Origin of the sequence: Zoogloea sp. (genome assembly GCF_041911615.1) — a bacterium.
Taxonomy (GTDB): Bacteria; Pseudomonadota; Gammaproteobacteria; order Burkholderiales; family Rhodocyclaceae; genus Zoogloea.
Map to the genome: position 1 here is coordinate 1 of NZ_JAYROR010000114.1, position 56,354 is coordinate 56,354.

50 protein-coding genes and 1 tRNA gene (1 of these 51 running past the window's edge) are annotated in these 56,354 nt (G+C 68.4%); 20 read left to right on the forward strand and 31 right to left on the reverse strand.

Going from position 1 to position 56,354, the window contains the following annotated elements; all coding sequences use genetic code 11:
- Positions 1 to 176: 176 nt before the first annotated feature.
- From ACE3P2_RS14590 to ACE3P2_RS14615, 6 genes are all read right to left on the reverse strand, one after another.
- Complete coding sequence (locus ACE3P2_RS14590) at positions 177 to 1,112, reverse strand: lipid II:glycine glycyltransferase FemX (protein ID WP_374265710.1); 936 nt, start codon at positions 1,110 to 1,112, stop codon at positions 177 to 179.
- 250 nt (positions 1,113 to 1,362) lie between these two features.
- Positions 1,363 to 1,776: a VOC family protein gene (locus tag ACE3P2_RS14595; RefSeq protein WP_374265712.1), complete on the reverse strand. Its 414-nt coding sequence runs from the start codon at positions 1,774 to 1,776 to the stop codon at positions 1,363 to 1,365.
- Between the two features lie 79 nt (positions 1,777 to 1,855).
- The gene (locus tag ACE3P2_RS14600; protein ID WP_374265714.1) at positions 1,856 to 3,070 is read right to left on the reverse strand and encodes a low temperature requirement protein A; all 1,215 of its coding nucleotides are present in this window, start codon (positions 3,068 to 3,070) and stop codon (positions 1,856 to 1,858) included.
- Between the two features lie 9 nt (positions 3,071 to 3,079).
- Positions 3,080 to 3,637 carry an NADPH-dependent FMN reductase gene (locus ACE3P2_RS14605; RefSeq protein ID WP_374265716.1) on the reverse strand — a complete coding sequence of 186 codons (558 nt, stop codon included), beginning with the start codon at positions 3,635 to 3,637 and terminating at the stop codon, positions 3,080 to 3,082.
- Between the two features lie 127 nt (positions 3,638 to 3,764).
- Positions 3,765 to 4,394, reverse strand: a complete 630-nt coding sequence (ycaC, locus tag ACE3P2_RS14610; RefSeq protein ID WP_374265718.1) for an isochorismate family cysteine hydrolase YcaC — start codon at positions 4,392 to 4,394, stop codon at positions 3,765 to 3,767.
- A gap of 51 nt (positions 4,395 to 4,445) precedes the next feature.
- Positions 4,446 to 5,312 carry a pirin family protein gene (locus ACE3P2_RS14615; protein ID WP_374265720.1) on the reverse strand — a complete coding sequence of 289 codons (867 nt, stop codon included), beginning with the start codon at positions 5,310 to 5,312 and terminating at the stop codon, positions 4,446 to 4,448.
- A gap of 142 nt (positions 5,313 to 5,454) precedes the next feature.
- Between ACE3P2_RS14615 and ACE3P2_RS14620 the strand changes: the two genes are divergently transcribed.
- Positions 5,455 to 6,363, forward strand: a complete 909-nt coding sequence (locus ACE3P2_RS14620) for a LysR substrate-binding domain-containing protein (protein ID WP_374265722.1) — start codon at positions 5,455 to 5,457, stop codon at positions 6,361 to 6,363.
- A gap of 68 nt (positions 6,364 to 6,431) precedes the next feature.
- On the opposite strand, the gene ilvD is transcribed toward ACE3P2_RS14620, so the two are convergent.
- The 10 genes from ilvD to ACE3P2_RS14670 all read right to left on the reverse strand — a co-directional run bounded on the left by ilvD (position 6,432) and on the right by ACE3P2_RS14670 (position 17,003).
- Positions 6,432 to 8,273: a dihydroxy-acid dehydratase gene (gene ilvD, locus ACE3P2_RS14625; protein WP_374265724.1), complete on the reverse strand. Its 1,842-nt coding sequence runs from the start codon at positions 8,271 to 8,273 to the stop codon at positions 6,432 to 6,434.
- 106 nt (positions 8,274 to 8,379) lie between these two features.
- Positions 8,380 to 9,489, reverse strand: coding sequence for a hypothetical protein (locus ACE3P2_RS14630; protein WP_374265726.1), 1,110 nt, complete (start codon positions 9,487 to 9,489; stop codon positions 8,380 to 8,382).
- Between the two features lie 174 nt (positions 9,490 to 9,663).
- Positions 9,664 to 11,286 carry a methyl-accepting chemotaxis protein gene (locus ACE3P2_RS14635; protein ID WP_374265728.1) on the reverse strand — a complete coding sequence of 541 codons (1,623 nt, stop codon included), beginning with the start codon at positions 11,284 to 11,286 and terminating at the stop codon, positions 9,664 to 9,666.
- A 110-nt stretch (positions 11,287 to 11,396) separates the two neighbouring features.
- The gene (pth, locus tag ACE3P2_RS14640) at positions 11,397 to 11,996 is read right to left on the reverse strand and encodes an aminoacyl-tRNA hydrolase (RefSeq protein ID WP_374265730.1); all 600 of its coding nucleotides are present in this window, start codon (positions 11,994 to 11,996) and stop codon (positions 11,397 to 11,399) included.
- Positions 11,997 to 12,028: 32 nt separating this feature from the next.
- Positions 12,029 to 12,628 carry a 50S ribosomal protein L25/general stress protein Ctc gene (locus tag ACE3P2_RS14645; RefSeq protein ID WP_374265732.1) on the reverse strand — a complete coding sequence of 200 codons (600 nt, stop codon included), beginning with the start codon at positions 12,626 to 12,628 and terminating at the stop codon, positions 12,029 to 12,031.
- 92 nt (positions 12,629 to 12,720) lie between these two features.
- Entirely contained in the window at positions 12,721 to 13,671 is a 951-nt protein-coding gene (locus ACE3P2_RS14650) for a ribose-phosphate pyrophosphokinase (RefSeq protein ID WP_374265734.1), read from the reverse strand.
- A gap of 73 nt (positions 13,672 to 13,744) precedes the next feature.
- Positions 13,745 to 13,821: transfer RNA gene (locus ACE3P2_RS14655), tRNA-Gln, on the reverse strand.
- 17 nt (positions 13,822 to 13,838) lie between these two features.
- On the reverse strand, positions 13,839 to 14,699 hold the full coding sequence (ispE, locus tag ACE3P2_RS14660) for a 4-(cytidine 5'-diphospho)-2-C-methyl-D-erythritol kinase (protein WP_374265736.1): 861 nt from the start codon (positions 14,697 to 14,699) through the stop codon (positions 13,839 to 13,841).
- A 4-nt stretch (positions 14,700 to 14,703) separates the two neighbouring features.
- Positions 14,704 to 15,261 carry a lipoprotein insertase outer membrane protein LolB gene (gene lolB, locus ACE3P2_RS14665; RefSeq protein ID WP_374265738.1) on the reverse strand — a complete coding sequence of 186 codons (558 nt, stop codon included), beginning with the start codon at positions 15,259 to 15,261 and terminating at the stop codon, positions 14,704 to 14,706.
- A gap of 5 nt (positions 15,262 to 15,266) precedes the next feature.
- Positions 15,267 to 17,003: a tetratricopeptide repeat protein gene (locus ACE3P2_RS14670; RefSeq protein WP_374265740.1), complete on the reverse strand. Its 1,737-nt coding sequence runs from the start codon at positions 17,001 to 17,003 to the stop codon at positions 15,267 to 15,269.
- Between the two features lie 204 nt (positions 17,004 to 17,207).
- Here ACE3P2_RS14670 and mutM point away from each other — a divergent pair, with 204 nt between their 5' ends.
- Both mutM and ACE3P2_RS14680 read left to right on the forward strand, forming a co-directional pair.
- Positions 17,208 to 18,017, forward strand: a complete 810-nt coding sequence (mutM, locus tag ACE3P2_RS14675; RefSeq protein ID WP_374265742.1) for a bifunctional DNA-formamidopyrimidine glycosylase/DNA-(apurinic or apyrimidinic site) lyase — start codon at positions 17,208 to 17,210, stop codon at positions 18,015 to 18,017.
- A gap of 104 nt (positions 18,018 to 18,121) precedes the next feature.
- Positions 18,122 to 20,077 carry a dynamin family protein gene (locus tag ACE3P2_RS14680; RefSeq protein WP_374265807.1) on the forward strand — a complete coding sequence of 652 codons (1,956 nt, stop codon included), beginning with the start codon at positions 18,122 to 18,124 and terminating at the stop codon, positions 20,075 to 20,077.
- Positions 20,078 to 20,149: 72 nt separating this feature from the next.
- Here the strand turns inward: ACE3P2_RS14680 and ACE3P2_RS14685 are convergent, their stop codons facing one another.
- Genes ACE3P2_RS14685 through ACE3P2_RS14705 form a run of 5 tightly spaced genes read right to left on the reverse strand, consistent with a single transcriptional unit; the run spans position 20,150 to position 24,237 of the window.
- Positions 20,150 to 20,401 (reverse strand): YfhL family 4Fe-4S dicluster ferredoxin, encoded by a 252-nt coding sequence (locus tag ACE3P2_RS14685; protein WP_374265744.1) that lies wholly within the window; start codon positions 20,399 to 20,401, stop codon positions 20,150 to 20,152.
- Positions 20,402 to 20,422: 21 nt separating this feature from the next.
- Positions 20,423 to 20,911: a pantetheine-phosphate adenylyltransferase gene (coaD, locus tag ACE3P2_RS14690; protein ID WP_374265746.1), complete on the reverse strand. Its 489-nt coding sequence runs from the start codon at positions 20,909 to 20,911 to the stop codon at positions 20,423 to 20,425.
- A 35-nt stretch (positions 20,912 to 20,946) separates the two neighbouring features.
- Complete coding sequence (rsmD, locus tag ACE3P2_RS14695) at positions 20,947 to 21,483, reverse strand: 16S rRNA (guanine(966)-N(2))-methyltransferase RsmD (RefSeq protein ID WP_374265748.1); 537 nt, start codon at positions 21,481 to 21,483, stop codon at positions 20,947 to 20,949.
- Positions 21,480 to 22,829, reverse strand: a complete 1,350-nt coding sequence (locus tag ACE3P2_RS14700; protein ID WP_374265750.1) for a M16 family metallopeptidase — start codon at positions 22,827 to 22,829, stop codon at positions 21,480 to 21,482. Before ACE3P2_RS14700 ends, rsmD begins: the two co-directional genes overlap by 4 nt.
- A gap of 31 nt (positions 22,830 to 22,860) precedes the next feature.
- Positions 22,861 to 24,237: a M16 family metallopeptidase gene (locus tag ACE3P2_RS14705; RefSeq protein WP_374265752.1), complete on the reverse strand. Its 1,377-nt coding sequence runs from the start codon at positions 24,235 to 24,237 to the stop codon at positions 22,861 to 22,863.
- 180 nt (positions 24,238 to 24,417) lie between these two features.
- Between ACE3P2_RS14705 and ftsY the strand changes: the two genes are divergently transcribed.
- The gene (ftsY, locus tag ACE3P2_RS14710) at positions 24,418 to 25,512 is read left to right on the forward strand and encodes a signal recognition particle-docking protein FtsY (protein ID WP_374265754.1); all 1,095 of its coding nucleotides are present in this window, start codon (positions 24,418 to 24,420) and stop codon (positions 25,510 to 25,512) included.
- A 240-nt stretch (positions 25,513 to 25,752) separates the two neighbouring features.
- On the forward strand, positions 25,753 to 26,400 hold the full coding sequence (locus tag ACE3P2_RS14715) for a hypothetical protein (protein ID WP_374265756.1): 648 nt from the start codon (positions 25,753 to 25,755) through the stop codon (positions 26,398 to 26,400).
- Between the two features lie 108 nt (positions 26,401 to 26,508).
- On the opposite strand, the gene wecB is transcribed toward ACE3P2_RS14715, so the two are convergent.
- The 5 genes from wecB to rfbB all read right to left on the reverse strand — a co-directional run bounded on the left by wecB (position 26,509) and on the right by rfbB (position 31,151).
- Positions 26,509 to 27,615: a non-hydrolyzing UDP-N-acetylglucosamine 2-epimerase gene (gene wecB / locus ACE3P2_RS14720; RefSeq protein WP_374265758.1), complete on the reverse strand. Its 1,107-nt coding sequence runs from the start codon at positions 27,613 to 27,615 to the stop codon at positions 26,509 to 26,511.
- 110 nt (positions 27,616 to 27,725) lie between these two features.
- The gene (rfbC, locus tag ACE3P2_RS14725) at positions 27,726 to 28,280 is read right to left on the reverse strand and encodes a dTDP-4-dehydrorhamnose 3,5-epimerase (RefSeq protein WP_374265760.1); all 555 of its coding nucleotides are present in this window, start codon (positions 28,278 to 28,280) and stop codon (positions 27,726 to 27,728) included.
- Positions 28,280 to 29,164, reverse strand: a complete 885-nt coding sequence (rfbA, locus tag ACE3P2_RS14730; RefSeq protein WP_374265809.1) for a glucose-1-phosphate thymidylyltransferase RfbA — start codon at positions 29,162 to 29,164, stop codon at positions 28,280 to 28,282. The genes rfbC and rfbA overlap by 1 nt, the downstream gene beginning before the upstream one ends.
- Positions 29,165 to 29,175: 11 nt before the next feature.
- Positions 29,176 to 30,075 carry a dTDP-4-dehydrorhamnose reductase gene (gene rfbD, locus ACE3P2_RS14735; RefSeq protein ID WP_374265762.1) on the reverse strand — a complete coding sequence of 300 codons (900 nt, stop codon included), beginning with the start codon at positions 30,073 to 30,075 and terminating at the stop codon, positions 29,176 to 29,178.
- Positions 30,076 to 30,089: 14 nt separating this feature from the next.
- A complete protein-coding gene (rfbB, locus tag ACE3P2_RS14740; RefSeq protein ID WP_374265764.1) occupies positions 30,090 to 31,151 on the reverse strand; it encodes a dTDP-glucose 4,6-dehydratase in 1,062 nt (353 codons plus the stop codon).
- 202 nt (positions 31,152 to 31,353) lie between these two features.
- Here rfbB and ACE3P2_RS14745 point away from each other — a divergent pair, with 202 nt between their 5' ends.
- The 6 genes from ACE3P2_RS14745 (at position 31,354) to ACE3P2_RS14770 (ending at position 38,883) form a co-directional block, all read left to right on the forward strand.
- Complete coding sequence (locus ACE3P2_RS14745; protein WP_374265766.1) at positions 31,354 to 33,300, forward strand: CHASE domain-containing protein; 1,947 nt, start codon at positions 31,354 to 31,356, stop codon at positions 33,298 to 33,300.
- Between the two features lie 39 nt (positions 33,301 to 33,339).
- Entirely contained in the window at positions 33,340 to 34,782 is a 1,443-nt protein-coding gene (gene pyk / locus ACE3P2_RS14750; protein ID WP_374265768.1) for a pyruvate kinase, read from the forward strand.
- Positions 34,783 to 34,904: 122 nt separating this feature from the next.
- A complete protein-coding gene (gene fba / locus ACE3P2_RS14755) occupies positions 34,905 to 35,969 on the forward strand; it encodes a class II fructose-bisphosphate aldolase (RefSeq protein ID WP_374265770.1) in 1,065 nt (354 codons plus the stop codon).
- A gap of 93 nt (positions 35,970 to 36,062) precedes the next feature.
- Entirely contained in the window at positions 36,063 to 36,440 is a 378-nt protein-coding gene (locus tag ACE3P2_RS14760; protein WP_374265772.1) for a hypothetical protein, read from the forward strand.
- Positions 36,441 to 36,573: 133 nt separating this feature from the next.
- Positions 36,574 to 37,875 (forward strand): DUF3422 family protein, encoded by a 1,302-nt coding sequence (locus ACE3P2_RS14765; protein ID WP_374265774.1) that lies wholly within the window; start codon positions 36,574 to 36,576, stop codon positions 37,873 to 37,875.
- 75 nt (positions 37,876 to 37,950) lie between these two features.
- Complete coding sequence (locus ACE3P2_RS14770; RefSeq protein ID WP_374265776.1) at positions 37,951 to 38,883, forward strand: phosphoribosylaminoimidazolesuccinocarboxamide synthase; 933 nt, start codon at positions 37,951 to 37,953, stop codon at positions 38,881 to 38,883.
- Positions 38,884 to 38,960: 77 nt separating this feature from the next.
- Here the strand turns inward: ACE3P2_RS14770 and ACE3P2_RS14775 are convergent, their stop codons facing one another.
- Positions 38,961 to 39,812, reverse strand: a complete 852-nt coding sequence (locus ACE3P2_RS14775; protein WP_374265778.1) for an HDOD domain-containing protein — start codon at positions 39,810 to 39,812, stop codon at positions 38,961 to 38,963.
- A 168-nt stretch (positions 39,813 to 39,980) separates the two neighbouring features.
- Here ACE3P2_RS14775 and ACE3P2_RS14780 point away from each other — a divergent pair, with 168 nt between their 5' ends.
- The 9 genes from ACE3P2_RS14780 (at position 39,981) to ACE3P2_RS14820 (ending at position 51,001) form a co-directional block, all read left to right on the forward strand.
- Positions 39,981 to 42,050, forward strand: a complete 2,070-nt coding sequence (locus ACE3P2_RS14780) for a M3 family metallopeptidase (protein WP_374265780.1) — start codon at positions 39,981 to 39,983, stop codon at positions 42,048 to 42,050.
- Positions 42,047 to 42,520 (forward strand): DUF4124 domain-containing protein, encoded by a 474-nt coding sequence (locus tag ACE3P2_RS14785; protein ID WP_374265782.1) that lies wholly within the window; start codon positions 42,047 to 42,049, stop codon positions 42,518 to 42,520. The genes ACE3P2_RS14780 and ACE3P2_RS14785 overlap by 4 nt, the downstream gene beginning before the upstream one ends.
- Before the next feature lie 104 nt (positions 42,521 to 42,624).
- A complete protein-coding gene (locus ACE3P2_RS14790) occupies positions 42,625 to 44,706 on the forward strand; it encodes a hypothetical protein (protein WP_374265784.1) in 2,082 nt (693 codons plus the stop codon).
- A gap of 87 nt (positions 44,707 to 44,793) precedes the next feature.
- Entirely contained in the window at positions 44,794 to 45,951 is a 1,158-nt protein-coding gene (locus ACE3P2_RS14795) for a DUF5723 family protein (protein ID WP_374265786.1), read from the forward strand.
- Positions 45,952 to 46,084: 133 nt separating this feature from the next.
- Positions 46,085 to 48,169: a hypothetical protein gene (locus tag ACE3P2_RS14800; protein WP_374265788.1), complete on the forward strand. Its 2,085-nt coding sequence runs from the start codon at positions 46,085 to 46,087 to the stop codon at positions 48,167 to 48,169.
- A gap of 155 nt (positions 48,170 to 48,324) precedes the next feature.
- Positions 48,325 to 49,083, forward strand: a complete 759-nt coding sequence (gene xth, locus ACE3P2_RS14805) for an exodeoxyribonuclease III (protein ID WP_374265790.1) — start codon at positions 48,325 to 48,327, stop codon at positions 49,081 to 49,083.
- Between the two features lie 4 nt (positions 49,084 to 49,087).
- Positions 49,088 to 49,750, forward strand: a complete 663-nt coding sequence (locus tag ACE3P2_RS14810; protein ID WP_374265791.1) for a Crp/Fnr family transcriptional regulator — start codon at positions 49,088 to 49,090, stop codon at positions 49,748 to 49,750.
- Between the two features lie 91 nt (positions 49,751 to 49,841).
- Complete coding sequence (locus tag ACE3P2_RS14815) at positions 49,842 to 50,033, forward strand: DUF2892 domain-containing protein (RefSeq protein WP_374265793.1); 192 nt, start codon at positions 49,842 to 49,844, stop codon at positions 50,031 to 50,033.
- Between the two features lie 194 nt (positions 50,034 to 50,227).
- Complete coding sequence (locus ACE3P2_RS14820) at positions 50,228 to 51,001, forward strand: YdiY family protein (RefSeq protein WP_374265794.1); 774 nt, start codon at positions 50,228 to 50,230, stop codon at positions 50,999 to 51,001.
- A gap of 87 nt (positions 51,002 to 51,088) precedes the next feature.
- Here the strand turns inward: ACE3P2_RS14820 and ACE3P2_RS14825 are convergent, their stop codons facing one another.
- The 4 genes from ACE3P2_RS14825 to ACE3P2_RS14840 form a co-directional block, all read right to left on the reverse strand.
- Entirely contained in the window at positions 51,089 to 52,525 is a 1,437-nt protein-coding gene (locus tag ACE3P2_RS14825) for a TolC family protein (protein WP_374265795.1), read from the reverse strand.
- The gene (locus ACE3P2_RS14830; protein WP_374265797.1) at positions 52,525 to 54,687 is read right to left on the reverse strand and encodes a peptidase domain-containing ABC transporter; all 2,163 of its coding nucleotides are present in this window, start codon (positions 54,685 to 54,687) and stop codon (positions 52,525 to 52,527) included. The genes ACE3P2_RS14825 and ACE3P2_RS14830 overlap by 1 nt, the downstream gene beginning before the upstream one ends.
- A 22-nt stretch (positions 54,688 to 54,709) precedes the next feature.
- Positions 54,710 to 55,981, reverse strand: a complete 1,272-nt coding sequence (locus ACE3P2_RS14835) for an HlyD family secretion protein (RefSeq protein WP_374265799.1) — start codon at positions 55,979 to 55,981, stop codon at positions 54,710 to 54,712.
- A gap of 232 nt (positions 55,982 to 56,213) precedes the next feature.
- Positions 56,214 to 56,354, reverse strand: partial view of a hypothetical protein gene (locus ACE3P2_RS14840; protein ID WP_374265801.1) — the 3' portion only. The gene runs 111 nt beyond the window's last position; only the last 141 of its 252 coding nucleotides appear in the window; the start codon falls outside the window, past its right edge; its stop codon occupies positions 56,214 to 56,216.

Below are 56,354 nucleotides of genomic sequence, written 5' to 3' on the forward strand. Positions count from 1 at the left end.
AGGTGCCGGGTGGGAGGTCATCTCCCATGGAAAGAACTATACAGACTTCTCGCCGCGCCGTCAACAATGAATTACGGTTTTAGAGCAACACAACATGACTGCCCGACAGGCGTCAAATCAACTACCGATTACGGATACCCAAAAAAAGCTGGGATGAGCCGGCCGGGCGGCCTCGCTCAAAAGGCCACCCACTCCTCGAGCAGGCGATACTCGCTGCCGCGCAGCCCCTGCTTGAAGCGGCCGTAGCCGTCGGACGAGGAATAGCCGCCCAGGTCGAAACGCTCGCAACCGCGGGCTTGCATGGCCAGCGCGGCGTTCCACATCAGGAAGTTGCCCGCCTTGCGCTGGCGCGCCTCCGGCCCGAACCAGCCGACGAAGTACTCGGCGCTGCGGGCGAAGCGGAACACGATCATCCCGGCCACCGGACGTGCGTCGGCCAGCACCTGGCAGACGAAAAAATCCGCCGGCGCATGACGCCGCAGCGCCTCGAGAAAGGCCACCGGCGTGCCGGCAAAGCCCTTGTCGCGCATGTTCTCCTGGTGACGGGCGAGCATCCACGCGAAGCTTTCCGGCGTATCGGAGATCTCGAAGTGCAACCCGCCACGCTCGGCGCCGTTGAGCTGGGTACGCCAGGTCGGCGCCAGCTGACGACGCAGGACATCCGCCGCGAGGCGCAGATCGAGCACCGCCGAACACCACCCGGCCGTCCCTCGGGCGCGAAAGCCCGCCGCACGCAGCCACGCCCGATGGACGTCGGAATCGGCAAGACCCGGCGCCAGCACCAGCAACCCTCGGCGCCCGAACCGCCAGCGCCGGCGCAGCGCGCCATACACCGCGCGTACCGCCGTCTCGCTCGGCTGCGCCGCCAGGAACAGCGGCCCACGGTTGATCCGCGCCGCCACCGCCACGCCGAGGACGCGCTTGACGAGCACCTGACAGATCGCCACCGGTACCCCGCCACGCTCGAACACCAGCCGCTCGACGCACCAGCCCGTCGCCGCTTTCGCCTCGCCATAGGCCCACGCCTGAACAATCGCGGGCGCCGACACGCGCTCGAACAACGCATCCCATTCGTCACGCCCGCGCGCAAGGCGGATCACGCATTGGGTCACAGCGTCATCCACGGACCGAAAAACAGGAGAAAGGCAAAAGGCATGCTTCATCGCGCAGCGGAATCTTGGGATGCGAGGATACTACGCAGAAAAGCCCACTGCCGCCGCCACCAGCGTCACAGATTTATACAATCAAACCTTCGTCGCACCTCGCCGCGTGATGTCCGTCGCCCCGCCAGCGCCACGCGAGGAGACCGATCGCAGGGCAAGGCCGGCGCCCCGCTGCGGCCCGCGCCGAGTCAGGGCGTGCTCATTCCGGCCGGTGGCAGACCGCTTCGATGTTGTTGCCCTCGGGGTCGATCACGAAGGCCCCGTAGTAATGGGCGTGGTAGTCCGGCCGCAGTCCGGGCGCGCCGTTGTCCTTGCCTCCGGCGGCGATCGCCGCGTGGTAGAAGGCATCCACCTGCGCCCGGCTTTCCGCCCGCCAGGCAAGATGGCAACCGGACGTGGCGGCCGGCCCGCCATGGGGCGACGGCCCGTCGATGAACCACACGTCGGCCTTCCTGCCGTCGGGCTCCGAGGCATCGGGGTAGGCCAATCCGAGGATGTTCGCGCCGTACTGGCCCTCGAAGCAGACGCTGTAGCCCAGCGGCGCGAGGGCGGCGCTGTAGAAGGCCTTGGCGCGGGCAATATCGGTGACGCGGAATGTCATGTGGTCAAGCATGCGGAAAACGCCTGAAGGGGTTGAGTACATCTACGGCACGCGATGACTGTATCAAATTACAGCCTCAGCTACAAGCGGACTATCGCATCTCGAAGCAGGCCACGTGCCTGCGTCGGCCCGCTTCATTGAAGGCGATCAACGCCACCGGCCCGACACTCAGCAGCGGCAGCGCCCACGGCAGCGGCAGCCCCCGGTCCACGGCCCAGCCGACACCCACCAGCAGCAACAGGCAGACGGCGACCCACCCTCCCTGGCGCACGGCGGCCCGTGCGACGAACAGCCACAGCCCCCACAGCACCAGCACGAACAGCGCCTGGCCCGCCGCGACAGCCCCGATCGCCACCTGCGGATCGACCGCGTGGGCGCCATCCGGCACGGCCTTGAGCGCGTCGGCCACCACTTCGAGGCCGGCGCCGATCAACGCCACCGCGGCAAACAGGAAGAAATGCCCGTAGCCCCAGCCCCAGGCGCGCTCCCGGTGGTGATGCAGCGCCTCGCCGGACGGCAGCAGGAAGTACATCCACCACAGGCACAGCACCAGCCCGATGCCGCCCGCCCCAACCAGCGCGATCTCGACCGACCAGCCTGCCGATTCGAGCACGCCCGCCACCGAGTTGGCGGCACCGAGCACGCACTCGCCCAGCACGATGATGGTCATCAGGCCGTAGCGCTCGGCGATGTGGTGCGGGTGCCAGGGCGTGCCCTCGCTGGCCCGCTCGGCCCACGGCGGCACCGCCAGCTCGACAGCCACCATCAGCGCGGCGGCGGGCCACTGCCACTGCGCCGGCAGCGCGAGACGACCGATCCAGCCCAGCTGCGCCACGGCGATGCCCAAGGCGTAGCGCAGGCAGGTGGCCCGCCGGGCCGGATCGCCCACGCCGGCGCGCACCCACTGGATGCCCAGCGCCACGCGCATCACCACGAACCCCGCCACCGCCGGCCCCCATTGATCGCGAAACACCAGCGGAACCCCGGTCGCGAAGATCAACACTCCGACCATCTGCAGCATGGTGAGCAGGCGGAACCACAGATCGTCGTTGTCGTAGGCAGACGCGAACCAGGTGTAGTTCATCCACGCCCACCAGATCGCGAAGAACGCCAGCCCGAAGTGCCGCGCGGCGTCCACCAGGTGGTGTTCGGCGAGCCCGTGGTGCAGCCCGCCGGTGGCCAGCGCGATGGCGACCACGAAAACGAGGTCGAACAGCAACTCGAGGGGCGTCGACACCCGATGCCGCTCGTGGATGTCACGCCCGCGGCGGACCTCCGGCACCGGGCCGGCGGAAAGCGGAAACATGGCGCCGGCTCAGCCCTTGGCCTGGGCCGCGAAGGCCGCGAAGCCAGCCACGAACCGGGCGAGCTGCTCGCCGAGGGCCGCATCCTGCAGATCGTTGTCGGCCAGCACGGTGTGCGCCTTGGATACCAGCAGGCGCGCGCCGGACCACTGACGCATCCCCAGCGCGTGGAGCACCGGCAGCCAGTGGGCCTGGGCCGAAATGGTGCCGAACCCGCCGGGCGAGGCGCCGATCAGTGCCACCGGCTTGCCGGCCAGCACCGCCGGGTGCGCCGCCGAAGTGCGCGACACCCAGTCCAGCGCATTCTTGAACACGCCGGGCACGCCGCTGTTGTATTCCGGCGTGGACAGCAGCAGGCCGTCGGCGGCGGCGATCTGCTCGCGCAGCGCGAGCACCGCCGGCGGCAGGCCTTCGCGCGCTTCCAGATCGCCGTCGTAGAGCGGAATGCCGTGCAGGGTGACGACCTCGAGACTGACGTCCGCCGGCACCCGCCGGGCGGCGGCGTGCAGCAGGGCGGTGTTGAAGGATTCGGCACGAAGGCTGCCGGAAATGCCGAGGATACGGGTCACGATGGGCTCCTTGAAATGGCGGGGAAACGCGTTGCGGGGGAAGCATCAACCTTGCGGCATGCCGCAAGCTTACGCCAAATCCCGTGACGACCGATGCCGCGCGGGCATCGGCCGATGGGTGGATCGCTCAGCGGGCGGCCTGCCGGGTGGCGAAGCCGGTGATGAGGTTCCGGTAGTCCGGAATGTGCGCCGAGAACAACGCGCCGAGGCCTTCCACGTCGTTGCGCCAGTCGCGGTGCAGCTCGCAGGCGACGCCGAACCAGCTCATCAGCTGGGCGCCGGCTGCGCCCATGCGGGCCCAGGCGGCCTGGCGGGTGATCTCGTTGAAGGTGCCCGAGGCGTCGGTGACGACGAATACGTCGAACCCCTCGGCCAGCGCCGACAAGGCCGGAAAGGCCACGCAGACTTCGGTCACCACGCCGGCGATGATGAGCTGCCGACGGCCGGTGGCCTTCACCGCGGCGACGAAGTCGGGGTTGTCCCAGGCGTTGATGTTGCCCGGTCGGGCGATGTAGGGCGCCTCCGGAAACAGCGCCTTCAGTTCCGGCACGAGCGGACCGTTGGGACCGTTCTCGAAACTGGTGGTGAGGATCGTCGGCAGCGCAAAATAGCGGGCCAGGTCGGCCAGCGCCAGCACGTTGTTCTTGAATCGGTCGAGCTCTATGTCGCGCACCAGCGACAACAGGCCGGCCTGGTGATCCACCAGCAGCACCGCCGCCTGGGACTTGTCGAGCCTCACGTAGGATTTGTCGGTCATTTCTGCGCTCCTTGGGGTAACGCGGCGACCCGGGCCGCCGCGGCAGGCTGGTCAGGCGGACATGCCGCCGAAGCGGCCGTTGTTGAAGTCGTGGATCGCCTCGACGATCTCTTTCTGAGTGTTCATCACGAAGGGGCCGTAACCGACCACCGGCTCGTCGATGGGCGCACCGCTGAGCAACAGCACGACCGCCGCCTCGTCGGCCTCGATGCGCAGGCCTTCGCCGTCGCGGTCGAGCAGCACGCGCTGTCCGGCACCGGCGCGGCCGCCGCCGTCGACGCGGATCGTCCCGCGCAGCACCACCAGCGACACACCCCAGCCGGCGGTGGCCGGCAGTTCGAGCGGCGCGCCGGGTTGCAGGCGGATGTCCCACACCTTCATCGGCGTGAAGGTCTGCGCCGGACCGCGCCGACCGGCGAATTCGCCGGCGACGACGCGCAGCACGCCCCGCCCGTCGGGCAGCGTCACCACCGGGATGTCGGCGGCGACGATGGCCTGATAGGCCGGCGGCGCCATCTTGTGACGCGCCGGCAGATTGACCCAGAGCTGCACCATTTCCAGCGTGCCGCCGGCACGGGTGAAAGCCTCGGAGTGGAACTCCTCGTGGAGGATTCCGGCGCCGGCGGTCATCCACTGCACGCCGCCCGGCCCGATCACCCCGCCCTGGCCGGTGGAATCCCGGTGCGCCACCTCGCCGTCGTAAACGATGGTCACCGTCTCGAAGCCGCGATGGGGATGCTGACCCACGCCCCGCGGCGTGTTGGCGGGTTCAAAATACGCCGGGCCCGCGTGGTCGAGCAGCAGGAAGGGGCTGAGTGCCGACTCCAGGTTCTGGTACGAGAACAGCGAGCGCACCGGAAAGCCGTCTCCGACCCAGTGGGTCTGGGGCGCGCGGAACACGCCGAGCACTTTTTTCATGATCGTCTCCTGTCAGGGTTGAGGCCGCGTCGCGCCATGCTTCACGCGCGCACCGACAGAAAGAGGATACGAGCAACACCAAATGCCGTGTAGTCGGTATTTTTGTGCCTCAGCGTTCTATTTTTGGAACGATAATCGCGCCATGCAAGACTTGAACGATCTCTTCTACTACGTCCAGGTGGTGGACCACGGCGGCTTCGCGCCCGCCAGTCGCGCTCTTCAACTGCCCAAGTCCAAGCTCAGCCGCCGCATCGCCCAGCTCGAGGCGCGCCTCGACACGCGCCTGATCCAGCGCTCGACGCGGCAGTTCCACGTCACCGAACTGGGCCGCGCCTACTACCAGCGCTGCAAGGCGATGCTCGCCGAGGCCGAGGCCGCCCAGGCGGTGATCGCCGCGGCCCACGAGGCGCCCTGCGGCAGCCTGCGCCTGAGCTGTCCGATCGCCCTGCTCCACAGCTGCGTCGGCCGGATGCTGGTGGATTTCGCCCGGCGTCACCCCCAGGTCGCGTTGCAGGTCGTCGGGCTCGACCGGCCGGTGGATGTGATCGCCGAGGGCATCGACCTGGCCCTGCGCGTCCGCCCGCTGCCGCTGGGAGACAGCGACCTGACGATGCGCGCGCTTGGCGAGGCGCCGCAATTGCTGGTGGCCGCCCCCGAGCTGATCGCACGTTACCCCGCGCCGCGTCAGCCCCGGGATGTGCTCGCCTGGCCCAGCCTCGGCAGCGACCCCACCGTCGAGCGCCCGGCGTGGACGCTGAGCGGCCCGGAGGGGCAGACCGCCACGCTCCCGTTTCATCCCGCCTTCGGCACCTCCGATCTCACGACCCTGCGCAGCGCCGCCATCGCCGGGCTGGGGGTCGCCAAGCTGCCGGCGCTACTGATCGGCGACGCCCTGGCGAGCGGCACGCTGGTGCGGGTCCTGCCCGACTGGACGCCGCCGCCGGAGCTCATCCACGCCGTGTTCGCCACCCGCCGCGGCCTGGTGTCATCGGTGCGGGCCCTGCTCGATCACCTCGCCGAAGCCTTCGCCGACGCCACCCGCGACGCCTGAGCCCACCGGCGAGCGGGCAAAAAATGCCCGGCAGGTGCCGGGCATCGGGACGAACGTCGCGGAGACGTTCAGCGCTGGATCTGCGTCACGTCGCGCACCGCGCCAGTGTCGGCGCTGGTGGTGAGCGCCGCGTAGGCCTGCAGCGCGGCCGAGACCTGGCGCACCCGGTTGGCCGGCTTCCAGCCGCGGGCGTCCTGCGCGGCGCGGCGGGTTGCCAGCACCTCGTCGGACACCGCCAGGTGGATGCGGCGGTTGGGGATGTCGATCTCGATGGTGTCACCCTCTTCCACCAGACCGATGGCGCCGCCACAGGCGGCTTCCGGCGAAGCATGGCCGATGGACAGGCCCGAGGTGCCGCCCGAGAAGCGCCCGTCGGTGAGCAGCGCGCAGGATTTGCCGAGACCCTTCGACTTGAGATAGCTGGTCGGGTAGAGCATTTCCTGCATGCCGGGGCCACCCTTCGGCCCCTCGTAGCGGATCACCACCACGTCGCCGGCATGGATCTGATCGCCGAGAATGCCGGCCACGGCGTCTTCCTGGCTTTCGAACACGCGGGCGCGGCCGGTGAATTGCCAGATCGACTCATCGACACCGGCGGTCTTCACGATGCAGCCCTTCTCGGCAATGTTGCCGTACAGCACGGCGAGGCCGCCGTCCTGGCTGAAGGCATGGGCCTTGTCGCGGATCACGCCGTGGCTGCGGTCGAGGTCGAGTTCGTTCCAGCGGCGGTCCTGGCTGAACGCCACCTGCGTGGGCACGCCGCCCGGCGCCGCCTTGTAGAAGTTGAACACACCGGCGTCGTGGGCCTTCATCACATCCCAGACCGCCAGCGCTTCGGCCATCGACTTGCTGTGGACGGTCGGCAGATCGGTGTGGAGCAGGCCGGCGCGGGCCAGTTCGCCCAGGATGCCCATGATGCCGCCGGCGCGATGCACGTCCTCGATATGCACGTCGGCCACCGCCGGCGCCACCTTGCACAGGCACGGCACCTTGCGGGAGATGCGGTCGATGTCCTTCATCGTGAAATCGACGCCGGCCTCCTTGGCGGCGGCCAGCAGGTGCAGCACGGTGTTGGTGGAACCGCCCATCGCCACGTCGAGGCTGATGGCGTTCTCGAAGGCCTTGAAAGTGGCGATCGAACGCGGCAGCACCGAGGCATCGTCCTGCTCGTAGTAGCGGCGGGCGAGGTCGACGATGCGGCGGCCAGCTTCCTTGAACAGGCGCTCGCGGTCGGCGTGGGTGGCAACCACCGTGCCGTTGCCCGGCAGGGACAGGCCCAGGGCTTCGGTCAGGCAGTTCATGGAGTTGGCGGTGAACATGCCGGAACAGGAGCCGCAGGTCGGGCAGGCGGAGCGCTCGACGGCGTCCACTTCCGCGTCGGAGCAGCTGCTGTCGGCGGCCTTGACCATCGCATCGACCAGATCGAGCGAGATCACCTTGGCTTCCCATTTCACCTTGCCGGCTTCCATCGGGCCGCCGGAGACGAAGATCGCGGGGATGTTGAGGCGCAGCGCGGCCATCAGCATGCCCGGGGTGATCTTGTCGCAGTTGGAGATGCACACCAGCGCGTCGGCGGTGTGGGCGTTGGCCATGTACTCGACGCTGTCGGCGATGAGATCGCGGGACGGCAGCGAGTACAGCATGCCGCCGTGGCCCATGGCGATGCCGTCGTCGATGGCGATGGTGTTGAATTCCTTGGCGACACCGCCGGCTGCCTCGATTTCCCGCGCGACCAGCTGCCCCAGATCCTTGAGGTGAACGTGGCCCGGCACGAACTGGGTGAAGCTGTTCACCACGGCGATGATCGGCTTTTCGAAGTCGCCGTCCTTCATGCCGGTGGCGCGCCACAGGGCGCGGGCGCCGGCCATGTTGCGACCGGCGGTGGAAGTGCGGGAACGATACTGGGGCATTTCGGGGAGCTCCGTCTTCAACGAATGGTGTGTTGCCAATTTTCCATTCTAGCGCGTTGCCGCCGTCCCGCCGCGATGCTTTGCATCAAGTTTTTGGCCGCGCCGCTCAGGCGGGCCGCAGGCGTCCGATCAGACCGATCACCCACACCAGCATGAGCGCCGCCACGGCCGCGAAGTAGCGTTCCATGTAGATCGGGAAGAGCAGCAGGTGCGCCACGAAGAACGCCGCCGGCACCAGGAACAGCAACTGGAACTCCGCGGCCCCGGTGAGCGGCCCGCCACCCGGCCCGACCGGCAGCAGCGGGGCCCGCCCGAGGCGGCGCCAATGCAGCAAGGCGGCGGCCGCGGAGACGAAATAGATCGCCGCGTGCGGGCTCTTGGCGAAGGTCGCGAACATCCGCAGGTAGGCGTGCAGGTAGTCGGCGGGGTCGGACGACACCGCCATCGTCGCCGGATAGGGGTCGAGGCCGATCAACGTGAAGTGGAAGATCACGCGATAGCCGTAGTTGCCGTTGAGCGCGTTGTTGCCGATGTACAGCGCCAGCGCCGTCAGCGCCCCCACGAGCGCCAGGCGCCGGCGGTCGTGCACGAACAGGAACAGGAACAGCGGCAGCGCGAACAGCAGGAAATCGGTGCGCACCAACGGCAGCGCGGCGGCGAACAGATAGGCCCAGGCGCTTCGCCGCGCCGCGCAGTAGATCGCGGCGAGGCTCACGCAGCAGGTCATCGCGTCGGGGGTCGAGAGTTGGGCGAGTTCGCCGAAATTGGCCAGGAAGGCCACACCGGGCACAGCCCAGAGCGACACCCCGACGCGGCCGGCGATCCCCGCCAGGAGCAGCACCGCCAGCGCCTGGAAGAAGGCGCTGAGCACGTACGTGGCTCGTGCGTAGTCGAGGCCCAGGCGGTGCGCGGCCTCCATCGCCCACACGTAACCCATCCGGATCGTGTAGAACGGCAGTTGCTGTTCGAGGGCCACCGGATCATGGCGGACGATCTCGCCGTAGCGGCCGGACAGCAGCGTGTCGAAGCGCGCCTCGCCGATCTCGGCCTGGACGTCCGCGTAGCTGCGTTCGGCCAGCGCGGCACCCCGCAACCCCTGGTTGTAATGGGCGGTGGCCACGTAGCCTATGATGTCGAAGTTGTAGGCGGGCTTGACGACCCCGACCAGGAAAACGGCAATGGCGGTCGCCAGCACGGCGAAATAGCGCAGGTACATGAAAATCCCTTGAACACGCCCGGACGCTAACCTTCGCCCGTCCGGCGACCGGACACCCGGCTCCGGAATTGTGGCAAAGCGTGAAATCCGCGCAAGCCTGTCGGTCACCCGCAGTGTGACCTTTTTCCGGCCGCTGCGCATTTGTCATGATTCCCGGAGCACCTCGTCACGGTGCTAGACGCGGAAGCGCGACATCGTCTGCTGCAGCTCGCCGGCCAGGCTCTCCATGTCGTGCGCGGCCCGGGCAGTGGTTTCGACCGCGACATTGTTGTCGCGTGCCATCGCCGCGATGGCTTCGATGCTCTGGGCCACCGCCAGGCTGGCGCTGCGCTGCTGTTCGGTGGATTCGGCAATCTCGTCGAGCCCCTGCCCGACCGCCACCACCGATTGATTGGCGGACTCGATCGCCGCGGCCACCGAGCCCACCGCCACGCGGCTCGACGCCAGGTGATCGAGCCCCTGATGGATCGCCTCGCGCACCGCCTCGGACTGGCGCGACAGCCGCGTCGTGACCGCGTCGATCTCGCCGGCCGAACGGGCCGACTTCTCGGCCAGCTTGCGCACCTCGTCCGCCACCACCGCAAAGCCGCGCCCCTGCTCGCCCGCCCGGGCGGCTTCGATGGCCGCGTTGAGGGCCAGCAGGTTGGTCTGATCGGCGATCTCGCGCACCTCGCGGGTCATGGAGGTGATGACGGTGGTCGACTCCACGAAATGTTCGACGGAATCCGCCATCTGACGCACCGCCTCCTCGGCGTGACCGACCTCGGTGACGAGGGAATCGAGCGTCTTGCTGCCCTCGCCGGCCCGCCGCAGGCTTTCCTGGGAGCGCTGATGCACCCGCTCGGCGCTGGCGGCGACGCTGGCGATGTTGTCGGCCATGCGCTCCACCGACGCCGCCGCGTGTTCGGACTGATCGTGCTGCTGGCGCGACCCCTCCGCCACCTGCCCGGCGCCGGCCGAAAGCTGGTGCGCCGACGCCGTGACACGTCCCGCCGCCTCGCTCACCTGACGCACCAGGCGCGCGATCGCCGCCAGCATCTCGTTGAAGCTGGCAGCCGTCTGCCCGATCTCGTCGCGCCCCGCCACGTGCAGGCGACGGGTCAGGTCACCCTCGCCCTTGGCGATCTCGGCCAGACTGGTGTTCATGCCAACGAGAGGACGCACGACGAAGCGACGGATGAAGAAGATCACGAAGGCGATCAGCGGTAACGAAAGCACCACCGCGGTGGCGATGCTTTCCCACATGAAACGCTCCACCGCCGCGTTAACCTTGTCGAGGGACACTTTCATGCTGACGAGGCCGAGCGGCGTGCCCGCCGGCACCTGGTGGCAGGCGATGCAGTTCTTGCCCAGGTAGTTTTCGGCCGCCAGCGCCGGCTTGACGACCCTCAGGTATTCCCCCGCCGCCGGATCGCGCTCGACCCGGATGACTTCGTGTCGCCCTTCGAGGGCGGCCTTCTCGTCGGCATCGAGCACCGGCCGTGGGTGGTTGCCGGCACCGAACTGGGCGCTCACCGCATCGCCACGCACCACCTGCAGGTCCTTGATGGCGTTCAGTTGCTTGATCTGGTCGAGGAACACCTCGCGCTGCCCCACCGTGCCGGTGATCATCATGCCGGTGAGACCCGCCATGGTCATCTCGTGAACAGACAGGGCAAAGTCCTGCGCCTGGGCGATGGCGGTCTGGCGATTCACCCGGGTCTCCCAGGCGATCATGCTCCCCCAGGCGATCACCAACATCAACCAGATCGCGCCGGTCAGTCGCAGCCAGATCGGCGTATCCGCGAGCTTGCGCATCGTCGCTTCCTTCAAGAACGATGGGCTCGACGTGAGCCCATCTGATTCGATGGGCCGGTCAACGGCCTTGGCGACGCAGGCTTTACGCCATGAAGCGAAATTTCACCCGTTCAACGGGCGGGCTTGGCGACGGCGGGACGGGTGTTGAGACGCTGGGTCGCGGCGTTCCAGTCGGCCTTTGCGATCAAGGGCCAGACCGCCAGGGCGCGATCGAGGGATTCGTCGATGAGATCGGATTCCTCGCGCCGCGGCGGCTTGAGGACGAAGTTGACCACCTCGTTGCGGTCTCCCGGATGGCCGATGCCGACCCGCAGACGCCAGAAATCCTGGGTGCCCAGATGGGCGGTGATGTCCTTCAGGCCGTTGTGCCCCCCGAGGCCGCCGCCGAACTTGAGGCGTAGCTGGCCGGGCGGGATGTCGAGCTCGTCGTGGACGACGAGGATCTCGGCCGGGGTGATGCGGAAGAAACGCGCCAGCGCGGCCACGGACTGGCCGGAGCGGTTCATGAAGGTCTGCGGCATCAGCAGCCACACGCCATCGCCGCGGGCATTGGCGGCGAGGCCGTGGAAGCGCGCCTCCTTGCTGAACGACGTGCCCAGTTCGCAGGCCAGACGCTCACAAAACCAAAACCCGGCGTTGTGCCGGGTTTCAGCGTATTCGGCGCCGGGGTTGCCGAGGCCGACGACGAGCTTGGGCGCAAGCTGGCTCATCGCTCGATCAACCTCGCAACCCCGTGAACCGATCAGGCAGCCGGGGTTTCCTCGGCGGCTTCGTCTTCGCCACCGCGGATCGCCAGGATGGTGGCCACGACCGGGTCTTCACCGTGGGTCAGGGCCTTCACGCCGACCGGCAGCTTGAGGCCGGAAACGTGAATGGACGCGCCGCTCTTGAGGTCCTTCAGATCGACTTCGATGAACTCGGGCAGCACGGCCGGCAGGCACTCGACGGTCAGTTCGGTGATCGGGTGGGACACCATGCCGCCTTCGAGCTTGACGCCCGGAGCCACGTCGGCGTTGATGAAGTGCAGCGGCACCTTCACGTGGATCACGTGGGAGGCATCGACGCGCTGGAAGTCCAGGTGCAGCACTTGCTGCTTGTACGGGTGCCACTGGGTGTCCTTGAGGATCACGGAGTGGGCGGCGCCGTCGAGGTTCATGGACAGCACGGAAGCGTGGAAGGCTTCGTTGCGCAGGGCGTGGTAGATCTCGTTGTGATCGACCTCGATCTGCACCGGCTCACCGGAACCGTAGACGATGGCGGGGACGCTGCCGGCGCGGCGCAGGCGGCGGCTCGCACTCGAACCCTGCATTTCGCGCTTCTTGGCGTTGAATTGAATGGTCATTGATGATGCTCCAGATGGAAAACCCGTCCGCGACCAGACGGGCCTTGAAAAAAGCCGGCGGGCTCACACCCACCGGCTCGAAACGCTGCCGCTTACTCGGTGAAGAGCGAGCTGACGGATTCTTCGTTGCTGATCCGCAGGATGGTGTCGGCGAGCAGCTCGGCGATCGACACGCTGCGGATGCGCTTGCAGCCACGCGCCTCGTCGGACAGCGGGATGGTGTCGGTCACCACCAGCTCGTCAAGATCGGACTCGTTGATGCGGCTGATCGCCGGGCCGGACAGCACCGCGTGGGTACAATAGGCCATGACGCGCTTGGCACCGTTTTCCTTGAGCGCCTGAGCGGCTTTGCAGAGGGTGCCGGCGGTATCGACGATGTCGTCCATGATCACGCAGGTGCGGCCTTCGACCTCGCCGATGATGTTCATCACCTCGGACACGTTGGCCTTGGGGCGGCGCTTGTCGATGATCGCCAGATCGCATTCGAGGCGCTTGGCGAAGGCGCGGGCACGAACCACGCCACCGACGTCCGGGGAGACGACCATCAGGTCTTCGTACTTCTGCTTCTCCAGGTCATCCAGCAGCACGGGGGCGGCGTAGATGTTATCGACGGGAATGTCGAAGAAACCCTGAATCTGGTCGGCGTGGAGATCGACGGTGAGCACGCGCTGCACGCCGGCGGCCTGCAGCATGTTGGCGACGACCTTGGCGGTAATGGGCACGCGGGCCGAACGCGGGCGACGATCCTGGCGGGCGTAGCCGAAGTAGGGAATCGCTGCGGTGATGCGGCCGGCCGAAGCCCGCTTGAGCGCATCCACCATGATCAGCAATTCCATGATGTTGTCGTTAGTGGGAACGCAGGTCGGCTGGAGGACGAAAACGTCCTTGCCGCGCACGTTCTCGAGAAGTTCGACATTGACCTCGCCGTCCGAGAAACGCCCGACCGTGGCGGAACCCAGAGATTTCCCAAGGCGGCGGACCACGTCTGCGGCCAGTTTGGGATTGGCGTTGCCGGTGAAAACCATCAGGCTGCCCGAAGCCATGATCACCTCTCGTTACTGCGAATTGGAAAACTTAAAGCAAAACGGGCAGGTTTTTAGACCTGCCCGCAGAATTTGGCTGGGGAAGAAGGATTCGAACCTTCGAATGCCGGAATCAAAATCCGGTGCCTTGACCAACTTGGCGACTCCCCAAGAAATCGTTTCACAACCTACACAACCCAATCCTTCAGCGGATGCCGGTCTAGCCCTGCGGCCGCCCAGACTTTCCAGCCCTGGGGAGCCTTGCCAGCAACCTGATCTGCAACTTCTTTCGAATCGAAAGAAGCAAAGATACAAGCCCCTGAACCACTCATCCTGGCCGCCCCAAACTGCGACAACCAAGCCAGCGCTTCCGCCACTTCGGGAAACCGACCGCAAACCGTTGGCTGCATGTCGTTTCGCGTTGTGTGTGCTGCGAAGCCCCGCATTATTAGGGGTTCGGTATCTCGTGTCAACTCTTTTGCGGAAAAAATTTCAGCCGTGGGCACCGAGACCGGCGGCGCGACCAGCACGTACCAGGCCGGCGGCACGGTCAGCGCCTGCAAGTCCTCACCCACGCCCTCGGCAAAGGCGGCCTCGCCGAAGATGAAGAAGGGCACGTCGGCACCGAGCTTGAGACCGATAGCCTGCAGCGCGGCGCGCGACAGCCCGCCCCCCCAGATTCGGTTGAGCCCGATCAGCACGGTGGCGGCATCGGAACTGCCGCCACCCAGGCCGCCGCCCATCGGGATGCGCTTGCGCACACCGATATCGACGCCAAACGGGCTTCCGCAAGCAGCCTGGAGAGCCCGCGCCGCACGCACCACGAGATCGGCGTCGGCCGGGACGCCGGGCACGTCGGTGAGGCGGTGGATCTCGCCGTCGTCGCGGCGACGCAGGGTGATCTCATCGCCCCAATCGAGCATCCGGAAGGCGGTCTGCAGCAGATGATAGCCGTCCGGGCGACGTCCGACGATGTGCAGGAACAGGTTGATCTTGGCGGGCGCGGGGAGGTGGTGGACGGCGGTCGGGTCGAAGTCGGCGGCGTTCATGGGGTCAGTTGGCGTTCCAGGTATCGACGATCAGGCGCAGGCGGGTGTCGCCGCGATGGATGTCGAGCTTGCGCGGCAGGGCGTCGGGCGCCTCGCCGGTGTAGTCGAGGTATTCGATGGTCCACCCCTGGTCGACGACCCGACGCAGTCGCCCCTGGGCGTCCACCTCGCGGACCTCGGCGCCCGCCGCCGGCCGCGCCGTCACCCAGCGCGGCAGGCGAGCGAGCGGCGCATCGACGCCGAGCAGGGATTCGGCCAGCTCCGCGGCCGAGGCGGCCTCGGTGCGGCGACCGTCGGAGAGGGTCATGCGGGCGGAAGCGGCGTCGGATTCGATGCGCGCGAGCCCCTGCCCGAGAGGACCGGTGAACAGCCAGTCGTCGCGGGCGCCCTCGTGCTGCCAGTCGAGGCCGACGGCGGCGCTGCGCTCGGCATCCTTCACCAGCAGGCGGCCTTCGAGGGCGAAGCGGGTCAGCTCGGCGACGGCCGGGCGCGCGGCGACGTCCGGCGCACGCAGGGCCGGAGCCGCACAGCCGGCGAGGCCGAGCGCGAGGATCAGGGGCACCCCTCTCACGGCTTGAACTTCTTGATGACGTCGGCGAGGACGGCGTTGTCGGGATTCGCCTTGGCGGCATCGCGCCAGGTCTGCGCGGCCTCGTCGCGGCGGCCGAGCATCCACAGCACCTCGCCCAGGTGGGCGGCGATTTCCGGGTCGGCGCGCAGGGCGAAGGCTTTCTGCAGCGTCTCGAGGGCTTCCGAGAGCTTGCCGCGGCGGTACTGCACCCACCCCAGGCTGTCGATGATGAAGGCGTCGCTGGGCGCCAGGGCCAGCCCCTTGCGCACCAGCACCTCGGCCTCGTCGAGGCGCAGCCCGCGGTCGGCCAGGGAGTAGCCAAGCGCGTTGTAGGCGTGGGCGTGGTCGGGCTTGAGGGCGATGAGCTTGCGCAGGCGGCCTTCCATCGCATCGACGCGGCCGATGCGCTCGGCCATCAGGCCGGACTCGTAGAGCAGATCGGGGTTCTCGGGATCGCCGCGCAGCGCCTCGTCGAGCACTTCGAAGGCGTCGTCGTTGCGCCCGGCGTCGCGCAGGATCTGGGATTCGAGCAGGACGTACTGCACCCGGTCGGCCGGCGTCGCCGCGCGCGCCAGGGCCTGGAGGTGCTGCCGGGCCTCGGGGAGCCGGCCCCGCGCCACCAGCACCTGGGCGATGCGCCCCTGGGCACCGAGGTAATGATTGCCCGGCGTCACGGCCTTGTACCAGCCGAGCGCTTCGTCCGGACGCTTGTCCTCCTCGGCGAGCTGGCCGAGGTAGAGACGGATCATGTCCGGGTCGCCGAAATCGAGTTCGAGCAGATGCCGGAAGTGCTTGCCGGCCATCGTCCGGTCGCCCTGCTGCATGGCGAGGAGGCCGGCGGCGTGGACCACGTCGCGGTCATCGGGCGCACGCTTGAGGAGCTGCTCGAACTGTTCGCGCGCCAGGCCGAACTGCTTGTCGGCCACCAGCAGGCGCGCCAGGGTGATGCGCGGATCGCGGGCGTCGGGGTGGGCGGAGACGTAGTCGCGCAGGGTCTGCAGCCCTTTGCCGGGCGAGGCCTCCTGCTGGAGCTGGGCCTGCAGGATGACCGCCTGCTCCCAGTCGGGCCGCAGACGCAGGGCGCCATCGAGAGCCAGGGCCGCGGCGGCGGCGTCACCCGCCACGTAGGCCGCGTTGGCGCGGGCGAAATGGGCTTCCGGGTAGGCGAGATACGGCGCGGTGAGCTGGGTGACGAGACGCTGGATGAGGGCCTTGTCGGGAATCCGCGAGAGGCCGCGGTTGAGCCCCATCAACGCCGGGGCGACCTTGTCGCCCTGCTGCGCCAGGGCGGTGGCGAGATGGGTCTGCAGTTCGTCGATGCGGGCACTGCTCGCGGCGGTGCCGGCCGCCAGCTGCTGCGCCTGCAGGGACGCCGGATCGAGCTCCAGCCACAGGCGCGAGGCCTCGGCGGCGAGATCGGCCTGGCGCGCGAACACCGCCATCTCGGCGGCGCGGCGAGCGATGCGGCCGTCGCGGGTGCGGCGGGCCAGGTCGAGGTAGGACTGGGCCGCCATCGCGCCCTGCCCGCGCGCGCCGGCCACTTCGGCGAGCATCAGCTGATAGAGGATCTGCGGGGTCAGCTCCTGGGCCGGGTAGCGGGCCTGGCTGCCCTCGCCTTCGTCGGGCGCGGCGTCGGCTTGCTGGGCATGGGCTGCACCGCCCAGCAAGCCGCCGGACAGGAGCAGGACGGCAAGCAGGCGGGCCGGGCGCACGGCACAAAAAATGGGCTTCATCGGCAGGAACTCGGACTGGGCTCGGACAGGGTTCGGTGGGGCGCTCGCGACGCCGGACGAATCGGCGCGGCGGCAGGCGGCGCAGAGCGTCCACCGCTTCGATCGCGCCGCTACAATAGGGTTCGCCCGATGTTAGGCGCTTTCCGGAAGGCCAGCAAGCAAGCAGCCGGCCGCCGGCGCCCCCAGCCCACACAAGCCTTCGTCATGCCCGAACTACCCGAAGTCGAAACCACCCGCCGAGGCATCGCGCCCGAACTGAGCGGCCACACCGTGAGCGGCGTCGTCGTCCGCAACGGGCGCCTGCGCCAGCCGGTTCCGCCCGAGCTCGCCGAGCTGCTCACCGGCCTCACGCTGGATACGGTGGAGCGGCGCGCCAAGTATCTGCTGTTCCGCTTCCCGACCGGCAGCCTGTTGGTTCATCTGGGGATGTCGGGCAGCCTGCGCATCGTGCCGGCGTCACTCGCCCCCGAAAAGCACGATCACCTCGACATCGTCTTCGGCCCGCGCGCCCTGCGTCTGCGCGATCCGCGGCGCTTCGGGCTGGCGCTGTGGCAACCCGGCGAGGCACCGCACCCGCTCATCGCGGGGCTCGGCGTCGAGCCGCTGGGCGACCACTTCGACGGCGCCTGGCTGCACACCGCGACCCGGGGCCGCAAGACGCCGGTGAAGCTTTTCATCATGGACGGCAGCCAGCTGGTCGGGGTCGGCAACATCTACGCCTCCGAAAGCCTGTTCCGGGCCGGCATCGACCCGACCACGCCAGTGGGTGAACTGGGCCCGAAACGCTGCGCCCGCCTCGTCACCAGCATCCGCGAGACGCTGCAGGATGCGCTCGCCGCCGGCGGCAGCACGCTGCGGGACTTCGTCAGCAGCAGCGGCATGCCGGGCTACTTCCAGCAGCAGTATTTCGTCTATGGCCGCGACGGGGAGCCCTGTCGCAAGTGCGCCACCCCGATCCGCAAGCGCATCATGGGACAACGGGCAACGTTTTACTGTTCACGCTGCCAGCGCTGAAAGCAATTCCGGTCGGCGGCGATCCCGTTTATGCTATCAACCTCGGAATAATCTGCCGGCCCAGCGGCACCTGGTCAGGAATGAAGCCCGTGAAAGACGCCCAAATGCTCGCCGAACATTTCTCCGCCTACACCCAGTGGCGCGGCGACGTTGCCGCCGGGATCGGGGATCTGCGCCGGTGGCTGCAGGATAACGAGATCGGCGATGCCCAGTCCGACCTGCGCCTGCAATACCTGCTCGACCGCCTGCGCGAAGACAAGCTGATCGTCGCCTTCGTCGCCGAGTTTTCGCGCGGCAAGTCGGAGCTCATCAACGCGGTGTTCTTCGCCGGCTACGGCAACCGAATCCTGCCCTCCAGCGCCGGCCGCACCACCATGTGCCCCACCGAGCTGCAGTGGAAGAATGGCGACAAGCCCGAGATCCGCCTGCTGCCCATCGAGAGCCGCAAGACCAACGCGAGCATCACCGAACTCAAGCGCTACCCCGAGGAATGGCAGGTCCGCCCCCTCGACACCCGCTCCGCCGAAAGCCTCCAGCAGGCGCTGGCCCAGGTCGGTGAGACGCGCATGGCCACGGTGGCCGAGGCCGAGGAGCTGGGCTTCCCGATCGACGAGAGCGGCGACAAGGGCATCCGCCCCGACGCCGACGGCAAGGTCGAGATTCCCCTGTGGCGCCACGCGATCATCCAGTTTCCGCACCCGCTGCTCGAACAGGGTCTGGTGATCCTCGACACGCCGGGCCTCAACGCCATCGGCGCCGAACCCGAACTCACCCTCAACCTGCTGCCCAACGCCCACGCGGTGCTGTTCATCCTCGCCGCCGACACGGGCGTCACCCAGAGCGATCTCGCGGTCTGGCGCGAACACGTCAACGCCGGCCGGCGCCAGCGCGGGCGCATCGTGGCGCTCAACAAGATCGACGGCCTGTGGGACGGGCTGCGCAGCGATGCGGACATCGAGCGGGAGATTTCCGGCCAGGTGAACAGCGTCGCCGCGACGCTGGAAATCGAACCCGAGCAGGTCTTCCCGGTGTCGGCCCAGAAGGGCCTGGTTGCCAAGGTCAACGACGACGCCGAACTGCTCGAGCGCAGCCGCCTCGTGCAACTCGAACGCGCCCTGTCCACCGAGCTGCTGCCCACCAAGCGCGACATCGTCCGCGACAACACCTACGGCGACGTCATGGACATCGTCAGCCGCACCCGCGAACTGCTCGGCGCGCGCCTCAGCGGCCTGCGCGAGCAGCTCCAGGAGCTCACCGACCTGCGCGGCAAGAACCAGAACGTCATCGAATACATGATGCGCAAGGTGCGCTCCGAGAAGGACGAGTTCGAGCAGGGCCTGCAGAAGTACTACGCGGTGCGCAGCGTGTTCTCCAACCTCTCCAACAACCTGTTCGGCCACCTCGGTCTCGACGCCCTGCGCGACGAGACCCGCCGCACCCGCGAGGCGATGCTCGACGCCGCCTTCTCGCGCGGCCTGCGCGAGGCCATGAAGGGGTTCTTCCAGCACCTGCGCGGCAACCTGAAGAAATCCACCGACGAGATCGGCGAGATCTCCAAGATGCTCGACGCGATGTACAAGCGCTTCACCGTCGAGCACGGTCTCAAACTCGCCGCCCCCACCGCCTTCTCCACGCTGCGCTACGAGAAGGAGATCGAGCGTCTCGAAGCGGCCTTCAACAGCCAGTTCAACACGGTGCTGACCATCGTCACCACCGAGAAGCACACCCTCACCCAGAAGTTCTTCGAAACCGTCGCGGTCGAAGCCCGGCGCACCTTCGAGGTCGCCAACCGCGACGCCGAACAGTGGCTGCGCGCGGTGATGGCGCCCCTCGAGACCCAGGTGCGCGAGTACCAGCTCCAGCTCAAGCGCCGCCTGGAGAGCGTCAAGCGCATCCACCAGGCCACCGACACCCTCGAGGACCGCGTGCGCGAGCTGCAGCAGGCCGAGGAAGTCCTGGTCGTGCAGGTGGCGGAGCTGATCGCCCTCGCCGAACGCATCGAGAAAGCCCTCGACATGCCCTCTCCCGACGCTCCGACGGCCTCGATCCTCGCCGCCTGATCGCGCCCCAGGAAAACAAAAGCCGGCCGCACCGCGAGGTGCGCCGGCTTTTTGCCGCTGGGCGTCGACGAATTACTTGTCGGCGGTCAGCTTGAGGAACTTCTCCATCAGATCGTCCTTCGTCTCCGGGTGCTCCGGATTGAAGGGGATGCAGTCCACCGGGCAGACCTGCTGGCACTGGGGCTCGTCGAAGTGACCGACGCACTCGGTGCACTTGTTGGGGTCGATCACGTAGATCTCGTCACCCTGGGAAATGGCGCCATTCGGGCATTCCGGCTCGCAGACGTCGCAGTTGATGCACTCGTCGGTAATCATCAAGGCCATTTTGCTTGCTTCCTTCGTTACTCACTGTTTGTTGATCTTGGCGCGCAGCCGCGCATTGACGCTCGGCTGCACAAACTTGCTGACATCGCCGCCGAACCGTGCAATCTCGCGCACCATCGTGGCGGAGATGAACATGTACTCGTCGGCCGGGGTCAGGAACACCGTCTCCACGTCCGGGTAGAGCTTGCGGTTCATGCCGGCCATCTGGAATTCGTACTCGAAATCCGACACCGCGCGCAGGCCCCGCAGGATCACCCGCGCGTTGTTCTGGTGGAGAAAATCCGCCAGCAGGCACGAATAGCCCTGCACCTCGACGTTGGGATACGGCGCCAGCACCTCGCGGGCGATCTCGACCCGCTCGTCCATGCTGAAGATCGGCCCCTTTCCACCACTGGTCGCGACGCCGACGATGAGCTTCTCGAACAGGCGGGAGGCCCGGCGAACCAGATCCTCGTGACCGCGGGTGAATGGATCGAAAGTCCCTGGATAAACCGCGATGCCGTCCCTCATGCCTAGCCCCCTGCTGTCGGCGCGATGCGTCGCGCTCACTCGGCCCGGGCGAAGAGGTGGTAATACACCTGTCCGGCCGTGCCGTGCTTGATGCGCGTCAATCGGTCGATGTTGTCGATTTTATGTTCGGCTTCCACGTAGGCAAGGCCACCGTCTGCGAGCAACCCCGGCAACAGGGGGGCGATCCGCTCGATCCAGCCGGCCCGGTAAGGCGGGTCGACGAAGATCACATCGAAGGTCTGCTTGGTGGAACGGGCGAAGTTTAGCGCATCGCCCCGCACAAGCTGTACACACGTCGCTTGCAGGGTCTTTGCGTTGGCCTGCAGGGCCGCCAGGGCAACGGCATCCTGTTCGATCATCGTGACCCCCGCCGCCCCGCGCGAGGCGGCCTCGAAGCCCAGCACGCCGCTGCCGGCGAACAGGTCGAGGCAGGTCTTGCCGTCGAGTTCCTGACCGAGCCAGTTGAAGAGGGTTTCGCGGACCCGGTCCGGCGTGGGCCGCAGGCCCTTGACGGTGCGCACGTCGATGAGGCGGGAGCGCCACGCGCCCCCGATGATGCGGATACGGCTCAACGGGTGGCTCCGTTCTTCGGCGCGGCGGTCTTGTCGCCGTCGCCGCCGACCACCACGGTCACCATGTGCTCGGGCTTCACGTGACGCCGGAAGGCGTCGCGGATCTGAAGGGCGGTCACCGCGCGCACCCTGTCGCGCCAGGTGTCGAGGTAGTCGAGCGGCAGGCCGAAGCTGCCGATCGCCGCCACCTGCTCGAGCATCTTGCGGTTGGAGTCGAGGCGCAGCGCGAAGCCGTTGATGAGGTTGTCCTGCGCGGCCCGCAGTTCGGCTTCGGTCGGCCCTTTGGCGAGGAATTCGTCGAGGGTCGTGCCGACCACCTTGAGGGCGTCGTCCGCCTGGCTGCCCTTGGTCTGCAGGCCGATCTGGAACGGCCCGACCTCGCGCTGGGGCGCGAAATAGCTGTACACGCTGTAGGCGTAGCCGCGCTTCTCGCGCACCTCGCCGGTCAGCCGCGACACGAAGCCACCACCGCCCAGGATGTAATTGCCGACGAACAGCGGAAAGAAATCCGGGTCGCCGCGGCGGATGCCCGGCTGGCCGACGGCGATGTGGGCCTGGGCCGACGGGTGCGGGACGCGGATCGTCTGACGTTCGGGCAGCGTCGCGGCACCACCGGGAACCGGCGCCTCGCCCGCCGGAAGTCCGGCGACGAGACGGCTGGCGATGGCCTCGGCTTCGGCGCGGGAGACGTCGCCGACGATGCTCACCGTCGCGCGGGCGGCGGTGTAATAGCGGCGGTGGAACTCGGCCAGTTCGTCGCGGGTGAGGCTGGCGACGCTCTCTTCGGTGGGCAGACGGCCGTAGGCGTGGTCGGGGAAGACCGCCGAGGCGAAGCGCCGGGCGAGGATCGCGTCGGGCTGGGTGGCGGCCTCGCGCAGGCCCGCGATGGTGCGCGCCTTCTCACGCTCGACGGCGGCGGCCGGGTAGGTGGGCTGGCCGATCAGGGTGGCGAGCAGATCCACGGCGCCATCGCGCTCGGTGGGGCTGCTGAGGGTGCGCAGGGTCAGCGAGGCGCGGTCCATGTCGGCACCGCCGCCGATCTGGGCGCCGAGATCGGCGACCCGGTTGGCGATGGCTTCCTCGTCGAGGCTGCCGGCGCCGGCGTCGAGCAGGCCCTGGGTGAGCCCGGCCAGACCGGCCTTGCCGGCAGGCACCTCGGTGCCGGCGGCGCGGAAATCCACCTGCACGTCGAGGATCGGCAGGGCGCGGCTTTCGACGAAGAACACCCGGGCGCCGTTGGGGGTGGTCCAGTTCTGGATGGCGAGGCCGGCACGGGCCGGCGCGGAGACGAGCGTCGCCACGGTGAGCGCGAGGGCCAGACCGAAGCGTTGGGGCGAGGAGATCATCGGACGATTCACCTTCAAGGACGAGGAGCGATCAGTGGTGGTGCGGCGCGGCGGCGGCCTTGGCACGGGCCTGCGGGTCCACCGGCAATGGGTCGAGCTGGGCAACGGTGAGGGTCTCGTCGCGGAAGTACTTCTTGGCCACCGCCTGCACTTCGGCGGCGCTCACCGCGCGGATGCGCGCGAGCATCTCGGCGTCGTCCTTCCACGACAGGCCGACCATCTCGTCCATGCCGATCTCCATCGCCTGCCCCATCAGCGAATCGCGCTTGTACACCTGGCCCGATACGGCCTGGGCCTTGACCCGGCGCAGCTCGTCCTCGGACACGCCCTCGGTCTGGATGCGGGCGATCTCGGCGCGCAGGGCGGCCTCCACATCGGCCACCGTCTTGCCGGCGGCGGGCGCACCATCGACCACGAACAGCGATTCCCCGCGGGCGGTGCCGTCGTAGCCGGCCCCGGCCGTCACCGCGACGCGGCTGCCGCGCACGAGGTTCTTGGCCAGCCGCGCGCCGTCGTAACCGTCGAGCACTGCCGCGAGCACCTGGAGCGCGTAGAAGTCGTCGTCCTTCTTCACGTCGCGCAGGGTGGGCACGCGCCACGCCAGCGCCACGTAGGGCAGCTCGGCCGGCGCCTTGACCACCGTGCGGCGCGGGCCGGTCTGTTCCGGCTCGCTCATCGGCTTGCGCGGCGGCAGCGCGCGGGTCTTGATCGCCCCGTAGGTGCGCGCGGCCTCCTTGAACACCGCGTCGTGATCCACGTCGCCGACCACCACGAGGGTCGCGTTGTTGGGCACGTACCAACGCTGATACCAGTCGCGGGCGTCCTGGGCCGTCATGTTGTCCAGGTCGGCCATCCAGCCGATCACCGGACGGCGATAGGGGTGGGCCTGGAAGGCGGTGGCCATCAGCTGCTCGATGACCAGCGACCGGGGCTTGTCGTCGGTGCGCAGGCGACGCTCTTCCTTGACCACCTCGATCTCCTTCCTGAAGGAATCCTCGGTGACCTGGAGGTGGGCCATGCGATCGGCCTCCAGCGCCATCATCTTGCCCAGCGCCTCCTTGGGCACCTGCTGGAAATAGGCGGTGTAGTCGTAGCTGGTGAACGCGTTGTCGCGGCCGCCGGCCGCGGCCACCTGCTTGTTGAACTCGCCGGGGCCGACTTTTTTGGTGCCCTTGAACATCATGTGCTCGAGCAGGTGGGCGACCCCCGAGGTGCCATCCACCTCGTCCATCGCGCCGACCTTGTACCACACCATGTGCACCACCGACGGCGCCCGCCGGTCTTCCTTGACGATCAGCTTCATCCCGTTGGGGAGGGTGCTCTCGAAAGGATTGGCCCACGCCGGGGCGGCCAGCACCGCCGACAGGGCACCGGCGACGAGGCCGGCACGCAAACTGCGATTCATCATAGGCTTTTGAAGCATCTGGTAAAATTTGGGGTTGCAGGCTGCCGTGAGCACCGTCGCGACACCCACCGCGCCCTGGCGCGCGGCATCATAGCGGCATTCCGGCGGCCCGGCCAACCGGGCGGCGTGGTGCGTTCCACGCCCTGTCCGCCCCGATCGACCCACTTTCTGACCCGGCACCCCATGTTTGGTTTCCTGAAGAAAACCCTCAAGGGCGGCGACACGCCGCCCGCAGCGCCCACTCCGGAGCCCACCGTGGCCCCGCAGGCGGCTGCGCCCCTCCCCGTCGTGCCGCCCGCGCCGGCCCCCGCCGCCACACCCGAGCCCGAAAAGAAGCGCTCCTGGATGGATCGCCTGCGCTCGGGCCTGGCGCGCACCCGCGAGCAGATCGGCGGCGGTCTCGGCGGGCTCACCAGCCTGTTCTCGCGGCGCAAGATCGACGAGGAACTCCTCGAAGAACTCGAGACCACCCTGCTGATGGCCGACTGCGGCGTCGAGGCCACCCAGCACCTGCTCAAGGAACTGCGCCTGCGCTGGAAGCGCGACAAGCTCGAGACCGCCGACCAGCTCCAGGGCGCGCTGGCCGAGGGCCTGCTGGCCATCCTCCAGCCCCTCGAGCGGCCTCTCGAGATCAGCGGCCACAAGCCCTACATCATCATGATCGCGGGCGTGAACGGCTCGGGCAAGACGACCTCCATCGGCAAGCTCGCCAAGCACTTCCAGAACCAGGGCAAGAGCGTGCTGCTGGCCGCCGGCGACACCTTCCGCGCCGCCGCCCGCGAGCAGCTCATGACCTGGGGCGAGCGCAACGGCGTGGCCGTCATCGCCCAGGAATCCGGCGATCCGGCGGCGGTGGTGTTCGACGCCATCAACGCCGCCCGCGCCCGCAACATCGACATCGTGCTGGCCGACACCGCCGGCCGCCTCCCCACCCAGCTGCACCTGATGGAAGAAATCGCCAAGGTGCGCCGGGTGATCCAGAAGGCCGAGCCCTCCGGCCCCCACGAAGTCCTGCTGGTGCTCGACGCCAACATCGGCCAGAACGCGCTGCAGCAGGTCAAGGCCTTCGACGCCGCCATCGGCGTCACGGGCCTCGTGCTCACCAAGCTCGACGGCACCGCCAAGGGCGGCGTGGTGGCCGCCATTGCCCGCCAGAGCCCCAAGCCGCTGCGCTTCATCGGCGTCGGCGAGCAGATCGACGACCTGCAGACCTTCCGCGCCAGGGAGTTCGTGGACGCCCTGTTCGTCCCCGTCGGCGGCACCAGCCCCGACGCCTGAGCGCGCCCCACCGCCACGGGTCGTCCGCCAGCTGCGGCGACCCGTCGCGCCCCGCTTCCGCCTTCTCCCCGATCTCCGCACCGCCCCTCTAATCCGCCGTGCACGGGCGCGCCGCGTCGCCTATTCTTTCTGAATGAAGGGGCGACGCCGACGACATCTGCGCCCCCGCCCAGGAGAGTCGCGGATGCCCCCTGCCGCCAGCCCGCCCGTTCCATCTGCGTGGGCCACCGCGCCGGCGGCGTGCTGTTCCACCTCCGCCCCGACGCCCTCGATGCGCGCCGGGCGGCCGCCCGCGACGCCACCCTGGCCCGCCTCGGCAGCTACCGCACCGCCTACGGCAAACTCAGCCAGGGGCAGGTGGATGGACTCAACAGCCTGCTCGCCGCCCTCGAGGACGCCGCCGCGGTGACCGACCTGCGCGCCGCCGCCTACATGCTGGCCACGGTCAAGCACGAATGCGCCGACACCTGGCCGCCGGTGGTGGAACGAGGCCCGCGCAGCTATTTCAACCAGTACGACGCCGGCACCGCGCTGGGCAAGCGGCTCGGCAACACCCAGCCGGGCGACGGCTACCGCTTCCGGGGACGCGGCTACGTGCAGATCACCGGCCGCACCAACTACGACCGCCTGGGCAGCGCCCTCGGCATGGACCACCCGTTGATGCAGAACCCCGAACTGACGCTCGATCCGGCGGTGGCCTACCGGATCATGTCCCACGGGATGCGCAAGGGCGGCTTCACGGGCAAGAAGCTGTCCGATTACATCAGCGAAACCGGCTGCGATTACTTCAACGCACGCCGCATCATCAACGGCCTGGACCAGGCCGCGCGGATCCAGAGCTGCGCAGGCGCCCTGGAGGGCGTGCTGCGGGCGAGCGTCCAGACCTGACCTCACCTGCAGCACGCCCTGAATTTGCAACAAAAAAATCCCGATTGTTGCTCAACCAGCAACAATCGGGATTGGCTTCGCCACGGCCGGGCGCGATGCGCCCGAGGTTCAGGGCAGCAGGCGATCCAGTTCGGCGACGATGCGCTCGGCAGCCTTGCCGTCCCACAGCAGCGGGCGGCGGCCCTGCTTGCCCTGGCCGGCCAGCACCTTGGCGGCCTCTTTGATGACGGCGTCCGGGTTGGTGCCGACCAGCACGTTGCTGCCCTCGTCGACGGTCACCGGGCGCTCGGTGTTCTCGCGCAGGGTCAGGCAGGGCACGCCCAGCGCGGTGGTTTCTTCCTGCAGGCCGCCGCTGTCGGTCATGATCAGCGCGGCGTCCTTCCACAGGTTGAGGAATTCCATGTACGACTGGGGCTTGGTGAGCACCACGTTGGGGCCGAGGTCCAGCCCGAATTTTTCGAGGTTGCCGCGGGTGCGCGGGTGCACCGGGAAGATCAGCGGCAGGTCGGCAGCGATCTGCTTGAGCGCGCCGGCGATGCCGCGCAGATTGGCTTCGTCGTCCACGTTGGACGGGCGGTGCAGCGTGACCACGCCGTATTTGGCGTACTTGGCCTTGATGGCTTCGGTGTCCATGCCCGACTTGTCGGAGGCGTCGAGCTTGTCGCGCTGGAACAGCAGGTTGTCCACCATGACGTGACCCACGTGGAACACCACGTCCTGGCCCTTGCCCTCGCGCAGCAGGTTGTCCACGCCGGCGGGCTCGGTGCAGAAGAACCAGTCGGAGATGCTGTCGGTGACGAGGCGGTTGATCTCCTCGGGCATACGCATGTCGCCGCTGCGCAGGCCGGCCTCGACGTGGGCAACCGGAATGTCGAGCTTCTTGGCATCGATGGAGCAGGCCAGGGTCGAATTGACGTCGCCCACCACCAGCACGCAGTCGGGGCGGGCTTTCTGGCAGATTTCCTCGAAGGCCACCATGATCTTGGCGGTCTGGGTGGCGTGGCTGCCGCCGCCAGCCTCCAGGTGGTAGTCGGGCTTGGGAATGCCCAGCTCGTCGAAGAAGACGTCGCTCATTTCCCGGTCGTAGTGCTGGCCGGTGTGGATGATCTTGAACTCGAAGCGGTCGGCCCGGGCCTGCAGGGCACGCACGATCGGGGCGATCTTCATGAAGTTGGGACGCGCGCCGGCAACGAGGTAGATCAGCGAACGGGACATGCGGGGCTCCACAGGCAGGATGACAGGCGCGCATTATCGCGCGCCGGCCTCGGGCAATACGAAGAAATAGTTGTCAGATCGTCACGGCCCGCTGGCGGACCAGGATGCGCTCAGGCGAAGGTTTCGCACGCGGCCAGCGGCTTGCCGGCCACGTCCTTGGCCGACAGCAGCGGCGCGCCGTCCAGCAGGTGCAGCGGCCAGTCGACGGCCACCGTCGGATCGTTCCACAGCAGGCTGCGCTCGTGCTGCGGCGCGTAGTAGTCAGTGGTCTTGTAGAGGAAATCGGCCGAGTCGCTGGTGACCAGAAAGCCGTGGGCAAACCCCGGTGGCACCCAGAACTGGCGATTATTCTCCTCGGACAACTCGATGCCGACCCACTTGCCGAAGGTGGGCGAGGACTTGCGCAGGTCCACCGCCACGTCGAACACGCTGCCGCGGGTGACGCGCACGAGCTTGCCCTGGGCCTGCTCGATCTGGTAGTGCAGGCCGCGCAGCACGCCCCGGGCGGAGCGGGAATGGTTGTCCTGCACGAAGTCCACGTCGAGCCCGGTGGCCTCGCGAAAGGCCTTGGCGTTGAAGCTCTCCATGAAGAAGCCGCGAGCGTCGCCGAACACCTTGGGCTCGAGGACCAGCAGGCCGGGGATGGCGGTTTCGATGACCTTCATCAGAACACCTTCTCGTCGAGGATGCGCAGCAGGTACTGACCGTAGCCGTTCTTGGCGAGCGGGGCGGCGAGCTTCTGCAGGTGGGCGGCGTCGATCCAGCCGGCGCGCCAGGCGATCTCCTCGGGACAGGCGATCTTGAGGCCCTGGCGCTTCTCGATGGTCTGGATGAACAGGCTGGCCTCCAGCAGGCTCTCGTGGGTGCCGGTGTCGAGCCAGGCGTGGCCGCGGCCCATGACCTGCACGTCGAGCGCGCCCCAGTCGAGGTACTGGCGGTTCACGTCGGTGATCTCGAGTTCGCCGCGGGCGCCGGGCTTGAGGTGCTTGGCGATGTCGACGACGCGGTTGTCGTAGAAGTACAGCCCGGTGACCGCGTAGCGGCTCTTGGGCTGCTTGGGCTTCTCTTCGAGGCTGATCGCCCGGCCGGCTTCGTCGAACTCGACGACGCCGTAACGCTCGGGGTCATTCACCGGATAGGCGAACACGGTGGCGCCGTCGGCGTGGGCGCTCGCTTCGCGCAAGCCCGCGGCGAAGTCGTGGCCGTAGAACAGGTTGTCGCCAAGGACGAGGGCGCTCGGCCCGTTGCCGACGAAGTCCTCGCCGATCACGAAGGCCTGGGCGAGGCCGTCCGGGCTGGGCTGGACGGCGTACTGCAAATTGAGGCCCCACTGGCTGCCGTCGCCCAGCAGCTGCTGGAAGCGCGGCGTATCTTGCGGTGTGGAGATGACGAGGATGTCGCGGATGCCGGCCAGCATCAGGGTGCTGAGCGGGTAGTAGATCATCGGCTTGTCGTAGACCGGGATCAGCTGCTTGGAGACGGCCAGGGTGGCCGGGTGCAGCCGGGTGCCGGAGCCACCGGCGAGAATGATGCCTTTGCGTTGCATGATGGGGTTCTTTCTCAGTTCGGCAGGATTTCGGTGAGCATCCGCTCGACGCCACGCCGCCAGTCGGGCAGCACGAGACCGAAGGCCTGCTGCAGCTTGCGGGTATCGAGGCGGGAGTTGGCCGGGCGCGTCGCGGGGGTCGGGAAAGCGCTGGTGGGCACCGGGCGAACGGCGTCCGGGGCGACCTTGATCGGCTGGCCCTTGGCGCGGGCGAACTCGATGACGTGGCGGGCGTAGCCGTGCCAGGTGGTCTCGCCGCCGGCCGCGAGGTGGTAGGTGCCGGCGAGATCGGGGTTGGCGAGGGTCATGCGCGCGGCGTGGGCGGTGACGTCGGCGAGCAGTTCGGCGCCGGTGGGCGCGCCGTGCTGATCATCGATGATGGTGAGGACGTCGCGCTCGGCGGCGAGCTTGAGCATCGTCTTCGCGAAATTGCCGCCACGAGCCGCGTACACCCAGCTGGTGCGGAAGATGAGGTGGCGGCAGCCGCTGGCGCGGATGGCCTCCTCGCCCTCGAGCTTGGTGACGCCGTACACCGACAACGGGCCGGTGGGCGCGTCCTCGACCCACGGGGCCGTGCCGCGGCCGTCGAAGACGTAGTCGGTGGAGTAATGCACCAGCAGCGCGCCCAGGGCCGCGGCCTCGCGGGCCAGCACGCCGGGGGCCAGCGCGTTGATCGCGCGGGCGAGCCCGGGTTCGCTCTCGGCCTTGTCCACCGCCGTGTGCGCGGCGGCATTGACGATGAGGTCGGGGGCCACGGCGCGCACGGTGGCGGCGAGGCTTTCCGGGTGGGCGAAGTCGCCGGAGAGGCCGGGGGCGCCGTCGTGGTCGAGGGCGATCAGCTCACCGAGCGGAGCCAGGCTGCGCTGGAGTTCCCAGCCGACCTGGCCGTTCTTGCCGAGCAGAAGGATCTTCATGGGCGGGGCTTTCCTCAGGCGCGCTCGGCGTAGTTCTTCTCGACCCACTCGCGGTAGGCCCCGCTCTGCACGTGGGCCACCCATTCCTGGTTGGCGAGATACCACTCGACGGTCTTGCGGATGCCGGTTTGGAAGGTTTCGGCGGGACGCCAGCCCAGTGCGCGCTCGATCTTGCGGGCGTCGATGGCGTAGCGACGGTCGTGGCCGGGGCGGTCGGCCACGAAGGTGACGAGGCGGCTGTAGCTGCCGGCCGGATCGGGCTTGAGCTCGTCGAGCAGCGCACACAGGGTGTTCACGATCTCGATGTTGGGCTTCTCGTTCCAGCCGCCCACGTTGTAGACCTCGCCGGACGTGCCTTTTTCCAGGATCGCGCGGATGGCGCTGCAGTGGTCGGTGACGTACAGCCAGTCGCGGATCTGCTGGCCGTCGCCGTACACCGGCAGCGGCTTGCCGGCCAGCGCGTTGGCGATGATCAGCGGAATGAGCTTTTCCGGGAAGTGGTACGGGCCGTAGTTGTTGGAACAGTTGCTGGTGGTGACCGGCAGGCCGTAGGTGTGGTGCCAGGCACGCACGAGGTGGTCGGAGGCGGCCTTGCTGGCAGAGTACGGGCTGTTCGGCTCGTAGGTGTCGGTCTCGGTGAAGGCCGGGTCGTGGGGGCCGAGGGAGCCGTACACCTCGTCGGTGCTCACGTGGTGGAAGCGGAACGCGGCGCGGGCAGCGGCGTCGAGCCCCATCCAGTGGCCGCGGGCGGCTTCGAGGAGGGTGAAGGTGCCATTGACGTTGGTGCGGATGAAGTCGCCCGGGCCGTGGATGGAGCGGTCCACGTGGCTCTCGGCGGCGAAGTGGACGATGGCGCGGGGCTGGTGCTCGGCCAGCAGGCGGTCGACGAGGGCGCGGTCGCAGATGTCGCCCTGCACGAAGACGTGCCGCGCGTCGCCCTTGAGCGAGGCGAGGTTCTCGAGGTTGCCCGCGTAGGTGAGCGCGTCGAGGTTGACCACCGGCTCGTCGCAGGTGCGAAGCCAGTCCAGAACGAAATTTGCGCCGATGAAGCCCGCGCCGCCGGTAACCAGAATCATGGAAATCCTTGAAATGGACAATCGATTGCCCCGTTTGGGGCGATTCGTCAAATTATGACACCCCCGCATGGCCCGGGTCAGCCCCGCACGTGTGGCGGCAAGGCAACTTCCTGCGCAAAGCTGTATTGCGGCCGACGCCAAGTGGTTAGACTACTCGACTGACGATCCACAAAAAGCGTCGCTCGAGGGAGAAAAGCAAGTCATGAGGGCGTTCATCGGGGCAGACCCGCGCAGTCTGCTGCGCGCGACCATCCTGCCCATCGTCGTGGCAACCACGATCGCCGTGATCGTGGGCGGCATCGCTTTCGAGCGGATCGGCCGTGCCCACGCCGCGGCCCGGGAGAGTGCCTTCGTCCTCGAGACCAGCGAGATCGCGCTGAAGATCGAGGAGCGCTTCAAGGCCTACCGCCAGGTGCTGCGCAGCGCCCGCGCGCTGTTCGCGGCCTCCGAAGTCGTCACCCGCGCCGAATGGCGCGCCTACGTCACGGCCCTGCGCCTGCACGCCGACTACGCCGGCATCCAGGGCGTCGGCTTTGCCGAATACATCCCCGCCGGCGGCCTCGCCCGCCACGAGCAGCGCATCCGCGCCGAGGGCTTCCCCGACTACCGGGTCACGCCCCCCGGCGTGCGCGACGAATACGGCGCGATCGTCTTTCTCGAACCCTTCGACTGGCGCAACCAGCGCGCCTTCGGTTACGACATGCTGTCCGAGCCGGTGCGGCGCGAAGCCATGGAACGGGCGCGCAACCTGGGCGTCCCCGCACTCTCGGGCAAGGTGCGGCTGGTGCAGGAAACCAGCACCGACATCCAGGCCGGCGTGCTGCTGTATCTGCCGGTGTTCCGCCACGGAGCCCCCCTCGAGACCCAGCCGCAGCGCCTGCAGGCCTTCGTCGGCTGGATCTACAGCCCGTTCCGCCTCGGCGACCTGATCACCGGCACCCTCGGCGAATCCTCCAGCCGGGTCCGCATCTACGACGGGAACGAGACCACCGCCGCCAACCTGCTCTACGATTCCGCCCCCGAGCGCAGCGACGACGCCAGCGCCATGCAGCGCCACACCCTGCTCGAACTGGACAACCGGGTGTGGACGCTGACCTTCGACGCCCTGCCCGCCCCGGCCGAGGCCGCCGACGGCGAACTGGCCGAATACGCCGCGGTGGTGGCCATCGGCGCCTTGTTCGTGCTGCTCACCGCCTCGTTCTTCGCCGCGCGCCAGCGCGCCATCGCCCTCGACAAGATCGGCGAATCCCTGCGCGCCAGCGAGGCCCGCTACAGCACGCTGGTCAATCTCTCCCAGGACGGCATCGCGGCCCTCGACGCGAACCTCTGTTTCACCTTCCTCAACCCGCGCCTGATCGCCCTGCTCGGCTACCCCGAAGGCGCGATCATCGGCCGGCGCCTCGACAGCCTGTGGCCGACCGACGACCCGGGGCGCCGTCGCGCCCTCACCGCGCGCCTGCTGCGCGGCGAAGCCGCCACCTACGAACAGGAGCTGCGTCGCGGCGGCGGCGACACGCTCACCGCCATCGTCACCGACGCCCCCCACCTCGACGCCCACGGCCTGCTCCAGGGGGTGATCCTCACCATCACCGACATCTCCGAGCGCAAGGCCTCGGAACAGCGCATCCATTACCTGGCCACCCACGACACCCTCACCGGGCTGGCCAACCGGGCCAAGTTCCTCGACCAGATGGGCACCAGCCTGCTGCTCTCGATGCGCCATCGCACCCGCTTCGCGCTGCTGTTCCTCGACCTCGATCACTTCAAGGAGATCAACGACTCCCTCGGTCACGCCGCCGGCGACGTGCTGCTGATCGAGGCGGCGCGGCGGATGCAGCAATCCCTGCGCGCCAGCGACCTGCTCGCCCGCCAGGGCGGCGACGAGTTCATGATCCTGCTGCACGACATCCACTCGATGGAAGAGGCGCTCGCGGTCGCCGAAAAGATCCGCACCGCGATCAACCAGCCCTTCCTGCTCGACGGCCACGAGCGGCTCCTCTCGGTGAGCATCGGCATCGCCCTCTACCCCGAGGACGGCACCGACATCGAAACCCTCGCCCGCAGCGCCGACAGCGCCATGTACCGCAACAAGAGCGCCGGACGCAGCAGCGTCGGCACCTCACCTTCCGCGCCGCCGCAGGACGCCTGATCCCGCGCCGGCCCCACCCGCCACCTTCCCGGAGACCGCATGTCCCGCCACACCAAGATCGTCGCCACCCTCGGCCCCGCCTCGTCCGATCTCGCCATCCTCGAACGCCTGGTGCAGGCGGGCGTGGACGTGGTGCGCCTCAACTTCTCCCACGGCACCGCCGAAGACCACATCCGCCGCGCCGCCCAGGTGCGCGAAGCCGCCCTGCTGGCCGGCCGCCCGGTGGGTATCCTGGCCGACATGCAGGGCCCCAAGATCCGCGTCGGCAAGTTCGAGGCCGGCAAGATCGTGCTGCAGAAAGACGCCGAATTCATCCTCGACGCCCGCTGCGAACTGGGCAACGGCCAGCGCGTCGGCCTCGACTACAAGGACCTGCCCCGCGACGTGAAGCCCGGCGACGTGCTGCTGCTCGACGACGGCCGCCTCAAGCTGGGCGTCGAGCGCGTGCTCGGCCACGAGATCCACACCCGCGTGAAGGTCGGCGGCGAGCTCTCCAACCACAAGGGCATCAACCGTCAGGGCGGCGGCCTCACCGCGCCGGCCCTCACCGCCAAGGACATGGACGACATCAAGACCGCCGCGCAGATCGGCGTCGATTTCGTCGCCATCTCCTTCCCGAAGGGCTCGGCCGACATGTACATGGCGCGCCAGCTGCTGCGCGCCGCCGGCAGCGGCGCCGTGCTGATCGCCAAGATCGAGCGCACCGAGGCGGTCGCCAACTTGGACGAGATCCTCGACGCCTCCGACGGCATCATGGTGGCCCGCGGCGACCTGGCCGTCGAAGTGGGCGACGCCGCCGTGCCGGCCCTGCAGAAACGCATGATCCGCGCCGCCCGGGAGCGCAACAAGCTCGCCATCACCGCCACCCAGATGATGGAATCGATGATCCACAGCCCGGTGCCGACCCGCGCCGAGGTCTCCGACGTGGCCAACGCGGTGCTCGACGGCACCGACGCGGTGATGCTCTCGGCCGAAACCGCCTCCGGCAAGTTCCCGGTCGAGGTCGTCGAGGCCATGTCGCGCATCTGCCTCGAGGCCGAGAAGTCCGCCGAAGTCACGATGGACCGCGACTTCCTCGACCGCGTGTTCACGCGCATCGACCAGTCCATTGCCATGGCCGCCATGTGGACCGCCTACCACCTGAAGGTCAAGGCCATCGCCTCGCTCACGCAAACGGGCTCCACCGCCCTGTGGATGAGCCGCCTCAACAGCGGCGTGCCGATCTACGCCCTCACCCCCGAGACCACAGCCCGCAACCAGATGACCCTCTACCGCGAGGTCTATCCGCTGCTGATGTCGCAGGTGCACGGCGACCGCGACGTGATGCTCTGGGAAGCCGAGCAGATACTCCTCGAACAGGGCGTCGTCGATTACGGCGACCTCATCGTGCTGACCATCGGCGAGCCCATCGGCGCCCCCGGCGGCACCAACACCATGAAGATCGTCCGCGTCGGCGAGACCCCCAAGCCCGGCCCGGTGTGACCGGCAACACAAATTGGGAGACGCAGGCGCCTGCCGGTCGCGCAGGCGCCATGCCGGCTTGGTAGAATCCCGGTTTTTACGTCTATACCCGGCCGGGCTCCCGGCCCTCGGAGAGAAAAACCATGTCCCTCGTTTCCATGCGCCAGCTGCTCGACCACGCCGCCGAACACGGCTACGGTCTGCCCGCGTTCAACGTCAACAACCTCGAACAAGTCCAGGCCATCATGGAAGCGGCTGCGGAAACCGACAGCCCGGTGATCATGCAGGCCAGCGCCGGCGCCCGCAAATACGCCGGCGAAGCCTTCCTGCGCCACCTCATCGACGCCGCCGTCGAAGCCTACCCGCACATCCCGGTGGTCATGCACCAGGACCACGGCCAGTCCCCCGCCATCTGCATGGGCGCCATCCGCTCCGGCTTCTCGTCGGTGATGATGGACGGCTCCCTGATGGAAGACGGCAAGACCCCGTCCTCGTATGAATACAACGTTGACGTCACCCGTCGCGTCGTCGAGATGTCCCACGCCATCGGCGTGAGCGTCGAAGGCGAGCTGGGCTGCCTCGGCTCCCTCGAAACCGGCCAGGCCGGCGAAGAAGACGGCATCGGCGCCGAAGGCACCCTCGACCACGCCCAGATGCTGACCGACCCCGACCAGGCCGCCGACTTCGTCCGCCAGACCAACGTGGACGCCCTCGCCATCGCCATCGGCACCAGCCACGGCGCCTACAAGTTCACCCGCAAGCCCACCGGCGACATCCTCGCCATCGAGCGCATCAAGGAAATCAACGCCCGCATCCCCAACACCCACCTGGTGATGCACGGCTCCTCCTCGGTGCCGCAGGAGCTGCTGGAAATCATCCGCGAGTACGGCGGCGACATGAAGGAAACCTACGGCGTGCCGGTCGAAGAGATCGTCCGCGGCATCAAGTACGGCGTGCGCAAGATCAACATCGACACCGACATCCGCCTCGCCATGACCGGCGCGATCCGCAAGTTCTTCGTCGAGAACCCCTCCAAGTTCGACCCGCGCGAGTTCCTCAAGCCCGCCCGCGAAGCCGCCAAGCTGGTCTGCAAGGCCCGCTTCGAAGCCTTCGGCACCGCCGGCAACGCCAGCAAGATCAAGCCGATCGGCCTCGACAAGATCGCCGCGAGCTACAAGAGCGGCGCCCTCAACCAGGTCATCCGCTAAGCCGTCGCCGCCGTCCGGGCACTTCGCCCGGATGCGCGTGTCAGAATCGGGGCCGGAAATTCCGGCCCCTTTTCGTTTCTGGAGACATCCCCGATGCCCGTACCCTGGTCCGCCCTGTTCAGCGCCATTCCCTGGGGCGAGGTGATCGCCAGAGCCCCCGAAGTCGCCCAGGGCGCACGCAAGCTGTGGCAGAAGGTCGGCAAACGCGAGGCGCCGACCGGCGCTCCCGCCCCATCCCCCGCCATCACGCCCGAGGCGCGCATCGCCGAACTCGAATCGCAGCTCCTCACCGTCACGCGCCGCCAGCAGGAAAGCGCTGAACTGCTCGCCAGCCTCGCCGAGCAGAACGCCGACCTGGTGCGCGCCACCGAAGAGCTGCGCGCCCGCGTGCGCCAGCTCGGCATCGCCAGCGCCGTGCTGGGCGTCGGCCTGATCGCCGCGTTCATCGCCGTGGCCCTCCGCACAGGCTAAATTGTTGCACCGCAACAACGCAGCGTGACGGGTGCCACGCCTGCGGGTTTCCCCGTTCTTGCCAGTCCGCCTGCCGTAACGGCAAGATGGCCGCTCGACCCTCTGCCGGCGGCCCGCGCCGATCCCTGCCACCATGACCCTGCCCGACTACTTCGCCGAGCACGACCTGCGTCAGGCCCTCAACGACGAATTCCACGCCCGCCCCCCGGTGCCGCTGGAGAGCCCCACGCTCATCAGCTACATCGCGATGCACCACGAAGGCGTCGCCCCGGGCGAGGGGCTGCAGCACCTGATCGATCTGGGCGCCCGACTCGGCCAGCCCATCGACGCGGAAGGCAGCCACCGGCTCATCGATTTTGGCCATTTCCAGCTCAAGTGGGAACTCCACAACGAGTTCGCCAGCTACACCTTCTTTCGCCCGATCGCCCACGGCGAGGGGCTCGACGCGCCCACCACCGCCCTCGCCGTGGTGCCCCAGGACTGGCTGCGCCGGATGCCCGGCAAGCTGATCGTCGCGACCCACCTCGAGCTGCGTAACGCCGCCGAGGTGACGCCCGAGAGCGTGATGGCCACGCTCTCCCCCACCAGCAGGCAGATGGTCGGCGCCAAGGTGGCCGACGGGGCCGCGTGGGTGTTCACCGACTTCCTGTTCGAGGACGGCTTCTCGCGCCTCCTGATCATCGACGTGTCGCTGACCCGCCGCCAGGCCGGTCGCACCGTGCAACGCCTGGTCGAGATCGAGACCTACCGCCTGATGGCGCTGCTCGCCTTCCCGATCGCCAAGGAAGTCGGCCGCCTGATCGGCGCCGCCGAACAGCGCCTCGCCGACCTGATGGACCGCACCGGCTCCGCCCGCTCGCCCGAGGACGAACGCGGCGTGCTGGCCGACCTCACCACCATGGCCGCCGAAGTCGAACACTCGGTGGCCCGCACCACCTTCCGTTTCGGCGCTGCGCGGGCCTATCACAGCCTCGTCATGCAGCGCATCGAGGAGCTGCGCGAACAGCGCATCTCCGGCCTGCCCACGTTCCACGAATTCATGGAACGCCGCCTGCTGCCGGCGATGAACACCTGCGTCACGATGGCCCGCCGGCAGGAAGACCTCTCCAGCCGCGTCGCCCGCAACAGCCAGCTGCTGCGCACCCGCGTCGAGGTCGAGCTGGAACGCCAGAACCAGGAACTTCTGGCCCAGATGAACCGCCGCGCCAAGCTCCAGCTACACCTGCAGGAAACCGTCGAGGGCCTGTCGGTGGTGGCCATCACCTACTACGCGTCGCAGCTCGTGCAGTACCTCGCCAAGGGCGTCAAGCACCAGATCGAGCCCTTCACACCGGAGGGCCTCACCGCCGCGGCGATCCCGGTGATCGCGCTGTTCGTCGCGCTGGGCACCCGGCGCATGCGCAAGCACCTCGCCGCCGCCGAAGCCGGGCACTGAGACCGGCGGCCTCCGCCGCTCGTCATGCCCACCCCTCGCCGCTATAATTTCGTTTTGTCCAACGGACTTGTGACCGTGACCACTCCGCTCTTCGAATCCTCCATCCGCAGTCTGCCCCTCCTCGGCCGTGGCAAGGTGCGCGACATCTACGCCATCGACGCCGACAAGCTGCTCATCGTCACCTCCGACCGCCTGTCGGCCTTCGACGTGATCCTGCCGGACCCGATCCCGAAGAAAGGCGAAGTGCTCACCGCCATGGCCAGCTTCTGGTTCGCCCGCCTCGGCCACATCGTCCCCAACCAGCTCACCGGCATCGACCCCGAAACCGTCGTCGCCGCCGACGAGCGCGAGCAGGTGCGCGGCCGCGCGCTGGTGGTCAAGCGCCTCACCCCGCTGCCGATCGAGGCCGTGGTGCGGGGCTACGTGATCGGCTCCGGCTGGAAGGATTATCAAGACACCGGCGCCATCTGCGGCATTGCGCTCCCCGCCGGCCTGCAGCAGGCCCAGAAGCTCCCCGCCCCGATCTTCACCCCGGCCAGCAAGGCCGACGTGGGCGATCACGACGAGAACATCAGCTTCGAGCAGGCCCAGGCCCGCACCGACGCCCTCCTCGCCGACGCCCTCAAGGGCACCGGCAAGACCGGCGCCCAGCTCGTCGCCGAAGCCCGTGACGCCGCCATCGCGCTGTATTCCCAGGCCGCCGACTACGCCGCCACCCGCGGCATCATCATCGCCGACACCAAGTTCGAGTTCGGCATCGACGCCGCCGGCACCTTGCACCTCATCGACGAAGCCCTGACGCCGGACTCCTCCCGCTTCTGGCCCGCCGACAGCTACGCCGTGGGCATCAGCCCCCCGAGCTACGACAAGCAGTACGTGCGCGACTACCTCGAGACCCTCGACTGGGGCAAGGTCGCCCCCGGCCCCAAGCTGCCCGCCGAAGTCGTCGAGCGCACCGCCGCCAAGTACGTCGAAGCCTACGAGAAGCTCACCGGCCAGAGCCTCTGAGTCCGGCGCATCCGGCGCCCCAAAGCAACAACCCGCCAGCTGGCGGGTTGTTTCGTTCACGGACGCTGCGGCGCCGTTCAGCCGACGCCGAACAGATCCATCATCGCCTGCCGCTCCTCGACGGATTCGGCCAGCACCTCCGCGAGGCGCACCTCGTCGAGCCCCAGGGTCGCCGCCTTGGCCAGGCCGGTGCGGAAATCCTCGTTCTCGGGCGAGAACGGATTGCGCGTCTCGGCGATCAGGTTGGCCACGAAGATCAGGTCGGGGATCGAATCGGGCGGCCACACGCCACCGTACAGCTCGGGGTCGTCCACCGCATCCACCAGCGCCTGCGGCATGTTCATCGCCGCCAGCACCGCCCGCCCGATCGGCGCGTGCCAGACCCGCACCAGATCCGACAAGGGGCTGTCGTCCTTCAGCATCTCCGGGTATTCCCACACCCGCGCCAGCAGGAAGAACTGGCCGATGTCGTGAACCATCCCGGCGAAGAAGGCCGCGTCCTTGTCGAGCTTGGTGAAGCGCCGCGCCAGCACCGAGGCCGTCGCCGCCACATCCACGCAATGCGCCCACAGCTTGCGGATCATCGGCTGGAAAGGCCCCAGCACATCGCGGTGGATCAGTTGCTCCGCCGCCACCGCCATGGCCAGCGCCCGCAGCTTGCCGAAGCCGATGCGCACCAGCGCCTTCGGCACGTCGGTCACCAGCCGGCCGCCCGGGTTGTACCAGGCCGAGTTGGCCAGCGCCACGGTGCGCGCCGCCAGCAACGGCTCGGCCGACACCATGGCCGACATCCGGCCCAGATCCATGTCCGGATCGTCTAGCGCCTCCAGCACGCGCATGGTCACTTCCAGCGACGTGGGGAAGCGCAGCTCGCCGTCCTCCAGCTCCTGCGAGATCGTGTGCAGGAACGCCTGTTCGTTCAGATTCAACGCCTTGTCAGTCACGCAATACCCCTTTTTCAGCACCCGTTCCGGCGCCCGTCAGCGGGCCTCGGCATCCGATCATCCTGCCCTATCCGCCACATAGGCGACACCCCGCGCGGAATTCGGCAAAATGAAACCACTCAAACGTATCTCACCCAACATTTTCCGACGACGATGACCACCACCCCCGCCACTTCGCCACTCCTCGAATTCTCCGGCCTGCCGCGCTTCGACGCGATCACGCCGGCCCACGTCGAGCCCGCCGTCCGCAGCCTCCTCGAGGCCCTGCGCGCCACCGTCCAACGCCTTCAGGACGACCCCGCGCCGGCCACCTGGGACAGCTTCGTCGAACCCATCGAGAACGACGGCGAGCGTCTGGGCCGCGCCTGGGGCATCGCCGCGCACATGCACAGCGTCATGGACACGCCCGAATGGCGCGAGGCCTACAACGCGATGTTGCCGGAGGTCACACGTTTTTACGCCGAATTGGGGCAAAACCTTAAGCTTTTCGAAAAATATAAATCGATCCGGAATAGCCCCGAGTTCGCCACCCTCAGCCCGGCCCGCCAGCGCATCATCGACAACGAGCTGCGCGGCTTCCGCCTCTCCGGGGCCGAACTGCCCGACGACCAGAAGCCCCGCTTCCAGGAAATCCAGGAAGAAATGGCCGGTCTCGGCGCCAAGTTCTCCGAGAACCTGCTCGACGCCACCAACGCCTTCAGCCACGTCGTCACCGACGAAGCCGAACTCGCCGGCCTGCCCGCCGACGTGATCGCCGCCGCGCGTGAAGCTGCCGAGAAGACCGGCATCGCGGGCTGGAAGTTCAGCCTCAAGATGCCTTCCTACCTGCCGGTGATGCAGTACGCCGACAGCCGAGCGCTGCGCGCCACCCTCTACCGCGCCTACGCCACCCGCGCCGCCGAGATCGACAACGGCTTCTCGAAACCCGAATGGGACAACGGCCCGCTCATCGCCCAGCTGCTCGCCCTGCGCGCCGAAGAGGCCCGGATGCTCGGCTACCGTCACTACGCCGACGTCTCGCTGGTGCCCAAGATGGCCGAATCCACCGAGCAGGTGCTCGGCTTCCTGCGCGAACTCGCCGTCAAGGCCAAGCCCTTCGCCGAGCGCGACCTCGAAGAACTCAAGGCCTTCGCCAAGACCGAGCTGCAGCTCGACCCGCTCGAGCCCTGGGATGTGGCCTACGTCTCCGAAAAGCTCCGGGTGGCCCGCTACGCCTTCTCCGAGCAGGAAGTGAAGGAATACCTGCCCGAACCCAAGGTGCTCGCCGGGCTGTTCAAGGTCGTCGAAAAGCTCTACCAGGTGCGCATCGCCCCGGACACCGGCCCGGTATGGCACCCCGACGTGCGCTTCTTCCGCATCGAGCGCGACGGCGCCCTCATCGGCCAGTTCTACCTCGACCTCTACGCCCGCGACACCAAGAAGGGCGGCGCCTGGATGGATTCGGCGATCACCCGCCGCCGCGTCGGCGACGCCGTCGAGACGCCGGTCGCCTACCTCGTCTGCAACTTCCCCGGCCCGGTGGGCGGCAAGCCCGCCACCTTCAGCCACGACGACGTGATCACCCTCTTCCACGAGACCGGCCACGGCCTGCACCACCTGCTGACGCGGGTCGACGATCTCGCGGTGTCGGGCATCCACGGCGTCGAGTGGGACGCCGTCGAGCTGCCCAGCCAGTTCATGGAAAACTTCTGCTGGGAATGGGACGTGGTGCGCGAAATGACCGCCCACGCCGAGACGGGCGCACCGCTGCCGCGCGAACTCTTCGACAAGATGCTGGCCGCCAAGAACTTCCAGAGCGGGATGCAGACCGTGCGCCAGCTCGAGTTCTCGCTGTTCGACCTGCTGCTGCACATGGATTTCGACCCTGCCAGCCAGCGCGTCATGGATCTGCTCGCCGAGGTGCGCAAGGAAGTCGCGGTGCTGGTGCCGCCCGAGTGGCACCGCTTCCCCAACAGCTTCAGCCACATCTTCGCCGGCGGCTACGCGGCGGGCTACTACAGCTACAAGTGGGCCGAGGTGCTCTCCGCCGACGCCTTCGCCGCCTTCGAGGAAAGCGGCCGCCCGAAGGGCTCGGTGCTCGACGCCGAAACCGGCGAGCGCTTCTGGAACGAAATCCTCGCTGTCGGCGGCAGCCGCCCGGCGCTCGACTCGTTCAAGGCCTTCCGCGGCCGGGAACCGCAGGTCGATGCGCTCCTGCGCCACAGCGGCATGGTGGGCGCATGAGCCCCCGCCGCCGCCTCGCCGCCGCGCTGCTCCTCGCCGCCGCCCTGCCGGCGGCGGCCGAGACCGCCTACCGCTGGGTCGACAAGAGCGGCCACGTCCAGTACAGCGACCAGCCGCCCCCCCAGGACGTGCGCAAGTTCGAGGAGCGCAAGGTCCAGTCCAACCAGGGCAACACCCAGCTCCCTTATGCCACCCGCAAGGCCGCCGAGACCTTCCCGGTCACGCTGTACACCGGGCGCGACTGCGGAAAGCCCTGCGACGACGGGCGGGCACTGCTCGCCGCCCGGGGCGTGCCGTTCTCCGAGACCAAGCTCGAAACCGCCGAGGGCGTGGCCGACTTCAAGAAGCGCTTCGGCAAGGAGCCCTTCGTGCCCACCCTCACCGTCGGCCGCGAACTCGAATCGGGTTTTTCCACCACCGCCTGGAACGCCCTGCTCGACAACGCCGGCTATCCCGCGGGCAAGCGCTGACCCCGTCAAAATACGACTTTCGGCATATTGTGGGGACGCCCGCCGGAGCCCAGAATATTCCCTGAACCCCGGCATTCGTCCGGGGGCCTTCAGGGAGTTCCACCATGCTTGCATCGCGCCTTTCCCCGCTTGCCCTCGCAATCGGTAGTGCCATCCTGCTGGCCGCATGCGGCGGCGGCGGAGGTGGTGGCAGCACGTCGTCCGGCGGCGGCACCGCCACCCCCACCTCGGTCACCGTCACCCCGTCCCTCGGCAAATTCTCCACCGGCTGCGACGTCGTCCTGCTCGACGCCAGCGGCAACACCCTCGGCAGCGGCAAGATCGGCAGCGACGGCGCCGCCACCATTGCCGTCGGCAGCTACACCGGCATCGTGATCGCCCAGGTGCGCGGCAGCAGCGGCTGCCAGTACTACGACGAATCCACCCGCGCGCCGGCCAACTTCGGCAGCGGCCAGACCCTCAGCGCGGTGGTCGACGCCACCCGCACCCAGGTCGGCATCAACGCCCTCACCAATCTCGCCGCAAGCCGCCTGCTCGACGGCAACAAGCTCGCCGCCGGCAAGACCAGCAGCGACGTGCAGACCGAGAACCTGAGCATCCAGCGCATGTTCCAGGTCAGCGACATGCTCAGCCCGGCCACCCCGATCGGCAGCAGCAGCGACAAGCTCACCAACACCGGCGAGGCCGACAAGCTGGCCCTGGTGCTCGCCGCGCTGTCCGAGCTCGCCGACATCCGCGGCAGCGACGTCCACACCCTGGCCACCCAACTCGCCAGCGATCTCGCCGCCGACGGCAAGCTCGACACGCTCGACGCCACCACGCTGCAGAACGCCCTCGCCGACGCCGCCAACCGGGTCGCGGCCCCGTCGACCCTGGCCACCTTCACCAAGCTGGCCGACAACACGGTGCTGGTCCCCAAGATTGCCGACGTCGCCGGCGACGTCGCCAAGGTGATGGCCGCCGGCAGCGCCATCGACCAGGCCCGCAAACTCTTCGCCGACCTGCGCATCAACTTGCTGGCGCTCAGCAACGACAGCGGCACCGGCTCGCTGGACAAGGAGCAGCAACAGCTCGCCGCCGACTTCCAGTCCGGCATCTCCATCGACGTCGCCTTCAAGACCCTCACCCTGCTGAGCGACGCGGCGCTCGGCTACTTCGTCAACGGCGAGACCGGCAGCATCAGCAGCAGCGCCGGCATTTGCGCCGGCTCGATGGTCTCGGCCAGTTGCCTGATCTACGGCAGCAGCGACACGCCCCGTTACCTCATCGTCCTCGCGCCGGGCAGCACCGCGGGCCTCGCCACCTGGAACGTCAGCGCCTCCGCCCCGTCGTCCGGCGGCCCCCTCGTCAACCTGAGCGGCCTGACCGGCACCCTCACCCTGGGCATCGGCGGCTTCACCGCCAACGGCAAGCTGCAGCCCATGACTGGCGACACCGCCTACACCGCGGTGAACCTCACCGCCCTGCAAAGCGGCTTCACCGTCGGCGCCCGCAAGTGGAGCGGCGCCGGCACCTTCGACGCGATCAAGAGCGACGGCAGCAGCGCCCTCAAGGCCACCATCGGCAGCCTGGCCGTGGACGAAGCCGCCTACACCGCCAATCTGGCCCTCGTCCTCACCGGCCCGCACCACCGCTTCGACGGCAACCTGAACCTCTCCGGCAAGCTCGCGGCCGCCGACGGCAGCAACGAGCAACCCCGGACCGGCGTCTTCACCGGCAGCTTCACCAACACCACCAGCGGCCTCAAGATCTTCGACGGCACGCTCACCGCGAGCCAGAACTGGACCGCCAGCGGCAGCTACGCCGGCTACGATCCCCGCCAGGCCGAATCCGGCAGCAACTACGCGCAGGCCTCCGTGAGCTTCATCGGCACGGTCAGCAAGGCCGCCAACGTCGCCGGCCTCGCCATCGAGCTGTCCGGCAACAACAATGCCGGCCGCAAGCGCCAGGTCGCCAACTTCAAGATCACCAGCGGCGGCGTGATCGTCAGCGGCACCGGCACCCAGAGCCAGACCGCCAGCGGCGACACCTGGGACTGGGCCCTGAGCAACGAGAACGGCCTCAAGGCCAGCTACGCCAACGCCACCCGCTCCGGCAAGGTCACCAAGGCCGACGGCACCGAAGTGGGCACGATCAGCACCCAGCGGGTCAGCTTCGTGGATGGCACCTACGAGTCGCTGCTCTGAGCGCCAGCGCGTTTCCACCCATCCAGCGGGCGCCCGGCGCCCGCTTTTTTTGCCTGCAGTTTCGTCTCCCGGGGCCGATAATCCGCCATGCGCCGCCTGAACCTTCTCCTGCTCGCCCTCGTCGCCGTTCCGCCACTGGCCCGTGCCGATGCCGCCGACCTGATGGCCGTCTCCAACCCCGCCGTCCTAGACGCCCGCCCGACCCTGCGCCTGACCGCCACCGGCTTCGCCGCCGACGACTTCGTACCGGCCCACCGCATCGCCGACACCTGGCGCGACACCCCGACGCCCCGCCCCGGCCGCAACCTCGCCGTCGGCTTCGGCCGCCTCGAGGCCAGCCAGTCGGTCGGCGGCTGGACCATCGGCACCTACCGGCGCGTCGACGCCTTCGGCGAAGGCAACCGCGACACCGTGCGCATCTACAGCGCCTTCGACACCCCCGACAGCCTGCTCAGCCAGAACGGGCACTACAACCTCGACTACCGCTTCAAGGGCTTCGCCGCCGACGGCCTGCGCTTCGCCTGGGCCGGAGCGGTGAACGAACGACTCACCGTGGGCGCCGCGGTCAACCTGCTCAAGGCCGGCTTCCTGCGCGTCGAGCGGGTCAGCGGCACCCTCGACAGCGTCGGCGGCGTCGCCACCGTGCGCGGGCGCCGCGAACTGCTGTACACCGGCCTCGACTACACCGACCCGGCCCGCGCCGACCTCAACGACTTCGCCCCCACCACCCGCCAGCAGACCGACAACGGCTGGGGCCAGACCCTCGACCTGGGCGCCACCTGGCGGCCGCGCGACGACCTGCGCATCGCCCTGGCGGTGAATGATCTCCTCGGCCAGTTGCGCTGGCACAACGTCCCGGAACTCACCCAGGATTTCAACGACGCCGCCTGGCCGCTGCAGTTCAACACCCCGTCGGCCACCGCCAAGATCACCGGCACCAACCGCTACCGGGACTACACGCTCAACCTCAAGCCGAAGGCCGCCGCCGGCGTCGACTGGTCCGCCGACAACTGGGGGCTCGGCGCCGGCTTCGCCGCCACCCGTGGCCTGATCCTGCCCGAAGCCCATGCCCACCTCGGCCCGGCGAACGGCACCCAGCTGCGCGTCTCCTACGAGCCGCGGTTCAAGAGCGGCGGCCTCGCGCTCCATCACCGCATCTTCTTCGTCAGCGTGCGCGCCGACCAGGGCAACCTCAACGACGCCCGCGCGGTCGGCGCCACGGCCGGCCTCGCCCTGCGTTTCTGAGCCCCTGAAGGCCCGTCGAACCCCGCTCTGCTCCCCGCGACACCTCAAGTTCCGCCTCCGCCAGCCCGTAATTCCTGACTCGAAAAACACGCCGCCGGGCCCGAGCCCGGCGCATCAGCTCAGGAGAAGCAGGATGGCAGTCAAACTTTCACCCGTCGCAATCGCCGTGGCCAGTGCATTCACCCTTGCAGCCTGCGGCGGCGGCGGTGGCGGTGGCGGCGGCAGCTCGACCAGCACCACCCCGAACGCTACGCCGGCCTCGGTGGACGTGACCGTCACGCCGTCCCTCGGCCAGTTCTCCACCGGCTGCAGCGTCGAACTGCGCAAGGGCAGCGGCGAAGTGCTCGGCAGCGCCAGCATCGGCGCCAACGGCACCGCCATCATCAAGGTCACCGGCTACACCGACGCCGTCATCGCCACCGTCAAGGGCGCCAGCGGCTGCACCTACTTCGACGAAGCCTCCGGCACCGACAAGCCCTTCGGCGCCGACAAGAAGCTGAGCGCCGTGCTGCCCAGCGTCGACCAGCAGGTCGGCATCAACGTACTCACCCACATCGCCGCCACCAAGGTGCTCGACACCGGCGGCAGCGCCCTCGCCGCCGGCCAGACCGCCGACACCATCAAGCTCGAGAACACCACCGTCGGCAACATTTTCCAGGTCCCCCGGATCACCACCCCGCCGACCCTGCTCAACAAGGACAGCGGCAAGGTGCTCGACGACTCCGAAGCCGGCAAGCTCGCCGCCAAGCTGGCGGCGCTGGCCCAGGTGGCCAGCGCCCTCGCCACCCCCGTGAGCATCGCCGACCTGGCCACCGCCCTGGCCGACGACCTCAAGGACGGCACCCTCGACAGCGTCGATTCCGCCAAGCTCAAGGCCGGCCTCGCCGCCGCCGTGACCAGCTACGCCAAGCCCGAATACAAGGGCAGCCTCGACGACGAAGTCGCCAAGACCACCGTCGAAACCGACAGCAACAAGGCCAAGGCCCAGGCCCAGAACGTCCTCGCCGCCGGCACCTCCCTCGACCAGGCCAAGCAGATCTTCGCCGACCTGCGCAACAGCATCCTGTCGATCTCCAACGAAAACGGCACCGGCTCCCTCGACCAGCAGAACGCCCTGCTCAAGAGCGACTTCCAGAACGGCGTTTACGCCACCAAGCTCATCGACCACCTGAGCCTGATGGTCGAATCCGCCACGCTGATCTACGTCGAGCAATCGGCCACCTCCAAACAGAACGACACCGGCTCGTGCGCGGTCAGCACCTACCCCGAAGTGGTGTGCCTGATGCGCGTGCCCGGCGCCGACCGCGGCTACCGGGTCACGATGCGCCCGAGCCTGAACGGCGCCACCGTGAGCTGGGAAGTCACCCACACCCGCAACCTCAACACCGGCGTCTCCACCCCCGTCAGCGGCATGACCGGCACCATGCGCCGCGAACTCAGCGGCAAGAACATCCTCACCGGCAACTTCTACCCGATGACCAGCGACGGCGCCTACACCACCGTCGACGCCAACTTCACCTACAGCGGCAGCAAGGGTTCCCAGCTCTGGAGCGGCAGCGGCGAGCTCAACACCCTCAAGGCCGACGGCAGCACCAGCACCCTCAAGGTCGGCATCAGCGACTTTGCCGCCGACGAGGCCAAGAAGACCGCCCGACTGGTCGGCACCCTCGTCGGCCCGCACCACCGCTTCGAAGGCTCGCTGGAAGTCGCCGACCTGACCACCTCCCTCGACGGCGTCGCCGAGCCGAAGACTGCCAAGTTCATCGGCAGCTTCTACAACGTCAGCAACCCGGCCAGCCCGTTCAAGTTCCTCGACGGCCGCGTCAACGTCACCCAGGACACCAGCACCTACAGCGCCGCCCTGCCCGAATCCACCAGCAACTTCGTCAAGCTGACGGTCGGCTTCAGCGGCACCGCCTACAAGGCGGCCGACGTTCCGGGCATCGGCCTGAACCTGAGCGTCAGCAACACCGACGGCTACACCAGCCAGAAGGGCGAATTCACCCTCACCGGCCTCGGTAGCCTCAGCCTCACCGGCAAGGCCACCCAGGTCGCCGGCGGCTTCAACTGGGAGATCAAGAACACCAACGGCATCACCGTCACCTACGTGGCCGGCGCCAAGTCCGGCACCGTCAAGAACGCCGACGGCACCCTCCTCGGCACAATCAGCAGCCAGCGCGTCAGCTTCATCGACAACACCTACACCTCGCTGATCTGATCGCCGACGGTTTCATTCCCCAGGGCGGGCGCTGCGGCGCCCGCTTTTTTTCGCCCTCGCCCGCCGCCGATTCCGTTTCCAATCCCCACGCCCCGGCTGGCACAATCGCGGCTGCCACCCGCACCCCACCGTACCGAACCTGGATCACCCCACGCATGAAGATCGCCACCTGGAACGTCAACTCCCTCAAGGTCCGCCTGCCCCACGTGCTCGACTGGCTGGCCGCCAACCAGCCGGACGCCCTGTGCCTGCAGGAACTCAAGTGCGAGAACAAGGCCTTTCCGCTGGCCGAGATCGAAGCCGCCGGTTACCAGGCCATCTTCAACGGGCAGAAAACCTACAACGGCGTGGCGATCCTCAGCCGCAAGCCGCTGGCCGACGTGCGCTTCGACATCCCCGACTTCGCGGACGAGCAGAAGCGCATCGTCGCCGGCACCCTCGACGGCGTGCGCATCGTCTGCGGCTACTTCCCCAACGGCCAGGCGGTCGGCTCCGACAAGTTCGCCTACAAGCTCGCCTGGCTCGACGCGCTGACCGCCTGGCTGCGCGACGAGCTCGCCGCCACGCCGCAACTGGTGCTGGCCGGCGACTACAACATCGCTCCCGAAGACCGCGACGCCCATCCCGACTGGAAGGACGAGATCCACGTCTCGGTGCCCGAGCGCAACGCCTTCAAGGCGCTGCAGGGGCTCGGCCTGGTGGACGCCTTCCGGCTTTTCGAGCAGCCCGAGAAGAGCTTCTCGTGGTGGGATTACCGGATGATGGCCTTCCGCCGCAACGTCGGCCTGCGCATCGACCACCTGCTGGTGTCGGCGCCGCTGGCCGCGCGGTGCGCCACCTGCGTGGTGGACAAGACGCCGCGCAAGCTCGAACGCCCGTCCGACCACGCGCCGGTCGTTGCCGAATTCGCCTGAGCCCATGACCGCGCCGACCCTCGCCGACACCGTCGTCGCCCGCTACCCGGAACTGGCCGCCCTGCCCGAGGCGGCCCGTCAGCGCCTCGCCGGCCGCGCCCAGCGCGTCACGCTGCCGGCGGGCACCCCGGTGTTCGACGAACGTCAGGCCTGCCAGGGCTTCCCTTTCGTGCTCGACGGCAGCATCCGGGTGGTCAAGGCCGCCCCCAACGGGCGCGAGCTGCCGCTGTACCGCGTCGCGCCGGGCGAAACCTGCGTCATCTCGTCGGCCTGCCTGCTCGGCCACGTGCCCTACAACGCCCGCGGCGTCACCGAGACCGACACCACCCTGCTGCTCCTGCCCAGCGCCGATTTCCAGGCATTGCTCGGCGAGGCGGCGTTTCGCGATTTCGTGTTCCAGCTGTTCTCCGAACGCATCGCCGACCTGATGCAGCTCATCGAGGAAGTCGCCTTCCGCAAGCTGGATCAACGCCTCGCCGCGCTGCTGCTGGGCAAGGGCCAGCGCCTGCACATCACCCACCAGCAGCTGGCCGACGAGCTGGGCAGCGTGCGCGAGATCGTCTCCCGACTGCTCAAGAACTTCGCCGCCCAGGGCCTCGTCGCCCTGTCGCGGGAGCAGATCGAGATCCTCGATCCGGCCGGCCTGCGCCGCCTCGCCGGCGGCTGACGACGGCTGTGTAACCAAGGTTACAGACGACCGACATCAGCGAATGCTGAAATACCCCCACTCGACAAACCCTTTGCGCCAGGAGGCCAACATGAAGACGAACGTGGGCGGTATCGACAAAATTCTGCGGATCGGCGCCGGCGTGGCGCTGGTGGCCTGGGCGGCCCTGGGCGGCCCGGCATGGGCCTGGATCGGCGTGGTCCCGCTGGCCACCGGCCTCACCGGCTTCTGCCCGCTCTACCCGCTGCTGGGCATGAACACCTGCCCGCTCAAGAAAGACTGACGCGCCGCAGGGCCCCGGCTCGTCGCCAACCCGGCCACCGCAACGGCGGTGGCCGGGTTTTTTTACGACACTGGCCCGCACGCCATTGCAAACTTTTGTCCCATTGAAGGAAGTTGGCACTCGTCGGGCAGCCTCGCCTCCTATCCTGCGGCCGTCCCATCCCGGGCTCAACACGCAAGAAAGGATAAGAAGAGATGAACAAGATTTCCCTGCTGGGCATCGCCTCCCTGCTGGTCTGTGGCAGCGCCTTTGCCGATGCACCGCCGGCCGACGGTCAGTGGCGCGGCATGGGTGGCGCCGGGGTCTCGATGGCCACCGGCAACGCCCGCAACACCAGCGTGAACCTGGTCGTCGACGCGGCCCGTGTCACCGCGGTGGACAAGCTGTCGGTCTACGGCCAGGCCCTGTTCGCCCAGTCGAAGAAGGATAACGACACCACCACCACCGCCAACATGTGGCGCGCCGGCACCCGCTACGACCACAACCTGACCGAGCAGATCTTCGGCTTCGGCGGCCTCGACCTGGAACACGACCAGCTCAAGCACCTCAGCCTGCGGGGCGTCATCAGCGGCGGTCTGGGCTACCACGTCATCAAGAACGCCGACACCACCTGGGACGTCTTCGGCGGTGTGGCCTACAAGGCCGACCGCTACATGTCGCCGGGCGTCATCATCGACAACGACACCCGCCGCACCTACAACAGCCCCGAGCTGATCCTCGGCGAGGAATCGACCCATCGCCTGACCGACACCACCAGCTTCCGCCAGCGCCTCGTGGTGTTCCCGAACCTGCGCGACACCGGTGAATACCGTGCGATCTTCGACGCCGGCCTGGCCGTGGCGATGAACAAGACGATGAACCTGACCCTCAGCTTCCAGGACCGTTACGACAGCCTCGCCACCTCGCCGGCGAAGCAGAACGACACCCTGCTGATCGCCGGGGTGAACGTGAAGTTCGGCGCCCAGTAAGCCGCTTCGGTGCGGGCCGTCCGTGCGGGCGGCCCGCCTGCGCCCGGCGCACCCTCCCCCCGTGCGCCGCGGCACCTCACGCCGGCCTTACTGGCCGCGCACGCTCCAGAACCCGATCCGCCCCAGGCTGGCCGCGAGGCGCAGACGCGTCGCCCGCCAGTTGGCCAGCGCGTTGATGCGCTGCTGGGCCGCGTCGGCCATCGCCCGCTGAGCCTCGAGCAGCTCGAGCGTCGAACCAACCCCGGCCTTGAAGCGCCCCTGGGCCACTTCCAGCGATTTGGTGGCGTAGGCGAGCAGCTTCTCGGTGCTGTCCAGCGCCTGGGTTTCGGTCTGCAGGCTCTGCCACGCCTGCCACACTTCCAGCGCAACCTTCTGCTCGACGCTCTTCAGGTCGGCCTCGGCCAGTTCGAACTCGGCCCGCGCGGCGCGGGTCTGGTAGAGGCGCGAAAAGCCGTCGAACACCGGCACGTTGAGCTGCAGCGCCACACTGCGGTCGCGCTGGGCGATGTCGGGCTGGTCGCTGTTGAAGTCGCGACCGGTGTGGCCACGGCTGGCCGCCAGGCTGATGCTCGGCAGGTTGGCCCGCTCGGCGGCGCCGATGCGTGCCCGCGCGGCGGCCAGCCGGGCCCGCGCGGCGCCCAGTTCGGGGTGCACCTGCTGCGCGGTTTCGAGCATTTCGCCCACGTTGCGCACGAAGTCGGTGTCGGGCAGACGCGCGTCGTCGGCGTCCACCGCCAGCCGTCGCTGCGGCGATTCGCCGATGGCCACCGCGAGGCGGCCCTGGGCGTTGGCGAGCGTGCCCTCGGCGCGCACCCGCGCGAGGATCGCCTGGGCGAAGGCGGTCTGGGTCTGCAGCTTGGAGGTGAGGTCGCCGATGCCGGCGGCGTGCTTGGCCTCGGCGGCCATGAAGCTCTGCAGGTTGATGCGCTCCACCTCGCGGGCCACGGCCAGCTCGCCCTGGGCGCTGAGCAGCGCGAAGTAGGCGTTGGCGGCGTCGACGAACACCGTCTGCACGCCCAGGTTCTGGCTGGCGACGGCAGCCAGCAGGGTCTGGCGGGCGCTTTCGACGTTGGCCTCGCGCTGACCGAAGTCGAACAGGTTCCAGGCCATGTTGAGCTGACTGAGGCGGGTGGTGCTGTCGCTGCGCGCCGACAGACCGGCCTGGGACACCGTCTGCCCGACCTTGGCCTGGGACAGGGTGGCGTTGATCGTCGGCAGGTAATCCGCCCGGCTGGCCCCCAGGCGCGCCGCCTGGATCTGGCTTTCGGCCCAGGCCTGACGGGTGCGCGGGTCCTGGCAGAGGGCGCGCTTGATGGTCTCGGCGAGGCTGATGCGGCCGTCAGGCAGCGCCGCCGGCAGGGGCCCCGGGCACGCCGGGCCGCCGACCAGTTCGGCGTCGAGGGGCAGCAGCCCGGGCGGCGCCAGACCGGCCAGATCGCGCTGGCTGCCGAGGGGGTCGAAGGCGTGGGCCGACGTGGCGGCGATGGCGGCGAGCAGCGCGGCGAAGCGGACGAGGCGACGCATCAGCCGGCCTCCACCACGGACGCCACGCCGTTCTGACGCGCCTTCAGCGCGTCGATGTTCATGTCGTCCATCACCTTGCCACCGCCCAGCACCACCACGCGCTCGGCGCTGAGGATGGTCTCGGGCCGGTGGGCGATGAGGATGCGGGTGAGCGCCAGGGACTGGATCGCGCGATTCACCGCCTGTTCGCAGTTCACGTCCAGGTGGCTGGTGGCTTCGTCGAGGATCAGGATGCGCGGCCGCTTGTACAGGGCCCGGGCCAGGAACAGGCGCTGCTTCTGACCGCCCGAGAGCACCGTGCCCATGTCGCCCACCAGCGTGTTGTAGGCCATCGGCAGCGCGGCGATGTCGTCGTGGACTTGGGCGAGGCGGGCGCACTCCTCGATCCAGGCACGGTCGGGCGTCGGGTCGAAGAAGCAGATGTTGTCGGCGATGGAGCCGGCGAACAGGGTGTCGTCCTGCATCACGGTGCCGACGAGGCCGCGGATCGCCTCGCCGCCGCTGCGTCGCAGGCTGGCGTCGCCGACCAGGATGTCGCCCTCGTCGGGCGGGAAGACACCGAGGATCAGGTTGATGAGCGTCGTCTTGCCGCAGCCCGAAGGGCCGACGAAGGCCACCGACTGCCCGGGCGGGATGGTCAGGTCGATGCCGTCCACCACCCACGGATCGGTTTCGGCGTAGCGGAAGCGCACGCCCTGCAGGCGCACGGTAGGCACCGCCGTGGTCGCGGCCACCGGGGTGGCGGGGCTGGCGGCCTCGGGCTTGGTCAGCACGATGTCGGCGAGGCGCTCGCCCTGCAGGCGCAACATGCGCAGTTCGAAATATTTTTCGACGAGGCCCGCCACGCGTCCGTCGAACTGGTCTTTGTAAGCCTTGAAGGCCATCAGCACGCCGACGGTCATCACCCCGTCGAGGGTCAGCCGGGCGCCGAGCCACAGGATGGCGATGCCGACGAGGCCGAAGAGCAGGCCGTTGGTGGTCTGGAAGGCGATCGACAGGCGCTGGGTGCGCACACCGGCGTTCATCTGCTCGACCACCAGGCTGAGCCAGCTGGAGCGACGCTCGTTCTGACGCTGGAACAGTTTGACGGCCTTGATGCCGCGCACCGTCTCGAGAAAGTGCGACTGCTGGCTGGCGTGATGGACGATTTCCTGCTCGGTGGCGAGGCGCAGCGGCCGGAACCACAGGGTACGGATCAATGCGTAGAGCAGCATCGCCGCCACCGCCAGCCAGGCCAGCGGTGGGCTGTAGAGGAACATCATCGCCAGGGTGACGAGGGACATCAGGCCGTCGATCAGCGCCGAGAAGAACGAGGCGGTGAGCTTGGCCTGAATCTCGTCCACCGCCCCGAAACGCGACACGATATCGCCCAGGTGGCGGCGCTCGAAGTAGGCCACCGGCAGGCGCAGGAGGTGGGCGAAGACGTTGGTGCGCCACTGCAGGCTGAGGTTGGTGCCGATGTGCAGCAAGATCCACGAGCGCAGCGCCGAGAACACCTGCTGAACGATCAGCAGCAGGCCGAAACCGAGCGCCAGGGTGGTGAGCAGGTCGCGGTCGGCCGACACCAGCACGTGATCGATGACCCATTGCAGGTAGAACGGACTGGCCAGCGCGAAGATTTCCAGCGCCACCGCCAGCAGCAGCACCTGGGTGCCGGCGGCGAACAGGCCGTCCACCCGCCCGATCAGATCGCGGAAGCGGATCGACGGCGGCGGCGCGGAGGGCCGGAACGACTGGGACGGCCACAACTCGAGCGCAACGCCGGTGAAGCTGCGGGAGACCTCGTCCATGGTCACTTGACGGGCACCGCTGGCCGGATCGTGGATCAGCAGGCCGCGCCGGGTGACTTTCTTGAGCACCACGAAGTGGTTGAGGTTCCAGTGCAGGATGCACGGCGTACGCAGCTGGCCCAGGTCTTCCAGATCGAGACGCAGCGGCCGGCTGGCCAGCCCCAGCGCGTTGGCGATGCCGATCAGCTGGCCGAGGGTCGCGCCGTGCTGGGAGATCGAGAACTCCCGGCGCAGCTGGGCGAGGTCGGTGCGCCGGCCGTGATAGCCGGCGACCATGCCGAGGCAGGCGAGGCCGCACTCGGTGGCTTCGGTTTGCAGGATGACGGGCAGGCCACGGCCGAGGACGGCGGGCAGGCTGGCGATCAGGGACATGGGCGGCACAGGGAAATCGGCATCACAGCTTGCCGGTGATGGTCAGGAGCGGTTCGAGCACCCATTCGTAGAGCTTGCGGCGCTCCTGCATGATGTCGGCCTGCAACTGCATGCCGACCTGCAGGGGGCGCGCCTCGCCGTAGGCCATGATGGTCTGGGCGTCGAGGTCGGCGGTGATGCGGTACACCGGCTCGGCGGCCGCGGCGGCATCGCCGCCGGCCAGACCCAGGGCCGACAGCTCCTGCCCCGACAGCGCGACGCGGGCCACCTGGGCGACGCGTCCGGGGAGGTGGCCGAACTTCTGGTAGGGATAGGGATCGAGGCGGATCATCACCCGGTCGCCCTCGCGCACGAAGCCCACCGCCTTGCTCGGCGCAAACAAGTAGGCCTGCAGACGGCCGCCGGGCGGCACGATCGACACCACCGGGCGACTGGCATCCACGTTCTGGCCGACCTCGGCGGTCACCGCGGTGGCCACGCCGTCGCGCGGAGCGACCACCAGCACCTGGCGACGCAGCTCGCTTTCGGCCAGCTCCTGGTCGGTGCTGGAGATGCTGCGGCGCAGCCCGGAGAGCTCCTTGGCCTGCTCCAGCGGCAGGCGTTCCAGCTCGCCGCGCAGCAGGGTCAGCTCGCGCTGCACGTTGAGGCGGTCGCGCTCGAGCGCCTGCAGGCGCGAGCGTTGGTCGATCAGGTCGGCTTCGCGCAGTTGCACCTGCTCGCCGGCGATGTAGTCCTTCTCGAGCAGGCCGCGATAACGCCGCAGGGTGTCCTCGGCCAGGGCGACGCGGCTCTTCTGGCCGTCGATGGACTGGGCGATGACGTGCAGCTCGGCCTCGAAGGCGCCCTGCTTGCGCATCAGGTTGGCGCGCTGCTCCTGCTGCAGGGATTCGGTCTTGCCCAGCTCCATGCGCAGGCTGTTGCGCCGGCTGGTGACCTGCTCGCTGATCCCGGCAAGGCCGGCCGACGCGGCGTCGCTCTTGCGCTCCAGGCTGAGCACGTAGAGCACGTCGCCCTGGCGCACGGCCTGGCCTTCCTTCACGCGCTTCTCGAGCACGACGCCGGCTTCGCGGGGATACACCTTCGACCAGCCGCCGGCGGGCAACAACTGCCCCGGCACGGTGGTGCGCTTGGTGTAGCTGCCCAGCGCGAAGAAGGCCACCAGGGCGAGGCCGGCCAGCGTGGCGATCAGCGCATAGACCGCGAATGACAGGGGCTGGGCGAGCACCACCGGGCCCAGCCAGTTGGTCCGCTGGGCATCCAGGGCCTCACTGCGAAACAGGGATTCGTCTTTCACGTCGGATCGTCGGCGGAAGGGGGCAGGGACACGGCGCGCAGGATGACAGGCCCGGCACCGGTCGGCGAAGAACTATTCCATGGGAAAACGCGCCGATTGCGGTCGAGCGTGGAAAACGCCCTGCACCGCACAAACGCAAGCGGGCCACCCCGCGAGAGGTGGCCCGCCGGAGCCGGCTGGCGGCCGTGACGGACGCGTCGGCTCCGATCAAGATCGCGCAGGCGCGAACCGATTAGCGGCAGCCGGAGGTCGGCGGGGTGTAGCAGCCGCTGCTCGGGGGGGTGTAGCAGCCCGTGGAGGGCTGGGTGTTACAGCCGGTGGACGGCTGGGTGTTGCAACCGGTGGAGGGCTGCTGGTACTTGGTACCACAGCT

Excerpts from the sequence above, each read along its gene's own strand:
- ACE3P2_RS14595 (WP_374265712.1), bottom strand. The coding sequence starts at position 1,776 with ATGCTTGACCACATGACATTCCGCGTCACCGATATTGCCCGCGCCAAG.
- ACE3P2_RS14600 (WP_374265714.1), bottom strand. The coding sequence starts at position 3,070 with ATGTTTCCGCTTTCCGCCGGCCCGGTGCCGGAGGTCCGCCGCGGGCGT.
- ycaC (WP_374265718.1), bottom strand. The coding sequence starts at position 4,394 with ATGACCGACAAATCCTACGTGAGGCTCGACAAGTCCCAGGCGGCGGTG.
- ACE3P2_RS14615 (WP_374265720.1), bottom strand. The coding sequence starts at position 5,312 with ATGAAAAAAGTGCTCGGCGTGTTCCGCGCGCCCCAGACCCACTGGGTC.
- ACE3P2_RS14620 (WP_374265722.1), top strand. The coding sequence starts at position 5,455 with ATGCAAGACTTGAACGATCTCTTCTACTACGTCCAGGTGGTGGACCAC.
- ilvD (WP_374265724.1), bottom strand. The coding sequence starts at position 8,273 with ATGCCCCAGTATCGTTCCCGCACTTCCACCGCCGGTCGCAACATGGCC.
- ACE3P2_RS14630 (WP_374265726.1), bottom strand. The coding sequence starts at position 9,489 with ATGTACCTGCGCTATTTCGCCGTGCTGGCGACCGCCATTGCCGTTTTC.
- ACE3P2_RS14635 (WP_374265728.1), bottom strand. The coding sequence starts at position 11,286 with ATGCGCAAGCTCGCGGATACGCCGATCTGGCTGCGACTGACCGGCGCG.
- pth (WP_374265730.1), bottom strand. The coding sequence starts at position 11,996 with ATGAGCCAGCTTGCGCCCAAGCTCGTCGTCGGCCTCGGCAACCCCGGC.
- ACE3P2_RS14645 (WP_374265732.1), bottom strand. The coding sequence starts at position 12,628 with ATGACCATTCAATTCAACGCCAAGAAGCGCGAAATGCAGGGTTCGAGT.
- ACE3P2_RS14650 (WP_374265734.1), bottom strand. The coding sequence starts at position 13,671 with ATGGCTTCGGGCAGCCTGATGGTTTTCACCGGCAACGCCAATCCCAAA.
- ispE (WP_374265736.1), bottom strand. The coding sequence starts at position 14,699 with ATGAACGCCGCCGACTTCGACCCGACCGCCGTCCACCACCTCCCCGCG.
- ACE3P2_RS14670 (WP_374265740.1), bottom strand. The coding sequence starts at position 17,003 with ATGAAGCCCATTTTTTGTGCCGTGCGCCCGGCCCGCCTGCTTGCCGTC.
- mutM (WP_374265742.1), top strand. The coding sequence starts at position 17,208 with ATGCCCGAACTACCCGAAGTCGAAACCACCCGCCGAGGCATCGCGCCC.
- ACE3P2_RS14680 (WP_374265807.1), top strand. The coding sequence starts at position 18,122 with ATGCTCGCCGAACATTTCTCCGCCTACACCCAGTGGCGCGGCGACGTT.
- ACE3P2_RS14685 (WP_374265744.1), bottom strand. The coding sequence starts at position 20,401 with ATGGCCTTGATGATTACCGACGAGTGCATCAACTGCGACGTCTGCGAG.
- coaD (WP_374265746.1), bottom strand. The coding sequence starts at position 20,911 with ATGAGGGACGGCATCGCGGTTTATCCAGGGACTTTCGATCCATTCACC.
- ACE3P2_RS14700 (WP_374265750.1), bottom strand. The coding sequence starts at position 22,829 with ATGATCTCCTCGCCCCAACGCTTCGGTCTGGCCCTCGCGCTCACCGTG.
- ACE3P2_RS14705 (WP_374265752.1), bottom strand. The coding sequence starts at position 24,237 with ATGATGAATCGCAGTTTGCGTGCCGGCCTCGTCGCCGGTGCCCTGTCG.
- ftsY (WP_374265754.1), top strand. The coding sequence starts at position 24,418 with ATGTTTGGTTTCCTGAAGAAAACCCTCAAGGGCGGCGACACGCCGCCC.
- wecB (WP_374265758.1), bottom strand. The coding sequence starts at position 27,615 with ATGTCCCGTTCGCTGATCTACCTCGTTGCCGGCGCGCGTCCCAACTTC.
- rfbC (WP_374265760.1), bottom strand. The coding sequence starts at position 28,280 with ATGAAGGTCATCGAAACCGCCATCCCCGGCCTGCTGGTCCTCGAGCCC.
- rfbD (WP_374265762.1), bottom strand. The coding sequence starts at position 30,075 with ATGAAGATCCTTCTGCTCGGCAAGAACGGCCAGGTCGGCTGGGAACTC.
- rfbB (WP_374265764.1), bottom strand. The coding sequence starts at position 31,151 with ATGATTCTGGTTACCGGCGGCGCGGGCTTCATCGGCGCAAATTTCGTT.
- ACE3P2_RS14745 (WP_374265766.1), top strand. The coding sequence starts at position 31,354 with ATGAGGGCGTTCATCGGGGCAGACCCGCGCAGTCTGCTGCGCGCGACC.
- pyk (WP_374265768.1), top strand. The coding sequence starts at position 33,340 with ATGTCCCGCCACACCAAGATCGTCGCCACCCTCGGCCCCGCCTCGTCC.
- fba (WP_374265770.1), top strand. The coding sequence starts at position 34,905 with ATGTCCCTCGTTTCCATGCGCCAGCTGCTCGACCACGCCGCCGAACAC.
- ACE3P2_RS14760 (WP_374265772.1), top strand. The coding sequence starts at position 36,063 with ATGCCCGTACCCTGGTCCGCCCTGTTCAGCGCCATTCCCTGGGGCGAG.
- ACE3P2_RS14765 (WP_374265774.1), top strand. The coding sequence starts at position 36,574 with ATGACCCTGCCCGACTACTTCGCCGAGCACGACCTGCGTCAGGCCCTC.
- ACE3P2_RS14780 (WP_374265780.1), top strand. The coding sequence starts at position 39,981 with ATGACCACCACCCCCGCCACTTCGCCACTCCTCGAATTCTCCGGCCTG.
- ACE3P2_RS14785 (WP_374265782.1), top strand. The coding sequence starts at position 42,047 with ATGAGCCCCCGCCGCCGCCTCGCCGCCGCGCTGCTCCTCGCCGCCGCC.
- ACE3P2_RS14790 (WP_374265784.1), top strand. The coding sequence starts at position 42,625 with ATGCTTGCATCGCGCCTTTCCCCGCTTGCCCTCGCAATCGGTAGTGCC.
- ACE3P2_RS14795 (WP_374265786.1), top strand. The coding sequence starts at position 44,794 with ATGCGCCGCCTGAACCTTCTCCTGCTCGCCCTCGTCGCCGTTCCGCCA.
- ACE3P2_RS14800 (WP_374265788.1), top strand. The coding sequence starts at position 46,085 with ATGGCAGTCAAACTTTCACCCGTCGCAATCGCCGTGGCCAGTGCATTC.
- xth (WP_374265790.1), top strand. The coding sequence starts at position 48,325 with ATGAAGATCGCCACCTGGAACGTCAACTCCCTCAAGGTCCGCCTGCCC.
- ACE3P2_RS14810 (WP_374265791.1), top strand. The coding sequence starts at position 49,088 with ATGACCGCGCCGACCCTCGCCGACACCGTCGTCGCCCGCTACCCGGAA.
- ACE3P2_RS14815 (WP_374265793.1), top strand. The coding sequence starts at position 49,842 with ATGAAGACGAACGTGGGCGGTATCGACAAAATTCTGCGGATCGGCGCC.
- ACE3P2_RS14820 (WP_374265794.1), top strand. The coding sequence starts at position 50,228 with ATGAACAAGATTTCCCTGCTGGGCATCGCCTCCCTGCTGGTCTGTGGC.
- ACE3P2_RS14825 (WP_374265795.1), bottom strand. The coding sequence starts at position 52,525 with ATGCGTCGCCTCGTCCGCTTCGCCGCGCTGCTCGCCGCCATCGCCGCC.
- ACE3P2_RS14830 (WP_374265797.1), bottom strand. The coding sequence starts at position 54,687 with ATGTCCCTGATCGCCAGCCTGCCCGCCGTCCTCGGCCGTGGCCTGCCC.